Annotated in this window: 54 protein-coding genes and 1 tRNA gene (2 of these 55 cut by a window edge); 36 read left to right on the top strand and 19 right to left on the bottom strand. The window is 62.9% G+C overall.

The window, feature by feature from the left end:
- A protein-coding gene (locus EN861_RS01615; RefSeq protein WP_135862018.1) for a PAS domain-containing hybrid sensor histidine kinase/response regulator crosses the window boundary here: on the bottom strand, positions 1-2909 show its 5' portion. It extends 601 nt beyond the left edge of the window; the window shows 2909 of its 3510 coding nt (coding positions 1-2909); the start codon lies at positions 2907-2909; its stop codon lies beyond the left edge, outside the window.
- A gap of 248 nt (positions 2910-3157) precedes the next feature.
- Here EN861_RS01615 and mscL point away from each other — a divergent pair, with 248 nt between their 5' ends.
- Positions 3158-3580, top strand: a complete 423-nt coding sequence (gene mscL, locus EN861_RS01610) for a large conductance mechanosensitive channel protein MscL (protein WP_127279505.1) — start codon at positions 3158-3160, stop codon at positions 3578-3580.
- Between the two features lie 109 nt (positions 3581-3689).
- Entirely contained in the window at positions 3690-4856 is a 1167-nt protein-coding gene (locus EN861_RS01605) for a pyridoxal phosphate-dependent aminotransferase (RefSeq protein WP_135862015.1), read from the top strand.
- Positions 4857-5098: 242 nt separating this feature from the next.
- On the opposite strand, the gene hemA is transcribed toward EN861_RS01605, so the two are convergent.
- On the bottom strand, positions 5099-6376 hold the full coding sequence (gene hemA, locus EN861_RS01595; RefSeq protein WP_135862013.1) for a 5-aminolevulinate synthase: 1278 nt from the start codon (positions 6374-6376) through the stop codon (positions 5099-5101).
- A gap of 279 nt (positions 6377-6655) precedes the next feature.
- Here hemA and galE point away from each other — a divergent pair, with 279 nt between their 5' ends.
- Both galE and EN861_RS01585 read left to right on the top strand, forming a co-directional pair.
- Positions 6656-7651, top strand: coding sequence for a UDP-glucose 4-epimerase GalE (galE, locus tag EN861_RS01590; protein WP_135862011.1), 996 nt, complete (start codon positions 6656-6658; stop codon positions 7649-7651).
- Positions 7652-7752: 101 nt separating this feature from the next.
- Positions 7753-9003 carry a D-amino acid dehydrogenase gene (locus EN861_RS01585; protein ID WP_135862009.1) on the top strand — a complete coding sequence of 417 codons (1251 nt, stop codon included), beginning with the start codon at positions 7753-7755 and terminating at the stop codon, positions 9001-9003.
- A 216-nt stretch (positions 9004-9219) separates the two neighbouring features.
- Here EN861_RS01585 and EN861_RS01575 read toward each other — a convergent pair whose 3' ends face one another.
- From EN861_RS01575 to EN861_RS01545, 7 genes are all read right to left on the bottom strand, one after another.
- Positions 9220-10596, bottom strand: a complete 1377-nt coding sequence (locus EN861_RS01575; RefSeq protein WP_135862007.1) for an FGGY-family carbohydrate kinase — start codon at positions 10594-10596, stop codon at positions 9220-9222.
- On the bottom strand, positions 10593-10910 hold the full coding sequence (rhaM, locus tag EN861_RS01570; protein WP_135862006.1) for an L-rhamnose mutarotase: 318 nt from the start codon (positions 10908-10910) through the stop codon (positions 10593-10595). The genes EN861_RS01575 and rhaM overlap by 4 nt, the downstream gene beginning before the upstream one ends.
- Positions 10910-11905, bottom strand: coding sequence for an ABC transporter permease (locus tag EN861_RS01565; RefSeq protein ID WP_135862004.1), 996 nt, complete (start codon positions 11903-11905; stop codon positions 10910-10912). Before EN861_RS01565 ends, rhaM begins: the two co-directional genes overlap by 1 nt.
- A gap of 268 nt (positions 11906-12173) precedes the next feature.
- Positions 12174-13148 carry an ABC transporter permease gene (locus EN861_RS01560; RefSeq protein ID WP_135862002.1) on the bottom strand — a complete coding sequence of 325 codons (975 nt, stop codon included), beginning with the start codon at positions 13146-13148 and terminating at the stop codon, positions 12174-12176.
- Positions 13145-14686: a sugar ABC transporter ATP-binding protein gene (locus tag EN861_RS01555; RefSeq protein WP_135862000.1), complete on the bottom strand. Its 1542-nt coding sequence runs from the start codon at positions 14684-14686 to the stop codon at positions 13145-13147. The genes EN861_RS01560 and EN861_RS01555 overlap by 4 nt, the downstream gene beginning before the upstream one ends.
- Before the next feature lie 84 nt (positions 14687-14770).
- On the bottom strand, positions 14771-15766 hold the full coding sequence (gene rhaS, locus EN861_RS01550; RefSeq protein ID WP_135861998.1) for a rhamnose ABC transporter substrate-binding protein: 996 nt from the start codon (positions 15764-15766) through the stop codon (positions 14771-14773).
- A 55-nt stretch (positions 15767-15821) separates the two neighbouring features.
- Entirely contained in the window at positions 15822-16625 is an 804-nt protein-coding gene (locus tag EN861_RS01545) for a DeoR/GlpR family DNA-binding transcription regulator (RefSeq protein WP_027145694.1), read from the bottom strand.
- 188 nt (positions 16626-16813) lie between these two features.
- Between EN861_RS01545 and EN861_RS01540 the strand changes: the two genes are divergently transcribed.
- From EN861_RS01540 to ggt, 3 genes are all read left to right on the top strand, one after another.
- A complete protein-coding gene (locus EN861_RS01540; RefSeq protein WP_127276988.1) occupies positions 16814-18916 on the top strand; it encodes a bifunctional rhamnulose-1-phosphate aldolase/short-chain dehydrogenase in 2103 nt (700 codons plus the stop codon).
- An 88-nt stretch (positions 18917-19004) separates the two neighbouring features.
- On the top strand, positions 19005-20297 hold the full coding sequence (gene rhaI / locus EN861_RS01535) for an L-rhamnose catabolism isomerase (protein ID WP_127276990.1): 1293 nt from the start codon (positions 19005-19007) through the stop codon (positions 20295-20297).
- A gap of 234 nt (positions 20298-20531) precedes the next feature.
- On the top strand, positions 20532-22271 hold the full coding sequence (gene ggt, locus EN861_RS01530; protein ID WP_135861994.1) for a gamma-glutamyltransferase: 1740 nt from the start codon (positions 20532-20534) through the stop codon (positions 22269-22271).
- A gap of 84 nt (positions 22272-22355) precedes the next feature.
- On the opposite strand, the gene EN861_RS36720 is transcribed toward ggt, so the two are convergent.
- The 4 genes from EN861_RS36720 to EN861_RS01510 form a co-directional block, all read right to left on the bottom strand.
- A complete protein-coding gene (locus tag EN861_RS36720) occupies positions 22356-22607 on the bottom strand; it encodes a hypothetical protein (protein WP_031240466.1) in 252 nt (83 codons plus the stop codon).
- Positions 22608-22966: 359 nt separating this feature from the next.
- Complete coding sequence (locus EN861_RS01520; protein WP_245511978.1) at positions 22967-23386, bottom strand: hypothetical protein; 420 nt, start codon at positions 23384-23386, stop codon at positions 22967-22969.
- A 326-nt stretch (positions 23387-23712) separates the two neighbouring features.
- Positions 23713-24153, bottom strand: a complete 441-nt coding sequence (locus tag EN861_RS01515) for a hypothetical protein (RefSeq protein ID WP_135861992.1) — start codon at positions 24151-24153, stop codon at positions 23713-23715.
- Positions 24154-24476: 323 nt separating this feature from the next.
- Positions 24477-24773, bottom strand: a complete 297-nt coding sequence (locus tag EN861_RS01510; RefSeq protein WP_210212440.1) for an adenylate cyclase — start codon at positions 24771-24773, stop codon at positions 24477-24479.
- A gap of 603 nt (positions 24774-25376) precedes the next feature.
- On the opposite strand from EN861_RS01510, the gene EN861_RS01505 reads away from it, so the two are divergent.
- The 14 genes from EN861_RS01505 to EN861_RS35275 all read left to right on the top strand — a co-directional run bounded on the left by EN861_RS01505 (position 25377) and on the right by EN861_RS35275 (position 34162).
- Positions 25377-25562, top strand: a complete 186-nt coding sequence (locus tag EN861_RS01505) for a hypothetical protein (RefSeq protein WP_135861990.1) — start codon at positions 25377-25379, stop codon at positions 25560-25562.
- Entirely contained in the window at positions 25562-26323 is a 762-nt protein-coding gene (locus tag EN861_RS01500) for a helix-turn-helix domain-containing protein (RefSeq protein ID WP_135861988.1), read from the top strand. Before EN861_RS01505 ends, EN861_RS01500 begins: the two co-directional genes overlap by 1 nt.
- Entirely contained in the window at positions 26320-26526 is a 207-nt protein-coding gene (locus tag EN861_RS01495; RefSeq protein ID WP_135861986.1) for a hypothetical protein, read from the top strand. The genes EN861_RS01500 and EN861_RS01495 overlap by 4 nt, the downstream gene beginning before the upstream one ends.
- Positions 26523-27134 carry a hypothetical protein gene (locus EN861_RS01490; RefSeq protein WP_135861984.1) on the top strand — a complete coding sequence of 204 codons (612 nt, stop codon included), beginning with the start codon at positions 26523-26525 and terminating at the stop codon, positions 27132-27134. The genes EN861_RS01495 and EN861_RS01490 overlap by 4 nt, the downstream gene beginning before the upstream one ends.
- A 48-nt stretch (positions 27135-27182) precedes the next feature.
- Positions 27183-27566: a hypothetical protein gene (locus EN861_RS01485; protein WP_135861982.1), complete on the top strand. Its 384-nt coding sequence runs from the start codon at positions 27183-27185 to the stop codon at positions 27564-27566.
- A 7-nt stretch (positions 27567-27573) separates the two neighbouring features.
- The gene (locus EN861_RS01480; RefSeq protein WP_135861980.1) at positions 27574-28110 is read left to right on the top strand and encodes a hypothetical protein; all 537 of its coding nucleotides are present in this window, start codon (positions 27574-27576) and stop codon (positions 28108-28110) included.
- 22 nt (positions 28111-28132) lie between these two features.
- Entirely contained in the window at positions 28133-28444 is a 312-nt protein-coding gene (locus tag EN861_RS01475; RefSeq protein WP_135861978.1) for a hypothetical protein, read from the top strand.
- A 37-nt stretch (positions 28445-28481) separates the two neighbouring features.
- Positions 28482-28820: a hypothetical protein gene (locus EN861_RS35800; RefSeq protein WP_145972048.1), complete on the top strand. Its 339-nt coding sequence runs from the start codon at positions 28482-28484 to the stop codon at positions 28818-28820.
- A gap of 9 nt (positions 28821-28829) precedes the next feature.
- Positions 28830-29336 (top strand): hypothetical protein, encoded by a 507-nt coding sequence (locus EN861_RS01470; protein WP_135861976.1) that lies wholly within the window; start codon positions 28830-28832, stop codon positions 29334-29336.
- Positions 29337-29570: 234 nt separating this feature from the next.
- A complete protein-coding gene (locus tag EN861_RS01465; protein WP_135861974.1) occupies positions 29571-31709 on the top strand; it encodes a hypothetical protein in 2139 nt (712 codons plus the stop codon).
- On the top strand, positions 31709-32056 hold the full coding sequence (locus EN861_RS01460) for a hypothetical protein (RefSeq protein WP_135861972.1): 348 nt from the start codon (positions 31709-31711) through the stop codon (positions 32054-32056). The genes EN861_RS01465 and EN861_RS01460 overlap by 1 nt, the downstream gene beginning before the upstream one ends.
- A gap of 5 nt (positions 32057-32061) precedes the next feature.
- Positions 32062-32676, top strand: coding sequence for a hypothetical protein (locus EN861_RS01455; protein ID WP_135861970.1), 615 nt, complete (start codon positions 32062-32064; stop codon positions 32674-32676).
- Positions 32676-33959: a hypothetical protein gene (locus tag EN861_RS01450; RefSeq protein ID WP_135861968.1), complete on the top strand. Its 1284-nt coding sequence runs from the start codon at positions 32676-32678 to the stop codon at positions 33957-33959. Before EN861_RS01455 ends, EN861_RS01450 begins: the two co-directional genes overlap by 1 nt.
- A 44-nt stretch (positions 33960-34003) precedes the next feature.
- Positions 34004-34162: a hypothetical protein gene (locus EN861_RS35275; RefSeq protein ID WP_189343533.1), complete on the top strand. Its 159-nt coding sequence runs from the start codon at positions 34004-34006 to the stop codon at positions 34160-34162.
- A 14-nt stretch (positions 34163-34176) separates the two neighbouring features.
- On the opposite strand, the gene EN861_RS01445 is transcribed toward EN861_RS35275, so the two are convergent.
- Positions 34177-34644, bottom strand: coding sequence for a hypothetical protein (locus tag EN861_RS01445; protein WP_135861966.1), 468 nt, complete (start codon positions 34642-34644; stop codon positions 34177-34179).
- 223 nt (positions 34645-34867) lie between these two features.
- On the opposite strand from EN861_RS01445, the gene EN861_RS01440 reads away from it, so the two are divergent.
- The 4 genes from EN861_RS01440 (at position 34868) to EN861_RS01425 (ending at position 37872) form a co-directional block, all read left to right on the top strand.
- Positions 34868-35719 carry a hypothetical protein gene (locus EN861_RS01440; RefSeq protein WP_135861964.1) on the top strand — a complete coding sequence of 284 codons (852 nt, stop codon included), beginning with the start codon at positions 34868-34870 and terminating at the stop codon, positions 35717-35719.
- A 186-nt stretch (positions 35720-35905) separates the two neighbouring features.
- On the top strand, positions 35906-36559 hold the full coding sequence (locus EN861_RS01435) for a hypothetical protein (protein ID WP_135861962.1): 654 nt from the start codon (positions 35906-35908) through the stop codon (positions 36557-36559).
- Complete coding sequence (locus EN861_RS01430) at positions 36560-36796, top strand: hypothetical protein (RefSeq protein ID WP_245511977.1); 237 nt, start codon at positions 36560-36562, stop codon at positions 36794-36796. It abuts the gene before it with no gap.
- Positions 36796-37872, top strand: a complete 1077-nt coding sequence (locus tag EN861_RS01425) for a tyrosine-type recombinase/integrase (protein WP_135861960.1) — start codon at positions 36796-36798, stop codon at positions 37870-37872. Before EN861_RS01430 ends, EN861_RS01425 begins: the two co-directional genes overlap by 1 nt.
- Positions 37873-37944: 72 nt before the next feature.
- Here EN861_RS01425 and EN861_RS01420 read toward each other — a convergent pair.
- Positions 37945-38020, bottom strand: a tRNA-Phe gene (locus tag EN861_RS01420).
- Between the two features lie 172 nt (positions 38021-38192).
- Positions 38193-39065, bottom strand: coding sequence for a helix-turn-helix domain-containing protein (locus EN861_RS01415; RefSeq protein ID WP_135861958.1), 873 nt, complete (start codon positions 39063-39065; stop codon positions 38193-38195).
- A gap of 104 nt (positions 39066-39169) precedes the next feature.
- Between EN861_RS01415 and EN861_RS01410 the strand changes: the two genes are divergently transcribed.
- From EN861_RS01410 to EN861_RS01390, 5 genes are all read left to right on the top strand, one after another.
- A complete protein-coding gene (locus EN861_RS01410) occupies positions 39170-40441 on the top strand; it encodes an ABC transporter substrate-binding protein (protein WP_127276327.1) in 1272 nt (423 codons plus the stop codon).
- 128 nt (positions 40442-40569) lie between these two features.
- On the top strand, positions 40570-41430 hold the full coding sequence (locus EN861_RS01405; protein WP_135861956.1) for a sugar ABC transporter permease: 861 nt from the start codon (positions 40570-40572) through the stop codon (positions 41428-41430).
- Positions 41427-42263, top strand: coding sequence for a carbohydrate ABC transporter permease (locus EN861_RS01400; protein WP_127276331.1), 837 nt, complete (start codon positions 41427-41429; stop codon positions 42261-42263). Before EN861_RS01405 ends, EN861_RS01400 begins: the two co-directional genes overlap by 4 nt.
- A gap of 8 nt (positions 42264-42271) precedes the next feature.
- On the top strand, positions 42272-43351 hold the full coding sequence (gene ugpC / locus EN861_RS01395) for a sn-glycerol-3-phosphate ABC transporter ATP-binding protein UgpC (protein ID WP_135861953.1): 1080 nt from the start codon (positions 42272-42274) through the stop codon (positions 43349-43351).
- Between the two features lie 36 nt (positions 43352-43387).
- Positions 43388-45415: an aldo/keto reductase gene (locus tag EN861_RS01390; protein WP_135861952.1), complete on the top strand. Its 2028-nt coding sequence runs from the start codon at positions 43388-43390 to the stop codon at positions 45413-45415.
- 22 nt (positions 45416-45437) lie between these two features.
- Here EN861_RS01390 and EN861_RS01385 read toward each other — a convergent pair whose 3' ends face one another.
- The gene (locus EN861_RS01385) at positions 45438-46493 is read right to left on the bottom strand and encodes an AraC family transcriptional regulator (RefSeq protein ID WP_348630894.1); all 1056 of its coding nucleotides are present in this window, start codon (positions 46491-46493) and stop codon (positions 45438-45440) included.
- Positions 46494-46559: 66 nt separating this feature from the next.
- On the opposite strand from EN861_RS01385, the gene EN861_RS01380 reads away from it, so the two are divergent.
- From EN861_RS01380 to EN861_RS01355, 6 genes are all read left to right on the top strand, one after another.
- The gene (locus EN861_RS01380) at positions 46560-48026 is read left to right on the top strand and encodes an alpha-glucosidase/alpha-galactosidase (protein ID WP_135861950.1); all 1467 of its coding nucleotides are present in this window, start codon (positions 46560-46562) and stop codon (positions 48024-48026) included.
- Between the two features lie 152 nt (positions 48027-48178).
- Entirely contained in the window at positions 48179-50260 is a 2082-nt protein-coding gene (locus tag EN861_RS01375) for an ABC transporter substrate-binding protein (protein ID WP_135861948.1), read from the top strand.
- 134 nt (positions 50261-50394) lie between these two features.
- Positions 50395-51402, top strand: a complete 1008-nt coding sequence (locus EN861_RS01370) for an ABC transporter permease (protein ID WP_127276820.1) — start codon at positions 50395-50397, stop codon at positions 51400-51402.
- Complete coding sequence (locus EN861_RS01365) at positions 51403-52539, top strand: ABC transporter permease (RefSeq protein WP_127276818.1); 1137 nt, start codon at positions 51403-51405, stop codon at positions 52537-52539.
- A gap of 10 nt (positions 52540-52549) precedes the next feature.
- On the top strand, positions 52550-54217 hold the full coding sequence (locus EN861_RS01360) for an ABC transporter ATP-binding protein (protein ID WP_135861946.1): 1668 nt from the start codon (positions 52550-52552) through the stop codon (positions 54215-54217).
- Between the two features lie 19 nt (positions 54218-54236).
- Complete coding sequence (locus tag EN861_RS01355) at positions 54237-55607, top strand: alpha-glucosidase/alpha-galactosidase (RefSeq protein ID WP_135861944.1); 1371 nt, start codon at positions 54237-54239, stop codon at positions 55605-55607.
- A gap of 22 nt (positions 55608-55629) precedes the next feature.
- On the opposite strand, the gene EN861_RS01350 is transcribed toward EN861_RS01355, so the two are convergent.
- Positions 55630-56631 (bottom strand): ABC transporter permease, encoded by a 1002-nt coding sequence (locus tag EN861_RS01350; protein ID WP_127276812.1) that lies wholly within the window; start codon positions 56629-56631, stop codon positions 55630-55632.
- Between the two features lie 16 nt (positions 56632-56647).
- Positions 56648-57212: the 3' portion of an ATP-binding cassette domain-containing protein gene (locus EN861_RS01345; RefSeq protein WP_210212409.1), read on the bottom strand. The gene runs 224 nt beyond the window's last position; the window shows 565 of its 789 coding nt (coding positions 225-789); its start codon lies beyond the right edge, outside the window — the gene reads right to left on this strand; the stop codon is at positions 56648-56650.

The following is a 57212-nucleotide window of genomic DNA, read 5'->3' as shown; positions in this document are numbered from 1 at the left end:
ACGGTGTTCAGCTTGTCGCCGGCAATGCCGATGCCGGTGTCGATGACCTGGATCTCCGCCAATTCGCCACGCCGCCGCACACCGACCAGGATGTGGCCCTGGCGGGTGTATTTGATGGCGTTGGAGACAAGATTCTGGATCAGGCGGCGCAACAGGTTACGGTCCGTCGTTACCGTCAGCGACGACGGCATGATCGTCAGGCCAAGCTTTTTCTCCGCGGCCAGTGGACGAAAATCATTGCCGATCTGGCGCAGCAGGCCATCAAGGCTGAAGGCGGTGTCGTCCGGCTTCATCGCGCCGGCATCGAGGCGCGAAATGTCGAGCACGGCACCCAGAATGGTCTCGACCGATTCCAGCGAGGATTCGATGTTGATGGCCGCCTTGCCGGCCGGACCCTTGCCGGCCTTCTCGATCAGCGAGGAACAATAGAGCCGGGCGGCATTCAAGGGCTGCAGGATGTCGTGACCGGCGGCGGCAAGGAAGCGCGTCTTGCCGAGATTGGCCTCCTCGGCGAGCATCTGTGCCTGCGCCAGTTCCTCGTTGACCCGGGTCAATTCCTCGTTGACCCTGGTCAGCTCGATGGTGCGGGTCTTGACGCGCTGTTCCAGCGATTCATTGGCGCGCTTCAGCGCGAGGTCCTGCTCGACGCGTCCGGAGATGTCGGCATAGGTGGCAACGATGCCGCCATCGGGCATCGGGTTGGAGCGCAGCTCGAGGATACGGCCGCTGGTCTTCAGCTCCATCTGCCAGGGGCTGACGAAGCTGGTCAGCCGGTTGAGCATCGCCACGCGCTGGTCGGCGGGGATGTCGCCGCGCTCGGCGAGATGGCGAAGGATCTGGTCGAGCGAAACGCCGACCTGGCCCATCTCGTCGGGCAGGTCGAACAGCGCCCGGTATTGCCTGTTCCAGCAGATCAGCCGGAAATCGCGGTCGAAGACGGTGATGCCTTGCTCCATCTGGTCGAGCGCGATCTGCAGCAGGTCGCGATTGTGCTGCAGCGCTTCCGTGGCGTCGTCGAGCAGGCGGAAGGCGTCGCGGGATTCGCGGTCGTGGCGGCGAAACAGCAGCGACAGGATCAGCCGCGCCGAGGAGGAGCCGACGGCGCTGGCCAAAAGCTGCTCGGAAAAGCGGATGACGTCCATGCTCGCCTGCTCGTTGCCGTGCAGCGAGGTGCCGTTGCTCTTCTCGAAGGATTGAAAGGAGCGTTCCGTGCGTTCGACGCCGAGATAGCGTGCGATGGTATCCTTGAGGTCGTTGACGGTGATGGCCGTGCGGAAGCGGCGCAGGCTTGGCATCGGGCCGGCTTCGCGCGGCACGAAGATCGATGCCTGGATGCGCTCCAGCGGCACCGACGCGCGCGACAGCGAGCCGAAGACGAAGAACAGCGCGTTGATTGACAGGCTCCACAGCACGCCATGGTTCAGCGGTTCGGCGACGGTGCCGAACAGCGCCTGTGGCCGCAGCGCCTCGAAGCCGAACAGTCCATGCACGATGATGCCGGTATCGGGTGGGACGAGCGACGGCACCAGCAGCGTGTAGCCCCAGACCAGGATGCCGGCGACCATGCCGAGCGCCGCGCCGCGGCCGTTGGCGCCGCGCCAGATCAGCCCGCCGACCAGCGCCGGCGCGAATTGCGCGATCGCCGCGAAGGACATCAGGCCGATCGAGGACAGCCGGGCGCTGTTGGTGCTCTCGCGATAGTAGAGAAAGGCGATGAACAAAAGGATGAAGATCGCTCCACGCCGTACATTGAGGATAAGCGTCGACCAGTCCTCGTTTTCGGAAGTGGTCGTCCGCAGCAGCCGGCGCACGAACAGCGGGATGATCAGGTCGTTGGAGATCATGATCGACAGCGCCACGCTCTCGACGATGACCATGGCGGTTGCCGCCGACAGGCCGCCGATGAAAGCGGCCATGGCCAGGAAATCGTGGCCGCTGAACAGCGGCAGTGACAGCACGTAAAGGTCGCTGCTCGTCCTTGTCCCGACCAGCGTCAGGCCGGCAAAGGCGATCGGCAGCACGAACAGGTTGATCGCCACGAGGTAGAGCGGGAACACCCATGTCGCGGTGCGCAGTTCCGCCTCGCTGCGGTTCTCGACGATGGTGACGTAGAACTGCCGCGGCAAGAGGATGATGGCGAAGCCGCTCAGGCAGGTCAGCACCAGCCAGGTGGCGAGCGACGTCGAATAGCCCATTGCCTGCCGTACCTGGCCATTCTGCGCCAGCCGGTCGAACATGTCGCCGGGGCCGCCGAAGATCAGGAAGGTGACCATCAGGCCGATGGCCAGGAAAGCGGCGAGCTTGACCACCGTCTCGACCGCCACCGCCAGCACCAGCCCGTCCTGGTGTTCGGTGGCGTCGGCATGGCGTGTGCCGAACAGGACCGCAAACAGCGCAAGCAGCATGGCGACGACCAGCGAGATGTCGCTGACGAAGGGATCGAAGGAGGGCGGCGAGCCCGTATAATGCTCGACCATCAGGCTGACCGATCCCGAGATCGCCTTCAGTTGCAGGGCTATATAGGGCACGGCGCCGATGGTGGCGATCAGCGTGGCGATGGCGGCCACGGTGAAGCTCTTGCCGTAGCGCGCGCCGAGGAAGTCGGCGACCGAGGTGATCTTCTCGGTCTTGGCCAGCCGCACGATGCGGTTGAGCAATGGAAAGCCGAACACGAACACCAGCACCGGGCCGGTATAGATGCCGAGGAATTCGAGGCCGCGTTCCGAGGAAAGGCCGACCGAGCCGAAGAAGGTCCAGGACGTGCAGTAAATGGCAAGGCTGAGCGCATAGATGAAGGGCCGCGCGCGGCCGGGTCCAGACATCATCGAGCGGCGGTCGCCCAGGCTGGCGATGGCGAACAGCAGCGTCACATAGGCGATCGCAATGATGACGATGAACAAGCCCTGCACGCCGGCAAGATCCTCCCTGTGCCGATTTTAACCTGGCCGGTCAGACGCAATCACAGCTTGGGCGCCAAGTCCATCACGGCTTTCGGCGCATGCGGGCCATGATTTCCGCGGCTGCCCCAGGGTAAGGAGAAAGCGGTTGCTTTCTTCTTTTAGCCGATGGTGCAACCCAAGGTTTTTGTTATGGTGTCGCCGGGTCGGTGCCGCAGGGATGGGACGGCTGTGCGGCCCGCCATGACAAGGAGGGTCGAATGCTGAAAGAATTCCAGGAATTCATTTCCAAGGGTAACGTGATGGACTTGGCCGTCGGCGTCATCATCGGCGCTGCCTTTTCCAAGATCGTCGATTCCCTGGTCAACGACATCATCATGCCGATTGTCGGCGCGATTTTTGGCGGTTTGGACTTCAACAACTACTTCTTTGGGCTTTCCTCGGCCGTCAACGCCACCTCGCTGGCGGACGCCAAGAAGCAAGGGGCTGTTTTCGCCTATGGCAGCTTCATCACCGTGGTGCTGAATTTCATCATCCTCGCCTTCATCATCTTCCTCATGGTCAAGGCCGTGAACAACATGCGCAGGCGCCTGGAAAAAGAAAAGCCGGCGCCGGCGGCCGCGCCGCCCCCCGCCGATGTACAGCTTCTGACCGAAATCCGCGATTTGCTGGCCAGGCGATAGACGGATACGGTTCTTCTGGACCAAAACCCCGGTCGTTCGCGGCCGGGGTTTTCTGTTTTCGTATCTGGTAAGCAGCCCTTACGAACGCCCGAGACAACGGACCTGCCCAATGACCCTGATCCAGACCCTGCGCCCCGAGGCCCTGGCCGCGCCTGAAAGCGGTATCGTCGCCGTCGTCAACTACGGCAGATTGCGCGAAGGCCTGATCCCGCTCTGGGCCGGCGAGGGCGACCTGCCGACGCCGTCCTTCATCACCGATGCCGCGTCGAAGGCGCTGGCCGGCGGCGAGACGTTCTACACCTGGCAGAGGGGCATTCCCGATCTGAGGCAGGCGCTGGCGCGTTACTACGCCAGGCACTTCGGCAAGACCTTCCCCGAGGAGCAATTCATCGTCACCGGCTCCGGCATGCATGCCATCCAGCTGGCGCTCGACGCGCTTGCGGGCGCCGGCGATGAAGTGATCTATCTGTCGCCCGCCTGGCCGAATTTCGACGCCGCCGCCGCGATCGCGGGGGCCGTGCCGGTGCCGGTCACGCTCGACCATTCCGGAAATGGCTGGTCATGCGACGTCGAGAAGATCGCGGCGGCGGTCACACCGCGCACGAAGGTGCTGTTCATCAACACGCCGTCCAATCCGACCGGCTGGACCGCCGACCATGAGACCTTGCGGGCGATCCTCGATCTCGCTCGCGCCAAGGGCCTGTGGATCATCGCCGACGAGATCTATTCGCTGTTTCACTATGGTCACGGCCGCGCGCCGTCCTTCCTCGACATCGCGGAGGCGGAAGACCGCATCCTGTTCGTCAACAGTTTCTCCAAGAACTGGGCGATGACCGGCTGGCGGGTCGGCTGGGTCAAGACGCATCCAAGCCTGCAGCAGGTGTTCGAGAACCTGATCCAGTATTCCAACTCGGGCGTCGCCCAGTTCATGCAGCGCGGCGCGATCGCGGCGCTCGACGAGGGCGATGCCTTCGTCGCCGAACAGGTGGAGCGGGCGAGAAAGGCCCGCGACCTGGTCTGCGGCATTCTCGGCGAAACCGGCAAGGCGCGGTTCACCGTGCCGCAGGGCGCCTTCTACCTGTTCTTCACGGTCGACGGGATCACCGATTCACGCAGCGCTGCCTTCGACATCGTCGACAAGGCCAATGTCGGCCTGGCACCCGGCACCGCCTTCGGCCCGGGTGGCGAAGCGTTTTTGAGGCTGTGCTTCCACCGGAGGCTGGACCAGCTCGAGGAAGCGGCCCACAGGCTGGCGGGCTGGATGAAGACGGTTTGAGGCTGCTTGCTTTATAGGTTAGCGTCGCCCCTCATCCGCCTGCCGGCACCTTCTCCCCGTATAGTGACGAGGAGAAGAAGGCTGGCCGCAACGCCGGCGCCTGTTCTGCAACGCTTGCGATTGGCGAAACTCTCCGCGACAGCCTCTTTCTCCCCGTCACTATACGGGGAGAAATGTCCGGCGGGACAATGAGGGGCAGCGCTGCGGTTCTAATGACGGCGAGAGGGTGACAAAGCTCGCCTTCACCCGCCCGACTTGGGCACCAGCAGCGGAATGATCCGGTCGCTTTTCGCGACGGCCGGCCGTCCCGCCGAACCGTAGGGGATGCCGAGCGCGTCCCAGGTTTCGACCAGCGCGTCCTGAAGTTCGGCGATCAGCGCATCCGAATGGAATGGCGTCGGCGTGATGCGCAGCCGCTCGGTGCCGCGCGGGACGGTCGGGTAGTTGATCGGCTGGATGTAGAGGCCGTGCACGCCGAGCAGGCGGTCACTGGCCATCTTGCAGAGTTCCGGATCGCCGACCAGCACCGGCACGATGTGGGTCGGCGATTCCATCACCGGCAGACCGGCGGCGGACAGGATCTGCTTGGTTCGGCCCGCCTGCTGCTGCTGGGCGTCGCGTTCGGCCTGTGAGCGCTTCAGGTGACGGATCGACGTGGTGGCCGCGGCGGCGATGGCCGGCGGCAGCGCGGTGGTGAAGATGAAGCCCGGCGCATAGGAGCGCACCGCGTCGATGACGGCACTGGTGCCGGTGATGTAGCCGCCCAGCGTGCCGAAGGCCTTGGCCAGCGTGCCCTCGATGATGTCGATGCGGTCGGCGAGGCCCTCGCGCTCGGTGATGCCGCCGCCGCGCGGCCCGTACATGCCCACGGCATGGACCTCGTCGATATAGGTCATGGCGTTGTAGCGCTCGGCCAACTCGACGATCTCCTTGATCGGTGCGATGTCGCCATCCATCGAATAGACGCTTTCGAAGACGATCAGCTTGGCACGTTCGCGCCCGGCCGTCTGCAAAAGGCTTTCCAGATGCGCGACGTCATTGTGGCGGAAGATCTTCTTCTCGGCGCCCGAGCGCCGCACGCCTTCGATCATCGAGGCATGGTTCAGCTCGTCCGAGATGATCAGGCAATTGGGCAAAAGCCGTGCGATGGTCGAGATCGAGGCTTCGTTGGAGACGAAACCGGAGGTGAAGACCAGGGCGGCTTCCTTGCCGTGCAGGTCGGCCAGCTCATGCTCGAGTTCGACCAACGGGTTGGACGTGCCGGAAATGTTGCGGGTGCCGCCGGCGCCAGAGCCCATCTTGCCGGCCGCGCTCTGGAACGCGGCGATGACGTCGGCGTGCTGGCCCATGCCAAGATAGTCGTTGGAGCACCAGACGGTGATTTCCTCGGCGCGGCCGTTGGAACGCCAGATGGCGCGCGGAAACCTGCCCGCGATGCGCTCGAGGTCGGCGAAGACGCGGTAGCGACGCTCGGCATGGAGCTGGTCGATCGCGTCCTCGAAGAAACGCTGATAATTCATGTCGGCTTCCCAATTTTGCGCGGGATCATAATCATTGGTCTTTTGGTCGTCCACCGGACCGATTTGGTCAAAATGCCACGCCCCGGACCTGTTCCTAACGATGGCGGATCGTGGCCTATTCCCAATCCGTGGCACGCTCTTTGGTTCACTTTTGTTTCCGCACGATGCCACATCAAGTGAACGCTGGTTACCTTGGGTTTTAATGGGCAGACGGTAGACTTTCCAGTAAGGCGGTTGTTGAGACAGTTTCCGATAAATCTTGGGTAAGCGAGGATTTGGATGACGGTTTTGGTGACAGGTGGCGCCGGCTATATCGGCAGCCATATGGTCTGGGAATTGCTGGATGCGGGCGAAAGCGTGGTCGTTCTCGACCGCCTTTCCACCGGCTTCGAATGGGCAGTGGCGCCGGAGGCGAAGCTGGTCGTCGGCGATGTCGCCGACAAGGAATTGGTCGGCTCGGTGATCAGGGAGAACAAGGTCGACGCGATCATCCATTTCGCCGGCTCCATCGTGGTGCCGGAATCGGTCGCCGACCCGCTCGCCTACTACGAGAACAACACCTCGAAGACCCGCACGCTGATCGAAACCGCGGTGCGCGAAGGCGTGCCGAACTTCATCTTTTCCTCGACAGCCGCCGTCTATGGCGGCGCCGGCCTGGAACCGGTGCGCGAGGATGCCCGCCTGGCGCCCGAATCGCCCTATGGCCTGTCCAAGCTGATGAGCGAGTGGATGCTGCGCGACGCGGGCCTTGCGCACGACATCCGCTACACGGCGCTGCGCTATTTCAACGTCGCCGGCGCCGACCCGAAGGGCCGCACCGGCCAGTCCACCCCAGGCGCCACCCACCTGATCAAGGTCGCCTGTGAGACCGCGCTCGGCAAGCGCCCGTTCATGCAGGTCTTCGGCACCGATTATCCGACGCCCGACGGCACCTGCATGCGCGACTACATCCATGTCAGCGATCTGGCTGCCGCGCATCGCCTTGCCTTGCAGCGGCTACGCGCCGGCGGCGCCAGCCTCGTCGCCAATTGCGGCTACAGCCACGGCTATTCGGTGCTCGAAGTGATCGACAGCGTGCGCCGCGCCTACGGTCATGATTTCGAGGTCAGGATGGGCGACCGGCGTCCCGGCGATGCCGCGGCGGTGGTCGCCAATTCCGATCTCGCCCGATCCGAACTCGGCTGGACTCCGCAGCGCGACGATCTCGACCAGATCGTCAATGACGCGCTGGCCTGGGAGCGCATCTTGACCAGCAAGAACTCCGCACGGGGCTGAGCGCGCTTGCTCCAAGGGCTCGCAAGGCGCGTGTCGACGCGCTATGGAAGCATTCGCGACGAGGCGTGGAGGCGACGTCGCGAACAGCTTTGGGGGATGGCATGAAGATAACGGTGCTTGGAGCCGGCGTCGTCGGTACGGCGGCCGCCTATTACCTGGCCGCCGACGGCCACGAGGTCACCGTGATCGAGCGCCATCCGGCGCCGGGGCGGGGCACCAGCCAGTCGAATGCCGGGCTGGTGTCTCCGGGCGACGCCACCGCCTGGGCCTCGCCGGCGGCACTTAAGACGTTCCTGCGCGGGCTCTACAATCATGATCTCGGCATCAAGGTGCGGCTGCGCTTCGATCCCTATTTCCTCGCTTGGAGTCTGCGCTTCTTGCGCCAGTGCACGGTGGCCCGCCTGCGCGCCAACAGCCAGGTCAAGCTGCGGCTCGCGCTCTATTCGCGCGACTGCATCAATGCCATCTCCAGTGACACCGGCATCCATTATGACGAGCGCAAGAAGGGCATCCTGTATTTCTTCCGCTCGCAGCACAGCCTCGACACTGGCACCGACAATTATCGCTATCTGGCCGAGCATGGCCTGCCGATCGAGATCGTCGGCCGCGATCGGCTGGTCGAACTGGAACCGGGCCTTGCAGGCGTCAAGGAAAAGATCGCCGGCGGCGTCTATTCGCCGATCGACCAGACGGGCGATTCTCGGCAGTTCGTGGAAAATCTGGCCGCCTATGCCGCCGAAAAGCTCGGCGTGAGGTTTCGCTACGGCACCACGGTCGAGGGCTTCGACATCGAGGGCGACCGGGTGCGCGCCGTGATGACCTCGGCCGGACCCGTCACCGGTGACGCCGTCGTCCTATCGATGGGTCCGGAAAGTGGGCTGCTCGGCCGTCGCTACGGCATCGACCTGCCGGTCTATCCCGTGAAAGGTTATACGGCGACGATTCCCCTGGAAGACGAGAGCAAGGGCCCGACCATGGGCGGCGCCGACGAGGACCAGCTGATGGCCTATTCGCGCCTTGGCAATCGATTGCGGTTGGCTTCGACCGCAGAATTCACCGGCTTCGACCGCACCCACAAGCCCAGCGACTTTGCCACCATGTTCAGGACCGGCAAGGACCTGTTCCCCGGCGCCTTCGACGAGAAGAAGGCGGAGCTGTGGGCCGGTTTGCGGCCAATGATGCCGAACTCGGTGCCGGTCATCGGCCAGGCGAAATACCGCAACCTTTATCTCGACACAGGCCACGGCCATGTCGGCTGGACCATGGCCTGCGGTTCGGGAAAATTCCTCGCCGACCTCGTTGCCGGCCGCAAGCCGGAGATCGATCCGCAGGGACTGGTCTACAGGGGATAAAATGTCGGGCCCGCAAGTCGCCATCGACCTTGGCCGCATTGAGCGCAACGCGCGCACCATCGTCGAGCGCTGCGCGCTGTCTGATATCAAGGTGTTCGGCGTCACCAAGGGTATGTGCGGCATGCCGCAAGTGGCGCGCGCCATGCCGCGCGGCGGTGTCGCCGAATCGACGCGGTCAATTTCGTCATGTCGGCCTTCGGCAAGCGGATCCTCTGATCAGCCAACTGCCTCGACCGCTGCTCGCCACGCGCGCGCATACTCCGCCCAGGCCGGATCGGCCGGCGGCTCTCGTGTCTGGCTCTTGCCCTGGGCCGTTCCCTGATCCGATGCCAGCAGGGCGGCCCCGATGCTGGTGCCGGTCGCGGCTTCCGATGCGATGACCGCGCGGCCAGTGCTCGCGGCGAGCATCCGCGTGAACAATTGGTTGCGGGCAAAGGGTCCCTCGACCGTCGTTGGGCCATCTCCGCCGATGAGGTCGAGGCAAGTGGCGGTCATCAGCGCCAGATAGAAGGAGATGGCGGCAAAGCGCTGGCCGGGAGGGATGGCTTCGCCCTTGCGCCATGCGGCCGCATGATGCGGAAACGGCCCCGAGCCCTGCTGGGTCGAAGGCAACAGTAATGTCTTGCGCGCCAGCACGGCGGCGACGTCGCTGTCGCTCCAGTCCTGCGCCGCGCCTTCGGTCAGCAGCGAGAATTCCCGGCCGCCCATGAAACGCGCCGAGGGCACGGGGTTGCCCAGCGCGTTGACGTTGACCAGCGTATCCCTTGCCGGGTCGAGCGCCACCGCCTTGCCGCCGACCGCCATCGATACCACCCATGTGCCGGTCGAGACCACTGAGAAGGGCGGTGCGTCGGACAGGAGATGCGGCAACAGGGAGGCGTTGGAATCGTGCAGGCCGCAAAAGACGGGCGTTTGAGGATCGAGCCCGGTGCGCTGCGCAAGCACGGGCAGGATCGGGCCAAGGCGGTCCCTGGCCGGCCGCACGGGCGCCATCAGGTCGCGCCAGCCCAGCCGGTCGACCAGCGCCGAAAAATCCGCTGTCCAGGGGTTCCACAGATCGGTGTGGCAGCCGAGCGACGTCACCTCGTTGGCGGCGACGCCGGTCAGGCGCAGCGCCCAGTATTGCGGGTACATCAGCATCGCGGCGGCTCGGGCAAACTCCGTCGGGAAACTTTGCTGCTGCCAGAAGAATTGCGCACCGAGATTGAGGCCGAGCGGCAGGCGCGGCGTGCCGGTCTCGGCGAAAGGCGGGCGGATCGCGTCATAGTCAGCCGCGAGTTCATCGGGGCCGCCGAATTCATAGTCGAGAACCGGCAGCACGAGTTCGCCGGAGGCATCGACCAGCACGCCGGTCGCGCCATGGGTGGTGATCGAGATGGCGTCGATGCGCTGTTCGCGGTTGAGGTCGGCAAGGCTGTCGAGGATGAACGCCCACAGCGCTTCGACATCGTGATGCGGGTAGGGCGCTTGCCGCAACGGCGCGTTCGCCACCCGGCGCAGCGCCACCTCGCTCAATGTGGCGAGATCGACCAGCGCCACCTTGGCGTTGGTCTTGCCGATATCGATGACGGCGACGTGGCGGATCGCGCTCATTCCATATGGAACATTATTTCCAGCGCAACGGCCACTGGTTCGTTGTCCGGTTTCGTCTCCATGATGTCGGCCATATGGGCCCACCAGCGCTGCATCACAGGATGCTTCGGCAGATCGGCCATGCCGTGACCATCGCGCCGCCACAGCACGCCGAACAGGATGTTCGTCTCGTCGTCGAGATGGATCGAGTAGTCGGAGATGCCGGCCTGCTTCAGCAGCGCGACCAGTGATGGCCAGATCTCGTCATGGCGCTTTTTGTACTCAGCCTTCATCCCGGGCTTGAGCATCATCTTGAACGCGTATTTCTGCGGCATCAGCGCCCCCCGCGCAGCCGCCGCCAGACGATCGGCAGCGCGATGACGATGATCAGGAGCAGGCCGATGAAGATCGACATGACGATGCCGGGCACGTTGAGCAGGCCGAGGCCGAAGGTCACCAGCCCCATGATGAAGGCGGCGAGCACGACGCCCAGAATGCTGCCGGCGCCGCCAAGGATGCTGACGCCGCCAAGCACCACCATGGTGATCACCTCGAGTTCGTAGCCCTGTGCGATCGACGGCCGGGTCGAGCCGAGCCGCGAGGTGATCAGCACCGAGGCGATGCCCGACATCAGTCCGGTCAGGCAGAACAGGATGAATTTTATGCGGCCGACGCGCACGCCTGAAAACTGCGCCGCGACCGGGTTGTTGCCGATGGCGAAGACACGGCGGCCGAAACTCGTGCGGTGCAGCAGGAACCAGTAGACGACGGCCGCGATGAGGAAGAGCACCAGTTCGAACGACACCACCCACCAGACGTAGCCCTGGCCGAAGAAGGCGAAGCTTTCGGGATAGCCCTTGTAGGCCTGGTCGCCGAGGATGATGAAGGCAATGCCGCGAAACAGGCTCATCGTGCCGATGGTGACGACGATGGAAGGCAGACCGAGCCGCGTCACCAGCAGCCCGTTGAAGGCGCCGCAGCCGAGGCCGACGACGATGCCGATCAAGACAAGCACTGGCGTGCCGGCGCCGGCCTGCACCGCCATGCCCATCATGGTCGAGGCGAGCGCGATGATGGCGGCCACCGACAGGTCGATCTCGCCAGAGATGATGAGCAATGCCATGGCAAAGGCGATCAGGCCCTTCTCGGTAAAGTTGAAGGTCAGATCGGACAGCGAATAGGGGTCGAGGAAATAGGGCGAGGCGAAACTGTTGATGGCGAAGATGGCGATGGCCACCACGACCAGCAGCGCTTCCCAGGAAAAGATCGCCGAAGAGAGCGGCTTGTCGAGCCGGTCGGGAATGTGGCGCGGGGCGGGGGTATCGGTCATGCGGCATGCTCCAGACGCTGGCGCTGCCCGTCGCAAAGAGCGTCCCTTCTCCCCGTCACTATACGGGGAGAAGGTGCCCGAAGGGCGGATGAGGGGCGGCGCCAATGTTCGGAGGTGCTCAACGTATGCGGCGAGTTCCGGCCGAGGCAAATCGGACCGTTGCTATTCGCAACGATCCTGTTTGCACCGTAAGCGCCGCCCCTCATCCGCCTGCCGGCACCTTCTCCCCGTATAGTGACGGGGAGAAGGGAGCACTTCAACGTCCCGCTCATGCCTCCGCCTTCCTCAGAATAATCCGCCCCTTTTGGCGTTCGCCGCGGGCGTTGAGCACCACGGCCAGGATGATGGCGCTGCCCGAAATCGCCATCTGCCAGAAGGGCGAGATGTTGATGACCGGCAGCGCATTGGAGATGATGCCGAGGAACAATGCGCCGAGCACCGCACCCCCGACCGAGCCGATGCCGCCCGCGATCGAGATGCCGCCGATGACGCAGGCGGCGATGATGTTGAGCTCATAGCCGTTGGCGACCTCGACCGAGGCGATGACATACCGCGAAATCCAGAGATAGCCGGCGAGGCCACCGATCATGCCGGAGATGCAGAAGACGATGAATTTCGTGCGCCCGACATCGATGCCGGTATAGACCGATGCCGTCGGATTGACGCCGATGGCATAGATCGAGCGGCCGAGCGCGGTACGCGTCATCAAGACGAAGAACAGCGCGATGACCAGGATGGCGATCCAGGACAGCACCGGAATGCCAAGCAAGGCCGCGCGCTGAAAGCCGATGAAATCCGGGCTCATCTTGTCGGCGTTGACCCAGGCGCCGCCCGAAATGACGAAAGTGGCGCCGCGATAGATGGTCAGCGTGCCCAATGTCACCACGATCGAGGGGATGTTCAGCCGCCACACCAAGAGGCCGTTGATGGCGCCGAGCACCAGCCCGACGGCAAGCGCGATCACGACCAGCAGCGGGATCGGGATCGCCGGATGGGCCGCGTTCAGCATCGCTACCACCATGCCGGTGAAGCACAGGTTGGAGGCCATCGACAGGTCGATCGACCGGGTCAGGATGACAACCATCTGGCCGAGCGCCAGGATCATCAGGATCGAGGTGTCGTTGAACACCTGGCGCAGGTTGCCGGGGTCGGCAAAGGCCGGAAAGCGCATCGAGATCAGTCCGATCAGCACGGCGATGGCCGCCAGCAGCCAGATTTCGCGGTATTTCAGGAAAGCTGTCATGCCGCGATCCCCGCTGCCGTCCGGACCAGCGTCTCGGCGTCCAGTCCCTTATTGTCGTAGATCGCCGCGACCAGGCCCTCGCGCATGACCACGACGCGATCGGACATGCCGAGAATCTCCGGCAGTTCCGACGACACCATGATCACCGAGAGGCCCTGTGCGACGAGCTCGGCCATGAAGCCGTGCACGGCGGCCTTGGAGCCGATGTCGATGCCCTTGGTCGGCTCGTCCAGGATGATGACCTTGGGTGTCGTCGCCAGCCATTTGGCGATGACCACCTTCTGCTGGTTACCGCCCGAGAGGGTACCGACATCCTGGCTGAGCGAAGAGGCGCGCAGGTCCAGCCGCTCGGTGTAGGAGCGGGCAAGCGAAAACTCTTCCGCGAGCCGCAGCATGCCGGATTTGGAGGTGCGGGGGAGCGATGGGAGCGAAACATTCTGGAAGATCGGCAGGCCGATCACCACGCCTTGCTTGCCGCGCTCCTCCGGCACGTAGACGATGCCGGCCCCGATCGAATCCGCGGCCGATTTCGGCGCGATTGCCTTGCCTTCCAGCGTGATCGTGCCGCCGGATATGCGGGTGATGCCGGAAATCGCCTGCATGACCTCGCTGCGCCCGGCGCCGACAAGGCCATAGAAGCCGAGGATTTCGCCCTTGTGCAATTCGAAGCCGATATTGTTGAACTCAGTTGGATGCGAGAGGCCGGAAACGGAAAGCACCGGCGCGCCGATTTCAGCCTTGCGATGCGGAAAGATGTGGTCGACCGAACGGCCCACCATCATGCGTACGATCTGGCTCTGGCCGGCATCTTTGATCAGCCCTTCGCCGACCATCTCGCCGTCGCGGAAGACCGTGTAGCGGTCGGCGATGCGGTAGATCTCGTCGAACTTGTGGCTGATGAACAGGATCGCCTTGCCCTGCTCCTTGAGGAACGCGATGAGCAGGAACAGCTCCTCGATCTCCTTCATCGAAAGGGCGGCCGTCGGCTCGTCCATGATGACGATCCCAGAGTCGATCGACATGGCGCGCGCGACGGCGACGAGATGCTTGTTGGCGATGCCGAGATCCCTGAGCCGCGCATCGGCGTCAATATGGCCGGCATGCATGGTGTCGAGCACTTCGCGCGCATTCTTGCGCATCATGCGCCAGTCGATGGTGCCAAAGCGCGTGCGCGGCGCATGGCCGAGAAAAATGTTTTCGGCGACGCTGAGATCGTCGAACAGCACGGTTTCCTGATGGATGGCGGTGACGCCAATTCCGAAGGCGGCGTGGGCGCTTGGCAGCGTCACGGCCTGTCCGTCAATGCTGATGGTGCCTGCATCGGGCTGGTAGATGCCGGTCATGATCTTGACCAGCGTCGACTTGCCGGCGCCGTTCTCGCCGATCAGCGCGGTCACCTGACCCGGATAGAGCGACAGGCTGACATTGTGCAGGGCCCGCACGCCGGGAAAGCTTTTTGAAATGCCGGACAGCGTCAGGCGTGGAGCCGAGGCCGGAGGCCGCTCCTTTGTCTCGCTGTGTCGGGCCGTCGTGTCCATATCCGTATCAAGCCCTGAAACTAGGTCCGTTTGAAGTCGCGGCGGGATGTGACTCCCGCCGCGTCAGCATGAAAAACTCAGTGATCAATAGATCTTGGAGAACTTCTCGATGTTGGACTTGTCGAACTGGAAGGGCGGAGCCATGGCGGCCGAGTTGGTGTCGTCGAGCGTGACCTTGCCGACACGGCCGATCGACAGCGTCGCACCCGGCTTGGCTTCTTCCTTCTTCACCGCCAGGTCATGGGCGAGGTAGACGGCGGAATAGCCGAGGTCGATCGGGTTCCACAGCGCAACCGCCTGGCTGGCGCCGTTGTCGATGAACTTCTTGAACTCCGACGGCAGCGCCAGGCCGGTGACGTTGACCTTGCCGATCAGGTTCTCGTCGGTGACGACCTGGGCGGCGGCAACGACGCCTACTGTGGTCGGCGCGATGATCGCCTTGAGGTTCGGGTAGGACTTCAAGAGGCCCTTGGCCTCGTCGGTGCTCTTGGCCGAGTCGTCATCGCCATAGACGGTGGCGACCAGCTTGATCTTGGGGAACTTCTCCGGCAGCACCTTCTTGGCCGCTTCGATCCAGGAGTTCTGGTTGGTCGCGGTCGAGGAGGCCGACAGGATGGCGACGTCGCCGCCTTCCGGCAGATAGTCGGCGGCGAGCTTGATGATGGTCTCGCCGATCAGGCCGGTGTCGGACGGGTTGAGGTGAAGCTGGCGGCCTTCCTTGGCGACGCCCGAATCCCAGGAGATGACGGTGATGCCGCGCTCCATGGCCTTCTTCAGCACCGGCACCAGCGCGTCGGCGTCATTGGCGGAAATCGCGATGGCGTTGACCTTCTGCGCGATCAGCGAATTGACAACTTCGATCTGCGCCTCGGCGGTCGCCTTGGTCGGGCCGGTGTAGATGATGTCGACGTCGCCGAGTTCCTTGGCGGCCTCTTCGGCGCCCTTGTTGGCGGCATCGAAGAAGCCGTTGCCGAGCGACTTCACCACCAGCGCGATCTTGACGTTTTCCGCGTAGGCGGCATTCACGAACATGGCGGCCGAGAAGGCCGCCGTCACCATCAATTTCTTCAAGAAGCTCATCTGATATCCTCCCTTGAGCGTTGCATTCCATCGCCGCTGCGGGCGTGAGTTGGTCTCAGGCCTGCAGTGAAGATTCTTCCTTTGTCGACTTGCGGGCGACGATCAGCGTCACCCCCGCGGTTTCCAGCATCTTGGCTTCGCGGTCCTCGATGCCGTCGTCGGTGATGACGGTGGCGATGCGCGAAAGACCGCACAGGATCAGGCTGGAGCGTTTGCGGAATTTCGAGGAATCGACCAGCACCACCAGTTCGTCGGCCTGGTCGATCAGCTTCTGCTCCGCCTGGATCAGCAGCGGATCGCCTTCCATCAGGCCGAGAGGCCCCAACCCTTGAGCACCCATGAACATGCGGCGCGCGTAGAAATTGCGCGTCACGTCATTGTCGAAGGGCGACAGGATGATGTTCTGCTCGCGGTAGATCGTGCCGCCCGACAGCATCACCGTGTTCTTGGAGTGCTTGAGCAAGTGCTCGGCGATCGGGAACGAATTGGTGAAGATCGGCATGCGGCGGCCGGTCAGGAAATGCACCATCTGGAAGGTGGTGGTGCCGCCATTGATGATGATCGGCTCGCCGTCCTTGCACAGTTCCACGGCCTCGCGGGCGATGGCCCGCTTCTGCGCGGCGTTGAGCGTTTCGTTGACGGAGAAGGGCCGGCCGGCCAGCCCGATGAACTGCGGCGGCGAGATCGCCTCGGCGCCGCCGCGCACACGGCGCAGGCGTTTCTGCACATGGAGAGCCGCGATATCGCGCCGGATCGTCGCCTCGGACGACTCCGTCAGGTCGACCATTTCCTGCACCGTCACCACAGGTTTTTCCTGGACGGCGGACAGAATGATCCTGTGGCGCTCTTTTTCGTGCATGGTTCCTCCCTGCCTGGCCATCTAGGCACCCAAAACGAGCAGTGTCAATCATTTCCGATCATATAATTTCATTGTGCAGTGCAATATGATCGATCTTGATCGTTTGTGATTGACAAGTTTGTATCTTGCGTAGACATTCCCGGACGAAAACAGGGGTGCGTCGTCCGCGCTCCAAGGGAGGATTACCTATGCTCGACAAGCGCTCCGGCTCGCGCCTCGCCAATCTGTGGGATGATGCGAAGGCCAAGGGGATGAGCGATCCCGAGCTTCTGGTCTATCGCTCGAACACGCTCGGCTCCGACAAGCGCGTCACCAACTATGGCGGCGGCAACACCTCTTCGAAGATATGGCAGAAGGATCCGCTCACCGGCCAGGATGTGGAAGTGCTGTGGGTCAAGGGATCGGGCGGCGACAGCGCTTCGATCAAGCTTGATGGCTTCGCCACCCTCTACATGGACAAGCTGCAGGCGCTGAAGGGGCTTTATCGCGGCGTCGAGCACGAGGACGAGATGGTGGGTTATCTTCCCCACTGCACCTTCAACCTCAATCCGCGGGCGGCCTCGATCGACACGCCGCTGCACGCCTACGTACCGAAGCCCTTTGTCGACCACATGCATCCCGATGCCATCATCGCCATTGCCGCAGCGAAGGATTCCAGGGCGCTGACCAAGGAAATCTTCGGCGACGCCATCGGCTGGCTGCCATGGAAGCGTCCCGGCTTCGAACTTGGCCTGTGGCTGGAAAAATTCTGTGTCGAGAACCCTGAAGCCAAGGGCGTCATCCTCGAAAGCCACGGCCTGTTCACCTGGGGCGATACGCCCAAGGCGTGCTACGAGACGACGATATCGGTAATCAACCAGGCGATCGAATGGTTCGAGCGCCGCTCCGAGGGTGTGGCGATCTTCGGCGGCGAAGTGGTCAAGTCGCTCGACGCTTCGGCTCGTCGCGACATCGCTGCGAAACTGATGCCGAAAATCCGTGGCCTGATCTCGGAAAAGAGCCACAAGATTGGCCATTTCGACGATTCGGCCGCCGTGCTCGAATTCGTCAACTCGAAGAATTTGCGCCCGCTGGCTGCACTCGGCACCTCATGCCCGGATCATTTCCTGCGCACCAAGATCCGCCCGCTGGTGATCGAATTCGATCCGGCAAAGCCTGATGTCGATGCCGTCATCGCGCGCCTCGCCGACGACATTGCCGAATATCGCGTCGGCTACCAGGCTTATTACGACAGTTGCAAGCATCCGGATTCACCCGCCATTCGCGATCCCAACGCCGTGGTCTACCTGATGCCCGGCGTAGGCATGTTCACCTTCGCCGGCGACAAGGCGACGGCGCGCATCTCGGGCGAGTTCTACGTCAACGCCATCAACGTCATGCGCGGCGCCTCCACCGTCTCTTCCTATGTCGGCCTGCCCGCGCAGGAGGCTTTCGACATCGAGTACTGGCTGCTGGAGGACCTGAAGCTGCAGCGCATGCCGAAGCCGAAGTCGCTCGCCGGCCAGATCGCGCTGGTCACCGGCGGCGCCGGCGGCATCGGCCGCGCGACGGCCAACCGGCTGCTGCGCGAAGGCGCCTGCGTGGTGCTGGCAGATATCGACGAGGCGGCGCTCGCGGGCGCCAATGAGGAACTGGCCAAGACCTATGGCAAGGATTTCGTCCGCCCGGTGCTGATCAACGTCACTTCGGAAGACCAGGTCGTCGCCGGCTTTGCCGAGACGGCGGTCGAGTTCGGCGGCATCGACATCCTGGTGTCCAACGCAGGGCTAGCCTCCTCGGCGCCGATCGAGGAGACGACGCTGGCGCTGTGGAACAAGAACATGGACATATTGTCGACCGGCTATTTCCTGGTCTCGCGGGAAGCATTCCGGCTGTTCCGGGTACAGAAGATCGGCGGCAATATCGTCTTCGTCGCTTCCAAGAACGGCCTTGCCGCATCGCCCAACGCCTCCGCCTATTGCACCGCCAAGGCCGCCGAGATCCATCTCGCCCGCTGCCTGGCGCTGGAAGGCGCGGAAGCCCAGATCAGGGTCAATGTCGTCAACCCGGACGCCGTGCTGCGCGGCTCGAAGATCTGGACAGGCGAGTGGAAGGAACAGCGCGCCGCCGCCTACAAGATGTCGACCGACGATCTGGAAGAGCACTACCGCTCGCGTTCGATGCTGAAGCGCTCCGTCTTCCCGGAAGACATCGCCGAGGCGATCTATTTCCTGGCCTCCGACATGTCGGCCAAATCGACGGGTAACATCATCAACGTCGACGCCGGCAACGCGCAGAGCTTTACGCGCTGAGCTTCCTTCTCCCCGTTCTACGGGGAGAAGGTGCCCGAAGGGCGGATGAGGGGCGGCGCCAGCCGTGCGAGTACTGGGAGGAACAGCAGTGTCCGAATTGATCATCTCGGCCGACGTCGTCGAAAAAAATAATGCCGCGCGCAAGGCCGACCTCGAGCGTGACTACGCCTCGCTCGGCGAGCGCCTCGACCGCCACGGCATCGCCATCGATGCCATCAGGGACAAGGTCGAGAAATTCGCGGTCGCGATCCCCTCCTGGGGTGTCGGCACTGGCGGCACCCGCTTTGCCCGCTTTCCCGGTGCCGGCGAGCCGCGCGACATCTTCGACAAGATCGAGGACTGCGCCGTCATCAGCCAACTGACGCAGGCGACCCCGACCGTCTCACTGCACATTCCGTGGGACAAGGCCGATCCGAACCGGCTGAAGCAGGCGGCCTCCCGCTTCGGTCTCGGTTTCGATGCCATGAATTCCAACACCTTCTCGGACGCGAAGGACCAGAAATTCTCCTACAAGTTCGGTTCGTTGTCGCATGCCGATGCCGGTGCTCGCCGGCAAGCCGTCGAGCACAATCTCGAATGCATCGAGATCGGCGAGACGCTTGGGTCCAAGGCATTGACGGTGTGGATCGGCGACGGCTCCAACTTCCCCGGCCAGGTCAATTTCGCCAAGGCCTTCGAGCGCTATCTCGACGCCATGCGGGAGGTCTATGCCGGCCTGCCGGCCGACTGGAAGCTGTTCACCGAACACAAGATGTACGAGCCGGCCTTCTATTCCACGGTCGTCCAGGACTGGGGCACCAACTACATCATCGCCAAGGAGTTGGGCGACAAGGCGTTCTGCCTCGTCGACCTCGGCCATCACGCGCCCAACGTCAACATCGAGATGATCGTGTCGCGGCTGATCCAGTTCAAGAAACTCGGCGGCTTCCACTTCAACGATTCGAAATATGGCGACGACGACCTCGACGCCGGTTCGATCGATCCCTACCGGCTTTTCCTGGTCTTCAACGAGCTGGTCGATGCCGAGCTATCCGGCGCCGAGGGCTTTGATCCCGCGCATATGCTCGACCAGAGCCACAACGTCACCGATCCGATCGAAAGCCTGATGCTGTCGGCGGTCGAGGTGCAGCGTGCCTATGCGCAGGCGCTGCTGGTCGACCGCAAGGCGCTCGAAGGCTTCCAGGAGGCCAACGACGCGCTGATGGCGACGCAGACGCTGAAGGCTGCTTATCGCACCGATGTCGAGCCGATCCTGGCCATGGCGCGGCTGAAGACCGGTGGCGCCATCGATCCGGTCGCCGCCTATCGGGCGGCGGGCTACCGCGCCAAGGTCGCGGCCGAACGGCCTGCAGTCGCAGGTGGTTCCGGCGGTATCGTCTGAGGTCGAGCCACTCCCCCTCATCCGGCCGCTTCGCGGCCAACTTCTCCCCGAGGGGAGAAGAGGTCAGCGCCGGTGCAAGCTCCTCTCCCCTTGGGGAGAGGTCGGATTGCCCGAATTGCCCTTGCAATTCGACTTGGCAATCCGGTGAGGGGGTCTCTCACGCGCTTATTCAATTGTTATTGGACTAACGCCCCCCGAAGGTCTTTCCTAGGCGTCCCGCTTAGGAGTCCCGCCATGCACCTCACCCGCCGGACGCTCATTGCCGTCAGCCTTTCGATCACCTTCGCCTTCATACCATCCGCCGCCGTCTTCGCCGCCTCGCCGGCACCCGCCAAGGGCGAGAACGGCATGGTCGTCACCGCCCAGCATCTGGCTTCCGAAGTCGGCGTGGAGGTTCTGAAAAAGGGTGGCAATGCCGTCGATGCGGCTGTCGCCGTCGGCTATGCCTTGGCCGTCGTCTATCCCAATGCCGGCAATATCGGCGGCGGCGGCTTCATGACCATCCGCTTCAAGGACGGCAAATCGACCTTCCTCGATTTCCGCGAGCGGGCGCCGCTTGCCGCGACCAAGACCATGTATCTCGACAAGGACGGCAAGCCGGTGAAGGGCGCCAGCCTCGACGGCTATCTCGCGGTCGGCGTGCCGGGTTCCGTGGCCGGTTTCGAGATGGCGCGCGAGAAATACGGCACCTTGTCCAGGCAGGACCTGATGGCGCCGGCGATCGCCTATGCCAAGGACGGGTTCATCCTCAATCAGGGCGATGCGGCTTCATTCGCCGGCAGCGCCGACAGGCTGGCGAAGGACCCGGCGGCCGCCGCCATCTTCCTCAAACCCGAGGGCAAGCCCTATGGCATCGGCGAGAAGCTGGTTCAGCCCGACCTTGCCGCCTCGCTCTCGGCCATTTCCGAGAGAGGTCCCGATGCCTTCTACAAAGGCGCCATCGCCGACGCCATCGTCAAGGCGAGCGGTGCCAAGGGCGGTATCCTGGCCAAGGGTGATTTCGAGCAATATGCGGTGCGCGAGCTGAAGCCCGTCACCTGCTCCTATCGCGGCTACGAGATCATCTCTTCGCCGCCGCCGAGCTCGGGCGGCGTCATCATCTGCGAAATCCTCAACGTGCTGGAAGGCTATCCGCTGTCCTATCTCGGTGCCGGCTCGGCCGAGACGGTCCATGTCATGGTCGAAGCCATGCGACATGCCTATGTCGACCGCAATTCCGCCCTTGGCGACCCGGAGTTCGTCGACAATCCGGTCTCCAAGCTGCTCGACAAGAACTATGCCAAGGACATCCGCGACAGGATCGATCCGTTCCGGGCCGGCGTGTCGCAGGATTTGATGCCGAAGGGCTTCGGCGAATCGAAGGAGACCACCCATTATTCGATCATCGACAAGGACGGCAACGCGGTCGCCGTCACCTACACGCTGAACGGCTCGTTCGGCGCCGGCGTCGTCGCCGACGGCACCGGCATCCTGCTCAACAACGAGATGGACGACTTCACCCAGAAGCCCGGCGTGCCCAACCTCTATGGCCTGGTCCAGGGCGAAGCCAACGCCATCCAGCCGAAGAAGACGCCGCTGTCCTCGATGAGCCCGACCGTGGTGGCCAAGGACGGCAAGCCGTTCATGGTCATCGGCAGCCCGGGCGGCTCGCGCATCATCACCATCACGCTGGAGGCGATCGTCAATGTGATCGACCACGGCATGAACATCCAGGAGGCGATCGACGCGCCGCGCATCCATCACCAATGGCTGCCCGACACGGTCTATGTCGAGCCGTTCGGGCTTTCGCCCGATACCGAAAGGCTGCTCGCCGGGATGGGCTATCACCTCGATCTCGCTCACCAGAGCTGGGGCCAGGCGGCGGGCATTCTCGTCGGCGGCAAGAGCCTGGCGGAAATCGAGAAGGGCGGCGGCGCGCGCTACAATGGCGCCATCGACAGCCGCGCGGCGTCGGGGGAGGCGCTTGGATATTGACAGGCCGCAAGTCTGTTCCTTGCCGGACGAGGCCGGATTCCACCCTTAGGGATCGGCCTCCGCTTCTTGGCCCGGCGAGCGCCGTCAGGTCACCAGCGTGATGGTCGATGCAATGAGCATCAAGGCGGCAATGCCGACGAACAGCGCATAGATGCGTGGCCGGTCGAGCAAAAGCGCATTTCCCGATATCCAGGCCGACGTGGCGCCGCCCAGAGCGAAGAGGAAGCCGTTGCGGTGGCCGAAAGTCATCGACGCGGCCATTAGCCCGCCGATGATCAGGGCGCCGAACACGATGATCACGGCGACCGCGTATTTCTCGAAGTCGTTGTTGCCGATCCCTGGTCCGATCGCGTTCAAATTCGGCAGGTCGTCCGGATCGAAGGGGTTCGCCGACCCGTATTCGTCTTGACCCATGGATTCTCGCATCACTTGATCTCCGCTGACCGGCAACAAACCATCAACGCCTGCCGAGCGCAACCCGATCGCGCTGTGGCGGATGCGCCCGGCACCGCTCTGGGCCCCTCTCGGGGATGGTTTTGCGGAGCTGTTGCCCGATCGCGTCACCTACCTTCTCGGGTTTGTCGCCTCCGATCCTGCCGGTGACGGTCAACCGCTCGGTACAGGCGGCTTTCGCGCAGCGGCAACCGAATACCGCCCTGGCTGAACATCTGCCTCGGTGAGACCACCTCGCGCTATCATTGCTGTGAAGGAGGGGCGCTCAGTCGACGATAGGGGATGCCATCGAATTTTGCCGTCACAAAATCGGTGACGGACATCTTGCGCTTGCGTCCGTCGCTGCAGGCGTAAACCGGCCAACCGGCATCGCTGCATTCGCTGGCTGCGCAAATACGCGCCAGGCAGTTACCGATAGTCAACCGGAAGCCGCCCTTGCCGGCGAAGCCTTGCAACAAGCTGCCGTCCGCCGAGCGCCATGTCCGCGCCCGGAATTCCGCCCGCAAAAGCAATGGTTCGAGAGGGATCGCAAGATTGGTTTCGCCGGCGCGCCCTGCGAACTGCAGACGGAAGCGCGCCATTGCAGTCGCGTACGCGGTCACAAGATCCGATTCGCGAAAATAGGCGATCGGCAGGTTGGAGCGATCAAACAGATGAGACATGCGCTCGCTTGCCTCTACCGGCATCAGCAAGGCAACAAAGACAAGAAAGGCGACGCAAGCTCGCGACATTTTACAGCAGCCATATTGGTCTCGGCCTGCCGGTTTGGCCCCGGTTGCCCCCCAGCAACATCCCGCCAATCGTCGTCCTGCGCAAGCCGCTTGCCGAGGCAGTCCATGAGGCGGCCGAGTGTGCAATTCGCAAAGGCCGCCGCGTTAAAGCGATTGGAGGCGAAGACGGTGACCCGCATCGACGAATTTGCGCGGGCGATGGCGATGTACAGTCGGCGTTCGCGGCAAAGAAGAACAGCTACCGCAGCCAGGGTTCCTTAGCCGAGGCGAGCCGGTGGCAGTTCGAACAGATTGGCGCCGTTCTCCTGGCCCCGCTCGACATAGCCGATGATGCCGAACCATCTGGCAACGTCAGGCCCCTGCAGCCAGCTGCGCGAATGGATCGGAAGGTTGCCGGCGAGCGCCTGGATATGCCTGATATGCCGCTTGCAGAAGCGCACCGTCGAGGCGCGGAAGAAATCCTCCTGCGCGGCAAACAGCGTATCGGCGGCATCGCTGTCCTCGTGCCAGGCAATGATCGCCACGGCCTTGTCGCCCTCAACGAGCGCATGCGCCCGGCCTTCCTTCAAATTCATCATCAGATTGTCGTAGGCGATCTTGCTGTCCTTGCCGGCCGCCACGTACTCGTCCGACATCCGCTTGGACAGGCCATGGAAGACATCCTCGAGATCCCCGAGCGTAGCCGCGCGTGCTCTCATCTCACCTCCTGCAGCCCCGGCAGGGAGTTTGCCCTAGGGATGGTGGGGCGCCAAGCAAATTGAATCCCCCAGGAGCCCGGTGAGAGCAAAGTCGTTCCGTCCATCGATATCCGTGAGTACCCCCCACCGCGCCGAGAAGTGAGCCTGGCCCGATAAATTCCGAGATCCGAGGTTAGAAAACGCTCGGATCAGCAGATTCGCCGCGGTTTTCGCGTGGTGCCGGCGAGTTTCCCGAGCTCACGCCCACAAGTGGCGTCAACTTGGCGGGATGCGTTGGCCCGGCTGCTTCGGCGGCCGGGCCTGTTGTTCCGCGGACCGTGCTGTCACCTATTATGGGACTGCTGGAAGCCGGCCACGTCGTACTGAGATACGCTCTTCGGATTCTTCGAGTTTTGCGGCTGGGTGCCGGCGTAATGTGTTCCGGCATTTCCATCCGGGTTGAAAGCTGAGCCCGGGGCAGAGCTGGCGTGGCCGGGGGTCGCACTTCCTGTTTGAGCAGTTCCGATTTCTTGGCTGGGCTGACCTGTCGTGCCCGTCACCGTGTGAACATTGGTGGCCAAAGCCATGCTGGTGGAACCTATGAACAAGCCTGCCACCATCGGAATGAGGAGATGTCTCATGATCGTTCTCCCAAAAGCATTTGATTTTGGGCGCTCGGGGTCTTGTGAGCGCCCGGCGAACTAAAGTTAGAACGCTCTTCGGACCATCATTCATCCCGACTGTCGCAAACTGTGATCTGTTTGTTTCACCGTGACACGCTTTTGGCGGCTTCGGTCTCCAGGTCCTTTAAGGCATCAGGGAACAAGAGCCTGTGGATCCCAGTTAACTGGATATGCCAGCCAAGATCAAAGAACCACAGCCGAAGCCCGGCCCGCAGCCACCCGTCGATCGGCCAGACAAAGCTCCGTCGGAGCTTGAGCATGTCGATCCGCCACCGCGAGACGTGCGGGAGGCGCCGGCACCAAATCCCAATGGCGACAAGAAAGCCTAAGCGCCGACTCGCGAACGCGCTGCAACAGGCGCATGCCACACGAGAACGATCAGGTGGTCGCTCTATATAAGAACGTGATTTTCATTTAAAAAGATGGTGCCCAGAGGCGGATTCGAACCACCGACACGCGGATTTTCAGTCAACGGCTAAGCAGCCAAAATCAAATACTTACAGCGAAGGTTGCGTCAAACCGCACGTCGGAAATCAATCACTTAGCGTCGATTTGTCAAACTTGCCGGTCGGCGGAACGACCGGCCTCTGCCATCAGTCGAACGCCGCGATAGACATTGCTGCCGCATGGTATCGCGCCAACCTGACCAGCATTGAACACCCCATCATTCCTGCCCTGCGCCGCCGGTTCGGTCTGACGCCGTTGCAGGCGGTCGCCGTGATCCGCGAGGCAAAGGTCGCGCTTTGATGGCGAAAGTGCAGTCAACGTCGTGGAGCTGGCGCCACGCGATTATTTCGTCTGGCCTTGAGCCAACGACGCGCCATGTGCTGCTGACGATATCCTGCTTCATGAACGATTTGGGCGGTGGCTGCTATCCGACAACCAAGCAGCTCGAACAGGCGACCGGCCTTTCTGAGCGGTCGGTCTGCACACACATAGCGAGGGCCGAAAGCGCCGGCTGGCTGACCGTCACCAAGCACGGCCTCGCCGGTCGGAAATGGAAAAATCACGAGTATGAGGCGAGGTGGCCAGACGCCGAAGGCACTGAAGCACGTTCAGTGCCTCAGCCGAACGAGGCACTGAAGGACGTTCAGTGCCTTACGCCACGACGCACTGAACGTCGTTCCAACGAGGCACTGAAGGACGTTCAGTCTAACAGTCCATACACCACTCCAATTGAGAGAGAGCGCGCGCGAGACGGATTTGATCAGGCGCTCAAGCGTTGGCCTGTCGTCGACAGTCCCAAGACCGCGCTGAAAGCGTGGAACAGCCTGTCGCTTTCAGACCGCATCGAGGGCGCCAACGAGATCGAGAGGTTCGTGGCTGTCAACCGATCGGCTGGCCGCAAGCTGATCTGCAGCTTTGCCAAGTATCTCGGCGAGCGAATGTGGAAAGCTCTACCCGAGCGGACACAGCCAAGGGCACCAGTGCCCGACAAGCCGGCAGGACCATCGCCCTTTGAGCGGAAGAATCCTAAGTGGAACCACAAGCCCGGAGTGACGCCATGACGGCCAAGCTGACCGACATGGAGATCGCCAGGGCGTTCGAACGCATCGTCATCGACATGCGGGAAATCCTGCGCCTCGAGCGATGGCTTGCCGCCACGTGCGGTGAGCAAGCGACTGGCGAAGACATAGCCGACGCGATCCTGAGCGTGATGGAGGAAGTAAAAGCGGTGACTGATGAAGCACTCGCGAGGTCGACGCCATGACCTTTCGCGGGTCCTCCCCGGTCGAAAACCGTATGCGGGGCGGCGAAGCGCGATCCTGCTCCAGTGTGACGTCCTCTCCGGAGCCTAAACAATTAAACAGTGAGCCTAAGCAACCGGCAAGGCAACCCGCTAAGGTTGCAGTTGCCGGCAACGGCCTGGCTGCACTCGACAAGGCGGCCAACTGGCTTTCGAAGAGCGAGGACGTTGACACGCGGGCCGTGGGCGCCGCCATCCGCGAATGGATCGGCGGCGGTGCCCGCCAGCCGCTCGCGAAGGCGCTCCACCTTCAGAGCCATGGCGGCTTGTCGGTCGGGCGGCACCTGGCGCTTGCGGACCGCAATCGCATGCTGACGGCGCTGCACCGTGCGCTCTGGCCGGATCTCGCCCCGGCAGCGGCGGCCGGTGCGCTCCTGAGGTCATTCAGCGCCTATGAGGCGAACAGGTGGCCGCGCGACCAGCACCGGCTGGAAGCACCGGCAACGGAGCCTGCCGCCACCTGGTGGCGGATATGTCGCCTCGGCTCGATGCCGAAGGCGCGACGCCTCCGCTCGATCCTCGCCGACCGTGGCAATTCAAGACCCCATTTGGATTGCCCGCCGGCCCAGTGATGATGCGGCCAAGAACTTAAGGAAATAAAGGGAAAGCGACCCTCAACCATGCATAAGATCGACATCAACCGGCTCAGTGAAATCCGCAATATCTCCATCTCCGCTCATGCGGCGTCGTATTCCAGCTCCGAAAAGCTCAACGACCTCAAGCGCAACCGGTACGCGGCCGGTCAGGCCCGCGACGACGCGATGCGGAGCTTGCGCCAGGGATGGGGCGAAACCCCGCTCGAAGTCCTTGAGCAGAACCCGCATGCCATTGCGCTTGTCGATGCCTTCAAGGCCGCAAAAGCGAAGTTCGAGGATCTCGAATGGAAGGTCGCCGAAGCCGAGCCGCATGTGGAGGAGCAAATGGAACGCAGCCAGGCGGCCGGCTTGCTGAAATCATCCTGTGAGGAATGGGCAAAAGAGGCCGGCTTCAAGGTTTCGGAGTAGAGCCCCGATGAACGCAAATCTGAAGATGCTCGTTGCAGGCCAGCGCAAGGCGATGGCCGGCTTGACCGAAGGCCTTGAGGCCGTTCGCGCCCAGATCCGCGGACTCAAGGAACGTCGAGCCAAAGTCGAAGTCCAGCCGCCGGAAATCGAAATTGCGCTACAGCGAGTCGATGCCTGGATCAAGCCCATGCGTGGAGCTCTTGAGATTTTCCGGGCCCCTGATTTCGCCGCGGCCGACGGCTTCCGTTTTCCCTCAGTCGCGGGCTTTGAAGGTCCGCTCGCGCTTGCCGTGGTGGCCGATCTCGCCTCGGATGCGATGAAGGCCAAGATCCGCACTGCCTACGAGACCAAGCCAGGGATTTCGGATCAGGACCGGAAGGCCGAGCTGCTACGTCTCGATCAGACGTTGATGGAAGCCGAACTCGTCGAGGAGGAGCTGATTCGCAACGCTACGCGCGCCGGCATCAATCTCCTGCGCCGTGCCGATGCCGATCCGCGCGCCGTGCTGGCAGCCGACGCGGTGTTCGCGTCCCTTGCCAACTGAAAAACACAGGAGATCTCCGAAAATGTTGCAGGAAAAAATCAACAATATCGCTTCGATCTGCGCCGAGTGGAGCGCTGAAGCCGAGGCTCGCAAGGAGCGCGACCGCGAAGATATCGATTTCGAGGCGGAGCTTACCGCCGCTGACGATGCGTTGATCCGCATCAACGCGATCGTGCAGTATTTGGTACCGTCGCGCGGTCATCGTGCCGCCGCCTCGGTGCCGACTGGCAAAGTCCCTGCTCGCGGCGGCTGGGACAGCTACATCAACCGCATCAACAACTCGCGCGAGGGTCTTGCCAGCGAAGGCAATGCGCTCGTCGACGGCCATATTTAGCGCAGCTGAAGGCGAAGATTTTGCGAGGCAATTCCTTTTGACGGTCAAGCAGCAGCGGATCAGAAAACGGCAGGTTGGATGCGGGCGCCTCGCAAAGCCCATGTCCCGTACAATCCAACCAGCGCTGCAAGTCAAGCATGATGGTGATCCTTGCCCGCCGGCGGTCTCCGCCGGCGGGTTTCCCGCGCAAGGACTGAGCGAATCGGAAATGAAGACCTTCGCGTTCCTCTGCTCCTTCGACGTCCTTGGCCGCCGGGAGAGCGAGCCGAACGCCAAGCAAGTCAGCGACGCGATCCGGCGGGAAACGCCGAGAGCCTACCGCTTGGCGGTACGCCACCTCGCCTCACTGCATCCCCAGTCCGACACGAGCCATTGAGAGGCAGCGATGACCGAACGCGTGTTTTCCGACGATCGTCCCGGGCAGTTCATTCTGTCGGAGTGGCATCAGCCCGGCTACGGCCGCTATAGCGGCTTCGCCGATGCACCTTTGCGGATCGGCGAAGTCCTGCAGATCTCCCCCCAGTCGCCCGCCTATTCGTGGTACGTGCCCGTGATTAACATTCCAGGGCTACAGCCCTCTGCTGATGAAAGGCCCGCGTGGATGCGCGCGAAGGCGGGGGAGTGCAGCCTCGCGCGTAAACAGCAAAATCAAAGGGTGTGGGCCTTTTTGCACAAGCTCGCCCTCCAGGACATGCGCGTCGTTCCTTACGACGGCACCGGCCGGATCGTGGGCATAGCGATCCACGCCGCTGCGGAGGGTGACCGCGTCGCCTTCCTTGCGGTGGAAGCCGAGGTCAAGCGCCTGTTGCTGTATTCGAACGAGCTGACCTCGGGCGAGATCACCGACAACGTGATCGCGGGGCTCAAGGACCTCTGGATACAGGTTCGCTGATGATCGCGTGGCTCGCCTTCGCCCTGGCCTGCGGCATCGTTCTCGCGATCACGGTGCTTTGATCCTCCGAATTCGTCGCCTTCGTGTGTGTGTTCCCCAAGGTTTATCGAAATCGCAAAGGAGTTGGACATGTCCAACAAAACAATCACGCAGCGCATCGCCCTCGAGGGCGGCGACACGATCAAGGACCAGCTCAAGGCGCTCGGTGCCGCCGGCGAGAAGGCCTTCAAGGACATGCAGGCGGCGGCGGCCAAGGCGAATTTCGACAAGTTCACCGCCAGCCTTAGCAATCTCGGCAACCAGCTCTCGACGGTCACCAAACGCGTCGCCCTGCTCGGCGCGGGCCTGACCGCCGCCGCCGGCGGCGCTGGGCTGGCTGTGTTCGGCTTGGCGAAGTCCGCTGGCGAGGTCGCCGACAATGCCGGAAAGGCGGCAGAGGCAACCGGGCTTCAGGTCCAGGCCTTCACCGAACTGCAATTCGCGGCCGAGATGGCAAACGTTGGGAATGACGAATTCGTTGCCGGAATGGGTCGCCTGAACAAGGCGATCAGCGACGCGGCCAGCCAGACATCAAAAATCGGCGACGCCTTCAACGCAACCGGGGTCAAGGTGACGCGATTTGGCGGGGCGGCTCAAAAGGCCGTAGACGCCACCAAGCAAACCGGTTCCGTTTTCGACAAGCTGGGTGTTCGGATCCGAGACGTTAACGGCAACCTTCGATCGAACGAAGCCATACTGCTGGACGTCGCCGACGCTTTCGCGAGAATGCCCGACAGCGCTCAGAAAAGCGCGCTGGCGATCGAGCTATTCGGCAAGAGCGGCGCCAATCTGCTGCCGTTTTTGAACCAAGCGAAAGCGGGCATCACCGATCTGGCCAACCAGGCCGAAAGGCTCGGTGTCGTGCTCACGCCGGCACAGGCCGCCATCGGCGACGCCCTGGGCGACAGCCTCGACAGCGTCAGCAAGGCAGCGGCGGGCGCCAGGCTGCAGCTGGGGCTGATCTTCGCGCCTGGATTGACAGTGCTGGCAAACGGCCTCGCTGATATCATCAGCCAGAACCGCGACCTGCTGATCGAACTTGGCCAGGCGATCAACCAGAAAGTGCTCGGCGCGGTGCGGGACCTGTTGTTCCTGCTCGCCGGCCGAGATGACGAGGTCCAGAGCAAATGGATTGTTGAGTGGAAAGACGCGATCGTCCAATTCGGCAAGGACGTCTATTCCGTCGTCACCAACGTCGTGATTCCGCTGTTCAAGGCGATCAGCGACGGCGCAAAGTTCGTTGCCGATCAAATGAACAAATTCTTAGGCACGGACCTGACCGGCGGCGAGCTTCTGATCAGCGCGTTCATTCTCGGGATCATTGGCGCATTCACCTTGCTCGGCTTGGCCGTGGGCGCGGTGGGCACCGCCATAGGCATATTGATCGACATCTTCGGCGGCATCCCCTTGCTTATCAGCGCGGCTATCGTAGGGGCTGGCGTCGCCCTGGTCGCATTCTGGGATGAGGCGAAGGCCGGGGCCGCGGCCGGCTGGGGATACATCAAAGACACCGCCACGGCTGCCTGGCAGGCGATCGTCGACGGTGTGACCGGTCTCTGGGAGTCGATCGTCGGCGCGTTCCAGGAGGGCCAGCAGTCGGCCGTCGATGCCTTCAATGGGATCGTCGAGGCAATCGTCGAGGCATGGAACGGCCTGGTCGAACGGCTCGGCGCGATCGCGCAGCAAATCGTCGACCGGATCGCCGGCTGGTTTGGTACGCTGCCGCAGCGGATCAGCACCATTTTCGAGGGCATCGTCAGCCTGGCGCAGAGCATGCTCGGCCGGGTGTCGTCCCTGGTCGACAGCATCGTCTCAAAGGTCAAGTCGGCCATCGACTATGCCAAGAAGCTCGCCGGCCTTGGTGGCGACAGCGGCAGTTCGACCGGCGGCGGTGGCGGTTCGCAGGGTGGCTTCGCCGGCGGCGGTTTCGTAAGCGGACGCGGCGGGCCTAAAACGGACAGCATTCTGGCGTGGCTTTCGAACGGCGAATTTGTGATCCAGGCGGCTGCTGTCAAGAAACTCGGCGTCGGCTTCCTGTCAGCGCTCAACAATGGTGTCACACCGTCGTTGAAAGGGCTGTCCGGCTTTTCGATTGGCGGCTTCGTCGACAACATGAACCGGTCGATGGCGATCCCGCGGTTCGCTGGCGGCGGTTCGGTGTCAGCATCATTGGCGTCATCCCGTGCCAGCGGCAACCACCGCACGCCGATCATCCTGCAGCTGCCGGGCGGGGAGCAGATCGATGATCTGACGATCGGGGATATCGCGCTCAACCGACTGCAGCGGTTCTTGCAACGCGAGGCGACTGCGAGCAACGGCCGGAGGCCCCGCTGATGACCTTTCCCCATCCCGAGCTTGGCGCGTTCGAAGGCGAAAACGGCAAGTGGTGCAGCCACCACACCCAGCAGTTCTTGAACAGGGTGACGATGCCCGAGATGGCAGCGCAAGGATGCGATGCGCACAAGGTCTTCGCGCATCTCACGGGCGCGCTCGTCTGCGCCATCGGCGACGCCGGCGGCCGGCACGAGCACGTGATCTCAGACCAGATGCTCGACCTGTTCCGCGATGCGCTGCGGCGTGCCGAGCGCGGCGAGTTCAAGCTTTCGTTCCCATCAAGCCGGCCGCCGCCGCGTCTGACGCCTTTGACCGGTGGCAGGAAAGACGACCCGGAGCCGGCTTAAAGATCATGACCACGATGTCGAAGGCCGCCTTCGCACGACATATCAACGTCACGCGTGGTCGCATCAGCCAATACCTTGCCGAAGGCACGATCGGGCGTGACGCGCTCCAAGGCGAGGGCCGCAACGCCAAGGTCATCGTCGCCAAGGCGATCGAGCAGATCCGGCAGCGCCGCGACATCGGCCAGGCGCTCGGCAATGGCCTCTCGACGCGGCTGGACCTGGTCGAGCAGGAAGAGGCGGCGGACGATGTCGGCCGGCCGCCGAAGCCGACGACAGTCGACGACGAGATCAAGCAGGAACGCCTGCAGTCGGAACGCCGTCGCAACCGCGTCGCCGCGCTTGAAGAGGAGGCGCAGCTCGGCCGCCTGGTCGACGCGGCAACGGTTCGGGCCGAGATGACGAAGCTGGCACAGGCCGTCGACGACGAGAACGCAGGCATGCTTGCCGACTTCGCCACGTCGATCGCCGCGCAGTTCGGTTTGCCGCAGCGCGACGTGCTGCACCTCCTGCGCCGGATCCGCGCCGACAAGAAAGCCGCCGCGGCCGACCGCGCCCGGCGCCGCGCAGAGAGTCTGCCGGAGCGCGTCTCGACGATCGTCGAATCGAAAGGAGAAGCCTGATGCTACCAGACATGCTTTCAGGAGGTTCGGTTCGCGGCCGGGCCATAGTGGTCGGCGGAAGTACCGGCGTCACCGATGGCGGCTTCGTCGACGAGCCTGTCGCCAGCACCACGGCATCGGGCAACACCACGCTCAAGGGCAAGACCAGGACAGGCGCATTCGGCAAAGTGGTCTATCCCCTGGCCAACATCGCCGCCGGCCGGCAATACACGTTCCGTTATGTCACGCATTTCTCGCAGCTGGCCCAGCAGGGCAAGCTCGCCATGGTCGGCTTCGGGCTGAAGACCAACAACGACTTCCACATCGTCGGGCTGCGCGGCGACGGCTCGACCGGGCTGCACAAATACCAGGTCAACGGCACGCCGCCGAACGGCTGGAACGCCCAGACCGGGCACACCACATCGGATGGCGGCGCATCGGCCAACGGCACCCAGGCCGGGCCGAATTACATAAGGCTCGTCGTTTCGGCAGATGGTGCCACCTACAAGTTCCAGACCAGCCCCGACAACGTGACCTATACCGACGAATACACCGGCCAGACGCCGGCGCCGTTCTCCAACGTCTCCGGCGTCACCACCTTCGGCCTGGCGCTGTGGTTCAACAATGCCGATGCCGGGCCGTTCTCGATCGACATCGACCAGTTTGCCGATGCGGCGGCGCCAAGCGGAATAGCCAAAACATGGCTTGGATTCACCGGGCAATCAGGTACGGCGAGCACCTTCACCTTCAATTCGGTAGACATCGGAGCAGCGGACTCAAACCGTGTGCTGGCAATATGCTGCTGCGGGGGCGATTTTGCCAGTGGCGCGGCCAGCGTCACTGGTGTGACAGTAAACGGAATAGCGCAGACTTCCCTCTTTTCGATCGGGAGCCGAGGCGCAACCGGAATCGCGTTGGTTGAAGTGCCTGCGGGGACGAGCGCCACGATCATTGTAACCTTTGGCGGCAGTCAGGCGAGGTGCGACATCGGCGTGTATAGACTGGTCGGCTATTCCGCTACCCTCTTCGGCACCGCCGATGCGGTTGCTGCGAATAGTAGCGCGACGCTCTCGATGTCAATTAACGTTGCGGCAAACGGAGCCCTCATCGGATTTGTAAACCAGGCAAACAGTCCCACGATAGATTGGACCGGCATCACTGAGGATGACCAAGTGCTATCTGGGTTCTATCATTCTGTTGCTTCACAAGATGGTTTAGCGGCCGAAACCGGGCGAACGATAACAGAGGCAGCGGGCGGCTCTCGTCTCGCGCACCCACACGTCATTTCGTTGCAACCACGATGATGAAGGGATTCACAGCGGAATCAGCCCGCGCTATGGTGGCGCCGATGGAAACCGCTCTGGACGAACTTGTGCGCCTCCTGAAAGCCCCGCAGCCCAGCCTGCGGGACCGATACGGCCTTTTCGTCCTGAAGTTCGCCGGCAACCTCGCCACCGGCGTGGCTATCGGCCTCGGCATCGGTGTCGGCCTGGCGCTCGCCGGCTGATTGTGTGCGGCAGATCATTGTAGAAGCCGATCCAGCGATTGCAGCATCACGGCGATGGCGGCGGCCGAAGCTGCCCAGCTCGCCCATTTCCCTTGCCGGGCTATGTCCGGCATCATGTCGTCGATACTGTCCCGAATCTTGACAGTCGAGGCTCGAAAGCCGAGCGCCGCCGCGACAATGCTTGCGATGATTGAAAGATACGGAAGCCACATATAGGCCAATCCCCCACACTGTCTGCGCTGACATTTTAACGCGCGCAAGACCAGGTCGAAGACTTGTGGCGGATGAAAACTCTTCCCGTCTGGAATAGTTTTCGGGCCGTCTGTTTTCCCCCGGGAGGGGAGTTGACGATCTTGGCGAATAAGCGGAATCTGATCGCGGGTTTGAACACCCTGACCGCGATACTGCAGAAAACTACGGTTTGGCGCCGTAAGGCTCTGCTGAGGCGCGTTCGCGGGCCTTGGCGGGCTTGCGATGCGCATGGCCGCCCTAGCGGGCGTCCGACTTCGGCCACGTTATCGCGGCCGGGGGCAGGACGCAATATGTCCAGGGCGAGAGCCTAAAGGCGTTCTGACTGGTCTCGCGGCCAGTGTTCAACCCCCGGCTCCGGCGCCGCCCGCCGGATGTTGGGAAACCGTTCTGTCCCAGAACGGTTTTCCCGCCGGCTTTGAACAGCCGGTTCGAACCGCGAGAGGAAAATCCATCATGTCGAACATCAAGCCTGTGGCGGCCGATGGCCAGCGCAAGCACGCCTTCGTCACCTTGCTTTCAGAATACCTCAAGGCTCCGCCCGATCTTCAGCAGCTCGTCCTCGACCACGCACGGCGATCCGCCGAGGAAAACCAGCGCAGAGTTGAGAAAGTAGAAACCACGTCGGCCGGCGCCGGGGGATACGCCCAAAAAGCAGAGGGGCATGGTCTCGTCGCTGGGACGCGACGGCTTATGATCCCACTGGCGGTAGGAGGCCAACCGATGGAGGGTTTTTTGAACCAACACGTGTCCCGCCGGACCATCATGGGCGCATCAGCCGGCCTCGCGGCGATCTCTATGCCTACTGCCGTCGCGGTCGCGGCCGATGGAAATTTGCAGACTCGCCAAGCTGGCGGCGTGGCTCTCGAGCTGCAGGCATTGCAGAAAGCGTTCAACGTCGAATTTCGAACGCTCAACAAGCACCGGAAGATTTTCACCGCTGCCGAGCAGCGGTTTTTTGCGATGCGTCCGGCTCAACCGAAACGGACATCATTGGAAGAAGTCAACAGAGCCCAGGATGAGGCCTGGGACGCTGCCTATGAGGTGGCGCGACACAAGAGCGGCTTTGCTGCCGTCGACAAAGCGTTCGTGGCTCAGTTCAGGCGAACTGATCGGGCGGCCGGCAGAATCCTGCGCTTCAAGGCCGTGTCGTTGGAAGACATCCAGGTCAAGCTCGAAGTGCATCGCAGGTGGGTATTCGATGAAGGCGACAAGATCACGCAGGTCTTGGGCAGCGATATCCGCCGGGTCGCCAAGGCGCAGCGCTCAAATGTTTCACGGGGAACTGCTGCTGTAACAACAGCCTGATTTAACGGTGGCTAAGTTCGCCACCTTTGGCAATGTCACACGGTGGTGCGGTCCGCCTCGGGCGAACAGTCGGGTCTGCAAATTTGCTGACCCGGCTTCCACGGCGGAATTTTTGGTAAAAACTGCCATTGACGACTCGCGATAGTGTCGGATATTTTGGCAGAGTTTACCAAAAGGGGTGATTTGATGCGCTCTCGCGAACTCCAGCAATTCCTCGCGTCCATCACAGGCCGGCCGTTAAGCGAAATTGATCAGCGCTGTCGTCCCCTCAGGGAAGCGCTCAAAATATCATCCGGCCCACGCGGGCAATCCGCGCCGCACATGACCATTGCCGAGGGCATGTTTCATATTCTCACGCTCGTTTCCCGCCGGCCTGCTGATGCGTTCCTGGTCGCCGACCTTCTGTTTTCGAAATGCTCGCTAGTCAGACACCCAGAGCACCCCGGATTGTCGGAAGCATTTCTCGGCAGGTCCAGGTCGCTTGCTACTTTCATGGTCGCTGCGATGAACAAGAGCTTTGAAACGGCTGGATTTGCGATCAAGAGGTTCGAGCTTCAGGAGGACGGCACCGCCGCCTGGATGACTTTCGACCGGCGATGCCTTTGCGACGTGCGTTTCTTTTTTACCAGCTCTGAACAACTCCAGAATCTGCCCGACGATGAAGCCGAACGCGTCTTTCGCTCGGTTGATTCGTTGGCTTCCGGAAATCGTTTTGTTATCGGCGTCGACCACCTCAAAGCCATTGGCAAGCGAATTTTGATGGACAGTCCAATGACGCCTGAAGGCAACCACCAGCTTGGAGATCTGGTCGTGGCCACATCCGATGGCGGCTTAGCGTAAATGTCCAGCGCAACCCTCAATATCAAGGTTTCGCCGCGGCGCATGCTCGACGCTCGCGAGGCGGCCGACTATTGCGGGATCGTGCCGAAGCGCTTTCCGGCGGAATGCAACGTCACGCCGGTTTCGATGCCGAACGGGCAGCGGCGCTACGATATGCGCGATCTCGACACTTGGCTCGATAGCCTGAAATCCGGCGATGCGTCGAGCGATGACGACCTGGTCGGAAAGCTCGGCTGATGGCGATCGTCCGCGTCAAGGGCTTCAAGATCTGGCGCGACCGCAAACCGCCGTTCAAATGGCGCTGCCAGCATCGCAAGACCGGCGCCATGGTCGACCTGGCCAAGTTTCCGCTCGGCGGCATCACCTTCTTTGCCGAATGTGCACGCATCGTCGCCTTGGTCGACAAGGCCGATAGCCCGAAGCCGGGCACGCTCGGGCAGCTCATCGCGCGCTATCGTGGCAGCCCGTACTTCACCGATCTTGCTGCGCGCACCCGCGACGATTATCAGAAATGCTTCGACTACCTTCAGCCTATCGCAGACACGATGCTCGACCGCTTCACGGCGCCGCTCGTCGTGAGGATCCGCGACAAGGCGGCGGTCCAGCACGGCCGGCGCTTCGGCAACTATGTCCGGACCGTTATGGCGCTCTTGTTCGCCTGGGGCGTCGAGCGCGGCTATCTCAAGATCAATCCAGCGGCCAAGATCAAGGGCATTCGCCGGCCGCGCGGCGCGCCGGAACCAAACCGGCCGTGGGCCGATGCCGAGCGCGATGCCGTCGAGGCCGCGCTGCCGGCGCACATGGCACTGGCGGTGTCGCTGATGATGTATTGCGGCCTGGACCCGCAGGACGCGCTTAAAATCCCGCCCACGGCAATTTCAGGCGGCATGATCGATGCCCGTCGCGGCAAGACCGGCGAGCCTGTGTGGTATCCGCTGCCGGCGCCCGTCCTGGCGGTGCTTGCGGCGGCACCGAAGCATGACGCCATCACGCTCTGCGCCAACAGCTTCGGCCGGCCCTGGACTGTCTCCGGCTTCCGCGCCTCGTGGCGGCCGATTCGGCAGGGACTGGAAAAGGCCGGCACCATTCAGCCAGGCCTGACGCTCAAGGGCCTTCGTCATACCGTCGCAACCATTCTCGCAGAGATGGGCTACGACGAACGCACCATAGCGGACATGCTCGGACAGAAGACGATCGAGATGGCGCGGCACTATTCGAAGCGCGCCAACAAGGCGCGGAAAATGACTGCGGTGGTCTCGAGTTTCGACGCCGAAGTGAACAGGCGGCGAACGAAAACTGTCAAACCCGCCTGAGAAAAACGTCAAACTCAGAAGGCCAACGCGATGAGACGCGCCGAAAAGCTGAACGGAAACAATCGGGTAGAATGGTGCCCAGAGGCGGATTCGAACCACCGACACGCGGATTTTCAGTCCGCTGCTCTACCAACTGAGCTATCTGGGCCTGCTCCGGCTAACGAAAAGTCGTGTTCCGGATTTCATGAAGGCACCGTGGGCGCCCCTTGAAAGCGCGTGGGTTATAGCACGGGAATTCGGCCTGTCCAGCGCCCAGATGTGGATTTCCCGCAGGAAAAGAAATGCCGCCCGATGGGCCGGTTTGCATGCCGTGCGCCCGCCTATCTGGCGCCTGCCAGGCCTTTGCGGAAGTCGGATGGGGTCATGCCGGCCAGCTTGCGGAAGGATTTGTTGAAGGCGCTGAGCGAGCCGAAGCCGGAGTCCATGGCGACGCGCAGCACGTTGGCGTCCTGGTGCATCAACAGTGCCTGCGCATAGCTCAGCCGCAACAGGTTGACATATTCGTTGAGCGTCATGCCGGTCGATTTCTTGAACAGGCTCATGGCGTATTTGGGGTGGATGTCGGCGGCCGCCGCTATGTTCACGCAATCGATGTCGTAGAGGAAATTCTCGGCGATGAAATCGCACATGCGCCCGACATTGCGCGACGATTGCTGGTCGAAGGGGTTGCCCGCTTCCTGTCCGGCGGTGTTTACCGGCACCAGCCGGTAGGGCTCGAACCTTACCCGTTCCAGCCGCAGCAGAAGTTCGTTGACGGCATGCTCGGCCTTGGCCGGATCGCCCGAGCGGGCATAGCGGTTCCAGCGGGCGAAATTGTCGTTGTCGGATTGATCGGTGGCGCTGGTCACCAGCGTCGCACCCGTCATCAGCCGGTGGCGTATGTCCGCGGGCAGGTGCAGCCGAAAGAAATGCACCAGCGGCAGATGCGCGCCGGCATAGACGGCGTCGTCGCTCAAATCGTCCATCTGGTGCGGCAGGCCACCCCAGAACAGGCACATCTCGCCGGCCGAAAGCGATATTTCGTGCTCGTTCATGCGGTAGTGGACGGAGCCGCGGACGATGAAATTCACCTCGACCTGGGCATGCCAATGCGGCTTCAGCATCACCAGCGGGTTGGTGTGGAACATCTGCAGCAGCAACGGCAGGCCTTCCACGCTGCTGGCACCAGGCTGGTAAAACGGCCGTTCGGGCATCTTACTTTCCGCCAATTTCGTATTCCCTTTGTCGGGGACAGGCCCTTGCCGGTGCCTAGTCTAGCCAGGCTCGCAGAGAGAGCAAATGAAATGGGAGGATTTCAATGCGCATCACACTGTCCTGCGCCGTGCTCGCGCTTGCCTTGGGCTCAGCCCCGGCCTTCGCGCAATCCGGCGAAATCACGATCTGGAGCTGGAATGTCGCCGCCTCGTCGCTGAAGGCAACGGTTGCCGGTTTCAACAAGCTGCATCCCGACATCAAGGTCACCGTCCAGGATCTCGGCAACCAGCCGACCTATGACAAGTCGATCGCCGGATGCGCGGCCGGCGGCGTTGGCCTGCCCGACGTCGTCACCATCGAGAACGGCGAGGCCGAGAATTACTGGAGCCAGTTCCCCGACTGTTTCGTCGACCTGCACACGCTGGGCTACACGGCCGAGGACCAGAAGAAATTCCCCGATTTCAAGCGCACCGAACTCGAAGTCGGCGACAAGGCCTATGCCATGCCGTGGGATTCCGGTCCGGTCGCCGCCTTCTATCGTCGCGACTTCTACGAGAAGGCCGGCGTCGATCCGGCATCGATCAAGACCTGGGACGATTTCATCGCCGCCGGCAAGAAGATCCAGGCCGCCAATCCGGGCGTCTCGATGACCAATGCCGATTTCAACGGCGACAGTGAATTCTTCCGCATGATCGCCAACGAACAGGGCTGCGCCTATTTCGCCGAGGACGGCCAGTCGATCACGGTCAACCAGCCCAAATGCGTCGACGCCATGACCAAGCTCAAGGAGATGAAGGACGCCGGCATCGTCTCGTCGGCCGACTGGGGCACCAAGATCACCAACAACACCGCCGGAACCGTCGCCACCCAGGTCTATGGCGGCTGGTACGAGGGCACCATCCGCACCGAATCGGCGGGCGAAAACGGCAAATGGGGCGTCTACCTGATGCCGAGCCTGACCGCGGACGGCCCGCGTGCGGCCAATCTCGGCGGCTCCTCGCTCGCCATTACCTCGGCGTCGAAGAACAAGGAAGCTGCCTACGAGTATTTGAAATACACGCTCGGCACCAATGAAGGCCAGATCACCATGCTGAAGGAGTTCGGCCTCGTCCCCTCGCTGGTCTCGGCGCTGAACGACCCCTATGTCGGCCAGGGCCTGCCCTACTGGGGTGGCCAGGCGGTGTGGAAGGATATTCTGGGCACCTTGCCCAAGGTTGTTCCGAGCCGCGGCACGCAGTTCCAGAGCGATGCCGAGATCATCGTGCGCGCTGTGCAGACCAAATATCTCGCCGGCGGCTATCCCGACGCCAAGGCGGCACTCGACGATGCCGCCAGCCAGATCGCCTCGGCGACCGGGCTGCCGGTCAAGTCCTGAGGTGCTGACAGCTTCCTTCTCCCCGTCACTATACGGGGAGAAGGTGCCGGCAGGCGGATGAGGGGCGGCGCCTACTTCGGCAATTGCTGCCTCACTAACCGGAAAAACAGAAAGGAGGAGGAGAAAAGATGCGCAACCGCAATGCGACGGCCTATCGCTTTCTCACGCCCTATCTCCTGATCTTCGCCATCTTCTGGGTGTGGCCGATCATCTCCTCGTTCCTGATCTCGTTCCAGGCAACACGCACCGTGCCCTGGCGCTTCGCGCCGGGCTTCAACTGGGGCCGGCTGATCGGCGACCCCGCCTTCTTCAACGCACTGAAGAACACGCTGCTCATTCTGGTCATCCAGGTTCCGGTGATGATCGCGCTGGCCATGGTGATGGCGGTGCTTCTGAATTCGCCGCTGCTCAGGGCGCGCGGCCTCTACCGCTTCGCCTTTTTCGCCCCGGTGGTGGTCGGCGAGGTCGCCTATTCCGCGGTGTTCCGGCTGATGTTCAGCCTCGATTTCGGCATCGTCAACAAGCTCCTGAACAGCATCGGCCTGCCCAAGGTCGACTGGTTCTCCAACGTCACGCCGGCCATGGCGCTGATCATGATCGCGGTCACCTGGCGCTGGGCCGGCTACAACGCCATCATCCTGCTGGCCGGCATGCAATCCATTCCCGAGGATGTCTATGAGGCGGCGACGCTCGACCGGGTGAGCAAGCTCAAGCAATTCTTCCACATCACCCTGCCGCTGTTGAAGCCGGTCATCGTCTTCTGCGCCGTGCTGTCGATCATCGGCACCATGCAATTGTTCACCGAGCCGTTCCTGATCACCGAGCGCGGCGGGCCGGGCGGCGGCACCGAGACGCTCGGCCTGCTGCTCTACCGCCAGGGCTTCCGCTCGCTCAATTTCGGCTATGCCTCGGCCGTGGCCTACACCATGGCGGGGCTGGCGATCGCCATCACGCTGGTGCAGCTGTGGCTGACGAGGGAACCGAAATGAGCTCGCTCTCATCGGCAAGACTGAAACGAAGCATCGCGCTGCACCTCTTCCTGACGCCGCTGGCGCTGATCTGGCTGTTTCCGCTGTGGATGATGGTGGTGTTCTCGACCATGCCCGACAATGGCATCTTCAGCCCCGGCATCGAACTGTTGCCGCACGGCAATTTCATCGACAATTTCAACAATCTGCAGCATGACACCGACTTCGTCGGCGCCATCGTCATCTCCGTTTGCGTGGCGGTGACCTACACCGTCCTGTCGGTGCTTTTGACCTCGATGGCCGGCTGGGCGCTGGCCCGCTACCAGTTCTTCGGCAAAAGCGTGGTCGTCGCCATCATCCTGGGCACCATCACGCTGCCCTATGCGGTGGTGCTGATCCCGCAATTCATCATGGTGGCGCGCGACTTCAAGCTCGCCAACACATGGGTGGCGCTGATCGTGCCGCCGCTGTTCAATTCGCTTGGCGTGCTGTTCATGCGCCAGAGTTTTTCCATGATGCCCGACGACCTGTTCGATGCCGCCCGCGTCGAGGGCGTCAAGGAGTGGCGTATCTTCGTCTTCATCGCCTTGCCGTTGGCGCGGCCGATGCTGGCCGCGCTCTGCATCATCCTGTTCCTTGCCTCCTGGAACAACTATCTCTGGCCGTTGCTCATCAACAGCCAGCCGGGTTCGATGACAGCACCCGTGGCGCTCGGCACGCTGATCGGCCTGACCAAAGTCTCTTGGGGCGGCATCATGGCGGGCGCGGTGATGCTGACCGTGCCGATGCTTGTCGTCTTCGTGCTCCTGCAGCGTCATTTCATCGCCGGCATCGCCGCGGGCGCGGTCAAATAGGGAGCAGAATGGCAACCGTCACGCTCACAAACGTCGCCAAGCGCTTCGGCGCCTTCGAGGTCGTCCACGGCGCCAACATCGACATCGCCGATGGCGAATTCGTCGTCTTCGTCGGCCCGTCAGGCTGCGGCAAGTCCACGCTGCTCAGGATGATCGCCGGGCTCGAGGACATCAGCGGCGGCGAGATCGCCATCGGCGGCAAGGTGGTCAACGATGTCGAGCCGGCCGATCGCGGCATCGCCATGGTCTTCCAGTCCTACGCGCTCTATCCGCATATGAGCGTCGAACAGAACCTCTCCTTCGGGCTGCGCATGACCGGCAACCCCAAGGCCGACACCGAGCGGCGGGTGAAGCGCGCGGCCGAGATCCTGCGCATCAGCGAATTGATGGACCGCCGTCCCAAGAAACTCTCCGGCGGCCAGCGCCAGCGTGTCGCCATCGGCCGCGCCATCGTGCGCGAGCCGCAAGTGTTCCTGTTCGACGAGCCGCTCTCCAATCTCGACGCCGAACTGCGCGTGCAGATGCGGGTCGAGATCTCAAGACTGCACAAGGAGCTCGGCGCCACCATGGTCTATGTCACCCACGACCAGACCGAGGCGATGACGCTCGCCGATCGGATCGTCGTGCTGCGCGGCGGCCATGTCGAGCAGATCGGCCGGCCGCTCGATCTCTATGACAATCCCGACAATATTTTCGTGGCTGGCTTTGTCGGTTCGCCGAAGATGAACTTCATCAAGGCCCACATTGTCGGGCGTGATGCAAAAGGCGTCGTGGTCGAGCTGGCGGGCGAGGAGAAAACCCGCTTCACGCAGCCCCTGAAGGTTGCGGCGCCTGAACCTGGGAGCAAGGTCATCGTCGGCGTGCGGCCCGAACATTTTGGCAGCGCTGGTGAAGGCGCCGCCGACCTCACCGCCGCCATCGACGTGGTCGAGCACCTCGGCGGCACCAGCTTCCTTTACGCCAGGACGAGCCATGGCGAGGACGTCGTGATCCAGCGCGACGCGGCAAAGGTCCCCGAGACATCGGAGGTCACCGTTTCCATCCGCAAATCCTACCTGTTCGACGAAAAGGGGCTGCGGCTGCGCTGACTGGCCGCACCTTTTCAAGCCCGCAAGGAGAATGACATGACTGTATCAACGCCCATTCGCTGGGGCATCCTCGGGCCGGGGGGCATTGCCAAGGCCTTTGCCGGCGGCGTCGCCGGGTCGCGCACAGGGACACTGGTCGCCATCGGCGCCCGCAACCCCGGCAAGCCGGGCCTGGCCGAGAGCTTCCCAGGCGCCCGCATCCTCGATGGCTATGAAGCGCTGCTTGCCGATCCGGAAATCGACGCCATCTACATCGCGGTACCGCATCCCGGACACGCGCAATGGGCGATCAGGGCTGCGGAAGCGGGAAAGCATGTGCTTTGCGAAAAGCCGCTCGCGCTAACGGCCTTCGAGGCCGACGCCATGATGCATGCGGCGCGAAAGGCCGGCACCTTCCTCGGCGAGGCCTTCATGTACCGGCTCCACCCGCAGACGCTGCAACTGGTGGACCTGGTCAAGTCGGGCGTCATCGGCGAGATCAGGATGATCAAGTCGAGCTTTGGCTTCGCCATGCCTGATTTCATGCCGGAGCATCGGCTCTACGCCAACGATCTTGCCGGCGGCGGCATCCTCGATGTCGGCGGCTATCCCGTTTCGATGGTGCGCCTCATTGCCGGCGCCGCCGCGGGAGAGCCATTCGCCGAACCCGACAAGGTCGCCGGCATCGCCCATCTTGGTCAATCCGGCGTCGACGAATGGGCCTCCGCTGTCCTGCATTTTCCAGGCGGTATCGTCGCGGAAGTTTCCTGCAGCATCTCGCTCAACCAGGACAATGTGCTGCGTATCTTCGGCACAAAGGGGCGTATCGAGGTGCCGGACTTCTGGTTCGCCGGCGGCGACCGCGATGTCGGCCTCGGCCGGATCGACGTGATCGGCGCCGACGGTACGCGCGAGACCATCAGCGTCAACGAGAAGCGCCACGTCTATTCCTTCGAGGTCGATGCCGCCGGCGAGGCGATCCGCGCCGGGCGGCAGGAATTCGCCTGGCCGGGCATGGGCTGGGCCGACAGCCTCGGCACCCTGCGCGTGCTCGACAGATGGCGTGCGGCCGTGGGACTGGAATATGAGATCGAGAAGGCCTCGCTGCGCACCAACACCATCTCAGGCCGGCCCTTGCGTTCGGGCGGCACGGCGATCGGCAAGCGCACCATTCCGGGCGTGGCGAAGCCGGCTTCGGTGGTGGCGCTCGGTTTCGAGGATTTCCGCACCTTCTCCTCCGGGTCGATCCTGCTCGACGCCTTCTTCGAAGCCGGCGGCAATCTGTTCGACACCGGCTATGTCTATGGGGGCGGCTACACCGAGACGCTGCTCGGCCAATGGCTGAGGAACCGTGGCGTGCGTGAGCAATCGGTCGTTATCGCCAAGGGCGCGCATTCGCCGCTCTGCTATCCCGACGTGATCGGCAAGCAGCTTGCCCAGTCGCTCGACCGCCTGCAGACCGACCATGTCGATATCTATTTCATGCATCGCGACAATCCGGACGTGCCGGTCGGTGAGTTCGTCGACGCGATGGATCGCGAGGTGAGGGCCGGCCGCATCCGGGGACCGTTCGGCGGCTCGAACTGGACGATGCAGCGCATGGACGAGGCGATTGCCTATGCCGAGCGCACGGGCAAGCAGAAGCCGGGCGTGCTCTCCAACAATTTCTCGCTGGCCGAGATGCTGGAACCGATCTGGGCCGGCTGCATCACCTCTTCTACCGATGACTGGAAGGCCTGGCTGACATCCAGGCAGATGCCCAACTTCGCCTGGTCGAGCCAGGGACGCGGCTTCTTCACCGATCGCGCCGGGCGCGACAGGCTGGACAGCGAGGAACTGGTGCGGGTCTGGTACTCCGAGCGCAATTTCGGCCGCCGCGACCGCGCGATCGAACTCGCCGCCCGGCTGCGCAAGAGCCCGATCCACATTGCGCTGGCCTATGTGCTCAATCAGCCTTTCCCGTCGGTTCCCTTGATTGGGCCGCGTACGCTGGGCGAACTGGACGACAGCCTGCGGGCGCTGGACATCGCGCTTTCGCCCGCCCAACGCGAGTGGCTGGACGGCGGCAGCCTGCACGCGGCCTGATGGAACGAAGCTCGAAGCGGTGTCAGATCTCGTTGTCCGACAGTCTGGCGCCGCGCCTGGCCGGGGTTTGCAAGCTGGCATACATGCCGGTGGTGCGGAACTGGCTGGGCGTCGTCCCGTAGAGCCGGCGGAAGACCTTCGAAAAGTAATTCGCGTCCTCGAAACCGCACAGGATGGCCACTTCCTTCACGGGCAGGAAGTCCGCTTTCGTCAAAAGCTTCGCCGCCCGTTGCAGCCGCTGCTGCAGCACGAACTCGGCGGGCGGCAGGCCTTCGCTCTCGGCGAAGCAGCGCGAGAAATGAGCCCGGCTGAGCCCGCTGATCTGGACGAGGTCCGCCACCGGCAGGGCTTTGTCGAGATTGGCGTTGATGTGATCGATGACAGGTTGCATGGCGCTCTGTTTTTCGGCAAAGGCGTGCGAGCCGAACACATCGTCATAAAGCGCCATCGCGGCCTCGTAGGCGATGGCCGAAGCAGCACCTGGCGAAGCGGCCCCCTTGATGAGACGCAGGCTGCAATCGGCGAGATGGTCGATCGTCGCCGGCTGCAGCCGAAAGACCGGCCCCGACACGTCGAGGATCGATTTGTGGATGCGCAACGCCTCCTCGCCGTTCATCGAGATCCAGAAATATTCCCAGCGCTCGTCCTTGGCCAGCCAGTAGCGGTGGTTGTGCGGCACCAGCACCAGAAGCGTGTCGTTCGTCTGCAGGCGGTAGTCGCGGTTCTCGTAGCGCAGCCGGCCGGTGCCGCTGATCGTGTGCTGGAGCACGGTGAACGGCGTCTGGCCGCGCTTGCGCCCATCCCAGTCATAGGTCACGTCCTCGCGTAACTCATAGCCTGTGCTCGTCGGCATGGCATGCAGGCGCTGGCGGCCGCGCGGCAGCGAGACCGTCCGCATCGATTGTCCGTTGGCGATCAAATCACGCAGCACAAAATTACCCCTGAAAGCATAATCCTTCTCTGGCCGTGACCGCGAATAAGCGCATAATCCCGCCTCGAAGAACGCGAACAACCCGCGATCGAGGAGCGGGCGGGAGGAAAGAAAGCCGGATTCCGGCTTGAATGGCATGCACACCAAGGCGTGTGGCCATTTTCCTCCCTTGCTGCTCCTTGCCTAGCATTCGATTGGATCGAGGTGAAGGTGATGAGTTTCAAAATCGCTATTATCGGCGCCGGCAGCGTCGGTTTCACCAAGAAGCTGTTCACCGACATTCTGTGTGTGCCTGAATTCAAGGACATTGAATTCGCCCTGACCGACGTCAGCGAGCACAATCTGGGGATGATCAAGGCGATCCTCGACAGGATCGTCGAGGCGAACGGATTGCCGACCAGGGTGACCGCGACAACAGACCGCCGCAAGGCAATCGAGGGCGCGCGCTATATCATCAGCTGCGTGCGGGTCGGCGGCCTCGAAGCTTATGCCGACGATATCCGCATTCCCCTGAAATACGGCATCGACCAGTGCGTCGGCGACACGATCTGCGCCGGCGGCATCCTCTACGGCCAGCGCAACATTCCGGTGATCCTGGATTTCTGCCGGGATATTCGCGAGGTTGCCGAGACGAACGCGAAATTCCTCAACTACGCCAACCCGATGGCGATGAACACCTGGGCGGCGATCGAATACGGCAAGGTCGACACGGTTGGGCTCTGCCACGGCGTCCAGCACGGCGCCGAACAGATCGCCGAGGTGCTGGGCGCGAAATCGCCTGGGGAACTCGACTATGTCTGTTCCGGCATCAACCACCAGACCTGGTTCATCGAGCTCAGGCTAAACGGGCGTGAAATCGGCAAGGACGAACTGGTCGCCGCCTTCGAGGCGCACCCGGTCTATTCCCGGCAGGAAAAGCTGCGCATCGATGTGCTGAAGCGCTTCGGCGTCTATTCCACCGAAAGCAACGGACATCTCTCCGAATATCTGCCCTGGTACCGCAAGCGTCCCGACGAGATCACCCGCTGGATCGACATGTCGGACTGGATCCACGGCGAGACCGGCGGCTACCTCCGTTATTCCACGGAAACCCGCAACTGGTTCGAGACCGAATATCCGCAGTTCCTCGAAGCGGCGTCGAAGCCGATCGATCCGCAAAATCGCTCCAACGAGCATGCCAGCCACATATTGGAGGCGCTGGAGACCAACCGCGTCTATCGTGGCCACTTCAACGTCAAGAACGACGGCGTGATCACCAATCTGCCACGCGACGCCATCATCGAGTCGCCCGGCTTCGTCGACCGCTTCGGCATCAACATGGCCGCCGGCATCACGCTGCCGGAAGCCTGTGCCGCCACTTGCATGGCCTCGATCAACGTCCAGCGCATGTCGGTCCATGCCGCCATATCTGGCGACATCGATCTTCTGAAGCTTGCCGTGCTGCACGATCCGCTGGTCGGCGCCGTGTCGACGCCCGAGGAGGTTTGGCAGATGGTCGACGAAATGGTCGTCGCCCAGGCGCAATGGCTGCCGCAATATGCCCATGCGGTTCCGGCGGCCAAGGAGCGACTGTCGAAATCCGCGGTCAAGACCCGCGAATGGGCGGGTGCCGCGCGGCGAAGCGTGCGCTCGATCGAGGAATTGCGCGCCGAAAAGGCCGCGCTGAAACAGGCCGGCTGAAAACCGGGCGCGCCAGTGGATCCAGGGAGGCAGGTCCACCGCAGTCAGGCGTGCCGGAGCAATTCCAGGAGAAGGGTGAATCTCCGTCCGGAATTGCGTCGAGGCCTAACAGGACGAGCAGCAGCAGACGTCTGAACACGAGGGAGGAGACAATGAGGAACCTACGCAGCATTGGCATTGCCGCTGGACTGGCGCTGAGCGTCTCCGTTCCGGCGCTCAACGCTTTCGCTTCCGAGCCGACCGTCCCGCCGGTGCCGGCGACGTTTCCGGCCGAGGGCAAGATCAAATACGTGGCGCGCGACTCCGTCCTGGAGTTCAAGGCGCTGCCCGAGTATCACGAGCCCGGCTGGGTCACGGAAAAATACGTCAAGGCCGGCAAGCTGCCGCCGGTGAAAGACCGGCTGCCGAAAGAGCCGCTGGTCTTCAAGACCGCCAACATGCCGGACGGTATCGGCGTCTATGGCGATACGATGCGCCACGTCATCGGCGGCCGGCCGGAAGGCTGGAACTACGGCGCCGGCCAGACCCAGGGCTGGGGCGGCATCGACATCGGCCTTTCCGAGTGCCTGACGCGCACCGCGCCGCTGTTCCAGGTCGAGGCGAAGGACACCGAGCCGCTGCCCAACCTCGCCAAAAGCTGGGACTGGTCGGCCGATGGTCACAAGCTGACCATGCATCTCGTCGAAGGCGCCAAATGGTCCGACGGCGTGCCATTCAACGCCGACGACGTCATGTTCTACTGGGACGACGAGGTCATGGATCCCAACGTCTCGCCGCTCAATGGCGCCACCCAGGAAACCTTCGGCGTCGGCACGACGCTCAAGAAGATCGACGACTACACCGTCGAGTGGACCTTCAAGGACGCCTTCCCGAAGCAGCACCTCTACGCAATGGCCTATGGCACGTTCTGCCCCGGTCCCGCGCACATCTTGAAGCCGCAGCACCCGAAATATTCGAAGAACACCTACGACCAGTTCAAGAACGCCTTCCCGCCGGAATATATGAACATGCCTGTCATGGGCGCCTGGGTGCCGGTCGAATATCGGGCCGACGACATCATCGTCATGCGGCGCAATCCCTACTATTGGAAGGTGGACGAGAAGGGCAACCAGCTGCCCTATCTCAACGAGCTGCATTACAAACTGTCGACCTGGGCCGACCGCGACGTTCAGGCGGTCGCCGGCGCAGGCGATTTCTCCAATCTCGAGCAGCCGGAAAATTTCGTTGCCTCCCTGAAGCGCGCGGCCGAGCCGAATGCGCCGGCGCGTCTGGCCTTCGGCCCACGGCTGATCGGCTACAATCTGCGCCTGAACTTTTCCGCCAATGGCTGGGGCAACCCCGATGAGCGCGGCCAAGCGATCCGCGAACTGAACCGCAACGAGGATTTCCGCAAGGCCGTCACCATGGCGCTTGACCGCAAGGCGCTGGGCGATTCCCTCGTCAAGGGGCCGTTCACCGCGATCTATCCAGGCGGCCTCTCCTCGGGCACCAGCTTCTACGACCGCAAATCCACCGTCTACTATCCTTTCGACCTCGAGGGCGCCAAGGCCGAACTCGCCAAGGCCGGTCTGAAGGACACAGACGGCGACGGCTTCGTCAACTTTCCAGCCGGCACCGCCGGCGGCAAGAACGTCGAAATCGTGATGCTGGTCAACAACGACTACACGACCGACAAGAGCCTCGCCGAAGGCGTGGTGGCGCAGATGGAGAAGCTTGGCCTCCGGATCGTGCTCAACGGGCTTAACGGCACGCAGCGCGATGCCACCCAATATTCAGGCCGCTTCGACTGGCTGATCCGGCGCAATGAGCAGGAGCTGACCTCCGTGGTGCAGAACACCGTGCAGCTCGCTCCAGTCGGCCCCAAGACCAGCTGGGATCATCGCGCGCCGGAAAGCGGCGAGGTCGATCTGATGCCTTTCGAGAAGGACCTCGTCGACATCGTCAACAAATTCGTCTCGTCGGCGGATAACAACCAGCGCGCCAGTCTGATGCGGGACTTCCAGAAGATCTCGACCGAGCACGTCTACAATATCGGCCTGACGGAATATCCCGGCGCCTTGATCGTCAACAAGCGCTTCTCGAACATTCCGCAGGGCACGCCGATCTTCATGTTCAACTGGGCCGAGGATTCGATCATCCGCGAACGGGTCTTCGTCGCGGCCGACAAGCAGGCGAAATATGAATTGTTCCCGGAAGAGCTTCCCGGCAAGCCTGGAGACAAGGGTCCGATGTAAGATTAAAGGCCCGATGTAAGTTTACCTCCCTGACTGAGAGAAACCCGGCCGCGCCGCTGGCGCGGCCGGGACAAACCAACCCTCCGAGCGCCCCTCCAGGGGAGCGTCCGGCGAGATGAGGAAGCGGACCGTCGATGTTGCGATTCCTGCTCACGCGCATAGCGTCGGCAATACCGGTTCTCGCTATTCTGAGCCTCGTCACCTTTGCCATCATCCAGGCGCCGCCTGGCGACTACGCCGATTACATTCGCTCGCAGCTGATCAACCAGGGCGGGGCCTCCTTCGCCGAGGCCGACGCTCAAGCCCAGGCCTATCGCGTCGAACACGGCCTCGATAAGCCGCTGCCCGTCCAGTATCTCAACTGGATCGGCGGCATCGTCACCCGCGGCGATTTCGGCTACAGCCTCTATTACAACAAGCCAGTGGCCGAGGTCGTCGGCGAGCGCCTGCCGCGCACGCTGCTGCTGGCGCTGGTCTGCCATCTGCTCGCCTCGGTGCTGGGCATCACCTTCGGCATATGGGCGGCGACCCGGCAATACACCTGGATCGACTCGACGCTTTCGGCCATCTCTTTCCTCGGTATGACGGTGCCGCGCTTCCTGATGGCGCTGATCATCGTCTATCTCCTCGTCTTCCAGTTCAACGTCTCGGAGATCGGCTCATTCTTCTCGCCGCAATATGGCGGCGCGCCATGGTCGTGGGCCAAGTTCGTCGACCTGGTCAAGCATGTCTGGCCGGTGGTGGCGATCGCCACCTTCGGCGGCCTCGCCTACAATATGCGCGTCATGCGCGGCAATCTGCTCGACACGCTCAACGCGCAATATGTCGAGACAGCCAAGGCCAAGGGCCTGACCGGCAGCGCCGTCGTCATGCGCCACGCCGTGCCCAACGCACTGCACCCGCTGGTCATGTATCAGGGCGTGGTGCTGCCCTATATGCTGACCGGCGAGATCGAGACGGCGATCATCTTCGCGCTGCCGACCGTCGGTCCGGCGATCGTCGGCTCGATGGCGGTCGGCGATGTCTATGTCACCGCCACCTTCATGATGGTGCTGTCGGCGACGCTGATCGTCGGCAACATCATCGCCGACATGCTGCTGGTCCTGCTTGATCCGCGCGTGCGCCAGTTCGGGGAGGGCTAGATGCTGGCGCGCGACCCTTCACCACCACCCTTGCCGGCCGAGCGAGCCACAGTGGCACCCGCGCGCGGCAATGAGAGCTACATGGCGCTTGTCTGGCGCCGGCTGAAGCGCTCCTGGACCGGTATGGCCGGACTTTGGCTGGTCGTGCTGCTCCTGGTCATGGCCGTTTTCGCCGAATTCCTGGCGCCGATGGATCCGAAGGCGACCGATGTCGGCTTCGCCCCGCCGCAGCTGCCTTCCTTCCACGACAAGGACGGCAATTTCGTCGCGCGGCCGAGGGTCTATGCGCTGGCCGATTCGGCCGATCTCGATCCGGTCACCTTTCAGCCCATCGTCGGTCCCGACTACGACCACCCAAGGCTGCTTGGCTTCTTCGTAGAGGGCGCGCCTTACAGGCTCTTCGGGCTGATCCCGGCGAACCGGCATTTCTTTGCCTCGACGGACGGCCAGCCGGTGCATTTCCTCGGCACCGATAAATTCGGCCGCGATGTGCTGTCGCGCGCCATCCACGGCTCGCGCGTTTCGCTGATGATCGCGCTGACGGTCGTCTTCATCATCACCGTCATCGGCACCACAGTCGGCATGGTGTCAGGCTATTTCGGCGGCCGGTTCGATGTCTGGATGCAGCGCTTCGTCGAATTGGTGCTGGCCTTCCCGCAACTGCCGCTCTATCTCGCGCTGACGACGCTGATCCCGGTCACCGCGCCGACCAATGTGTTCCTCGCCTTCGTCATCATCGTCATGTCGGCGCTCGGCTGGGCACAGATGTCGCGCGAGGTGCGCGGCAAGACACTGGCGCTGGCGCGCATCGAATATGTGCGCGCCGCCATGGCGGTCGGGGCCACCGACCAGCGCATCATCCTGCAGCACATCTTCCCCAATGTGATGAGCCATGTGATCGTCGCCGTGACGCTGGCGATCCCGACGGTGGTGCTGCTGGAATCCTTCCTCGGTTTCCTCGGCTTCGCCGTCAAGCCGCCGCTGATCTCCTGGGGCCTGATGCTGCAGGACACCGCGACCTATTCGGTCATCGGCACCTATCCCTGGATCCTGTCACCGGTCGGTTTCGTGCTCGTCACCGTCTTCGCCTTCAACGCGCTGGGCGACGGCCTGCGCGACGCCGTCGATCCGTATTGAGGGGACCGGGATGACCATCGTACTCGCCGAGCCCTTCGCACCAGCCTTCCGCCTCGACCATGATGGGCGCCAGGGAGAGCCCGTCATCGACGCCCGCAACATCGAGGTCGCCTTCAAGGTCGAACACGGCGTGGTCGAAGCGGTCAAGGACATCTCGTTCCAGCTCTATCGCGGCGAGACGATCGCGATCGTCGGCGAATCCGGTTCCGGCAAGTCGGTGACGGCGCGCACCGTCATGGGCCTGCTGTCGCGGCGGGCCACCGTGTCGCCGAAATCGAGCATCTGTTACGACGGACAGGACATCCTGAAATTCCCCGAGAGCGCCCGGCGCAAGCTGCGCGGCAACCGCATCTCGATGATCTTCCAGGAGCCGATGAGCTCGCTCAACCCGATCTATACGGTCGGCAGCCAGATCGTCGAGGCGATCAGGGTGCATCGCAAGGTGAGCCGCAAGCAAGCCTGGGCGCGGGCGCTCGAACTTTTGCGGCATGTGCAGATCCCCGAACCCGAAGCGCGGCTCAAGCAATATCCCCACCAGCTCTCGGGCGGGCAGCGCCAGCGCGTGATGATCGCCATGGCGCTCGCCAACAATCCCGACGTGCTGATCGCCGACGAGCCGACGACCGCGCTCGACGTCACGGTGCAGGCTCAAATCCTCAACCTGATCCGCAATCTGCAGCAAGAGCTGCGGATGGCGGTGATCCTGATCACCCATGATCTCACCGTGGTGCGCAAGTTTTCCGACTATGTCTATGTGATGCAGCATGGCGAAATGTGCGAGCACAACGTCACCGAACGGCTGTTCGCCGATCCGCGGCATCCCTACACCCAGCGGCTGCTTGCCTCCGAGCCAAGGGGACGCCCGCAACCGCTGCCGGAGGGCTCAGGCACCATCCTCGAGGCGGATGGCGTGCGCGTCTGCTTCATGCTGCGCCATGGCACGTTTCTCAAACCGGACTGGCGTGAACTGGTCGCGGTCGACGATCTCGATCTCAAGCTTTGCCGCCACGAGACGCTGGGACTGGTCGGCGAATCCGGTTCCGGCAAGACCACCTTCGGCCAGGCCTTGCTGCGGCTGACCGACGCCAAACGCGGCGAGATCCGTTTCGACGGCCAGCCGATCCATGGCCTGTCGCGGACGCAGATGCGGCCGTTGCGCTCGCGCATGCAGATCGTCTTCCAGGACCCGTTTTCCTCGCTCAACCCGCGCATGACGATCGGCCAGATCATCGAGGAAGGGCTGATCGTCAACAGCATCGGCGCCACGTGGCGCGAGCGGGTCGAGCGGGTGCGCGAGGCGCTGGTCAGCGCCGGCATGCCGGGCGATATCCTGTCGCGGTTTCCGCATGAATTCTCCGGTGGCCAGCGCCAGCGTATCGCGATTGCGCGGGCCATCGCGCTCGAACCCGAATTCATTCTGCTCGACGAGCCGACATCGGCGCTCGACCTGTCCGTCCAGGCGCAGATCATCGATCTCTTGCGCAAGTTGCAGGACGAGCGCGGCTTGAGCTACCTGTTCATCTCGCACGACCTGAAGGTGGTGCGCGCGCTGTGCCACCGCGTCATCGTCATGCAGCACGGCAAGATCGTCGAGCAGGGACCCGTCGACGAGGTCCTCACCAATCCCAAGACCGCCTACACCGAACGGCTCGTCAGGGCCGCTTTCGACGTGGCCTGAACACATGCCGGAGGTTAACGTGGCAAGACATCCCAGGATCACTTTCATCGGCGCCGGTTCGACGGTGTTCATGAAGAACATCGTCGGCGACGTGCTGCAGCGGCCGGCGCTTTCGGGCGCCACGATCGCGCTGATGGACATCAACCCGCAGCGGCTGGAAGAAAGCGCGGTCGTCGTCAACAAGCTGATCGCCACGCTTGGCGTCAAGGCGAAGGCCGAGACCTACACGGACCAGCGTATGGCGCTGGCGGGCGCCGATTTCGTCGTAGTCGCCTTCCAGATCGGCGGCTATGAGCCCTGCACCGTCACCGATTTCGAGGTGCCGAAGACGTACGGCCTGCGCCAGACCATCGCTGATACGCTCGGCGTTGGCGGCATCATGCGCGGCCTCAGGACCGTGCCGCATCTGTGGAAGATCTGCGAGGACATGCTCGCCGTCTGCCCGCAGGCGATCATGCTGCAATATGTCAACCCGATGGCGATCAACACCTGGGCGATATCGGAGAAATATCCCGAGATCCGGCAGGTCGGGCTTTGCCACTCGGTGCAAGGCACGGCCATGGAACTGGCGCACGACCTCGACCTTCCCTACGACGAGATTCGTTACCACTCGGCCGGTATCAACCACATGGCCTTCTATCTGAAGTTCGAGCATCGCCAGCCGGACGGATCCTACCGCGATCTTTATCCCGACCTGGTGCGCGCCTATCGCGAGGGCCGCGCGCCGAAGCCCGGCTGGAACCCGCGCTGTCCTAACAAGGTGCGCTACGAGATGCTGACCCGGCTGGGCTATTTCGTCACCGAAAGCTCGGAGCATTTCGCCGAATACACGCCCTATTTCATCAAGGACGGCCGCCCCGATCTGATCGAGAAATACGGCATTCCGCTCGATGAATATCCCAAGCGCTGCGTCGAGCAGATCGAGCGCTGGAAGGACCAGGCACAGGCCTACCGCTCGGCCCAGCGCATCGAGGTCGAGGAGTCCAAGGAGTATGCCTCCTCGATCATGAATTCAGTCTGGACCGGCGAGCCGTCGGTGATCTACGGCAATGTCCGCAACAATGGCTGCATCACCTCGCTGCCCCGCGATTGCGCCGCCGAAGTGCCGTGCCTGGTCGACGCGTCCGGCATTCAGCCGACCTATATAGGCGACCTGCCGCCACAACTGACGGCGCTGATCCGTACCAACATCAATGTCCAGGAACTGACGGTGCGGGCGCTGATGACGGAAAACCGCGAACACATCTACCACGCGGCGATGATGGATCCGCACACGGCGGCCGAACTCGACCTCGACCAGATCTGGTCGCTGGTCGATGATCTCTTGGCCGCCCACGGCGACTGGCTGCCGGCCTGGGCGCGGACAAGCCGCAAGACCCACGCGGCCTGAGCAGGGCAACTCCGGGAAGACCTCACCGGCGGCGCTTGTACAGACGTTCCCTGCGCATGTGATCAACCGCCACTGCGCAGATAAGGATCGCGCCGATGATGATGCTGTTGTATTGGGGCGGCACGCTGGCAACGATGAGGGCGTTATCGATCGCCGATAGCAAGAGGGCCCCGACCGCAACGCCGGTGATTGTGCCCAAGCCTCCGAGCAAGCTTATACCCCCTATGAGCACGGCCGTGACGACCGAGAGTGTGACCGAGGGTCCGCCGGCGGCAACTTGGCCACTTCCAACGCGCGCAGCGTAGATGACACCGGCAAGGCCGGCGGTGGCGCCGGCGGTGACGTAGAGGATCGTATCGAGCCTGTTGACCTTGAGGCCGTTGGCGATCGCGGCCTTGCGATTGCCACCCAGCGCGCGTGTCTCGACACCGAACGGCGTCTGCTCGAGCAGGAACCAGAAAAGCAGTCCCAGCGCGATGGCATAGAGAACGATGTAGGGGACGCCGAGCACGGCTCCCTGACCCAGGGCCTGAAACGTTTCGGGCAGCGGGACAATGTCTTCTCCGCCAGTGAATTGGACACATAGCCCGCCGACGATGAAGAATGTGCCGAGCGTCGCTATGATCGGAGGCACGTGCAGCCGCTCGATGATCACGCTGTTGACGTATCCGACGGCGGCACCAGCCGCCACGCCCGCCAGGACGGCGAGCGGCCAGGGCGCTCCCCACACCAACAACCACGCGCAGATGATGCCGCCAAGCGTAAAGACGGCGCCCACGGAGAAATCGAGCCCGCCTCCGATCATGAGCAGTGAAGCGCCGCAGCCCATGACGAAATAGATCACCGCCGCGCGGGCGATGTCGGTGAGATTTGCCGGGTTGAGGAATGCGGGGTTGCGAAGCGTGGCAACGATCCCAACCGCCACGATGACCGCCAGCAATGTCGTTTCCTGACGCAACATCAATTCCGAAAGGACACCTTGAGAGGCTGTCGAAGATTGGTGTTCTGCCTGTTCGCTGGCCACGGTCTGGTTCCCTCGTTCAGGCAAAAGTTGGATCGGAACTGGCAGTGTCGCCCTGGATCGCACCTGTAATCAGTCCGATGATTTCATCACGGCTGGTATCCTTGGTGCGTCGCGTCGCGACCGAGCGCCCCAGCCGCATGACAGTGATGCTGTCGCTGTTGCGGAACACGAAATCCATGTCGTGGCTGATGCAGATGACGGCTTTCCCCTGCTGCCGGAGTTCGCCGAGGATTTCTCCCACATGGGCCGTCTCCCGGACTCCCAGTGCCGCGGTCGGCTCGTCGAGAAGCATGATCGGAAGATCCATCCGAACCGCACGGGCTATGGCGACGATTTGACGTTCGCCACCAGAAAGGAGCCCGATCTGCGTGCGGACCGAGCCGACCCTTATCTTCAGGTCGTCCAGCACCTTGGCGGCTTCCGTCTCCATGCGGCGACGGTCCAGCCGGAAGCGCCCCCTGCGCGGAATGGCTCCCAAAGCCATGTTCGTGGCGATGTCCAGGCATTCGACAAGGGCGAGGTCCTGATGAACAACCGAGATGCCGAGGTGATGGGCCGCCGACGCGTCCCGTATCTCAACC

The sequence above is a fragment of the Mesorhizobium sp. M8A.F.Ca.ET.218.01.1.1 genome, from assembly GCF_004791165.1.
Classification (GTDB): Bacteria; Pseudomonadota; Alphaproteobacteria; order Rhizobiales; family Rhizobiaceae; genus Mesorhizobium.
The sequence above is the reverse complement of the archived record's forward strand: the minus strand, read 5'-3'. Positions and strand labels throughout refer to the sequence as shown.

Excerpts from the sequence above, each read along its gene's own strand:
- EN861_RS01575 (WP_135862007.1), bottom strand. The coding sequence starts at position 10,596 with ATGAGCGCGATCCGCCACGTCGCCGTCATCGATATCGGCAAGACCAAC.
- EN861_RS01480 (WP_135861980.1), top strand. The coding sequence starts at position 27,574 with ATGAACGCAAATCTGAAGATGCTCGTTGCAGGCCAGCGCAAGGCGATG.
- EN861_RS01515 (WP_135861992.1), bottom strand. The coding sequence starts at position 24,153 with ATGAGAGCACGCGCGGCTACGCTCGGGGATCTCGAGGATGTCTTCCAT.
- EN861_RS01510 (WP_210212440.1), bottom strand. The coding sequence starts at position 24,773 with ATGAGACATCTCCTCATTCCGATGGTGGCAGGCTTGTTCATAGGTTCC.
- EN861_RS01450 (WP_135861968.1), top strand. The coding sequence starts at position 32,676 with ATGCTACCAGACATGCTTTCAGGAGGTTCGGTTCGCGGCCGGGCCATA.
- EN861_RS01400 (WP_127276331.1), top strand. The coding sequence starts at position 41,427 with ATGAGCTCGCTCTCATCGGCAAGACTGAAACGAAGCATCGCGCTGCAC.
- EN861_RS01605 (WP_135862015.1), top strand. The coding sequence starts at position 3,690 with ATGACCCTGATCCAGACCCTGCGCCCCGAGGCCCTGGCCGCGCCTGAA.
- EN861_RS01415 (WP_135861958.1), bottom strand. The coding sequence starts at position 39,065 with ATGCCCGAACGGCCGTTTTACCAGCCTGGTGCCAGCAGCGTGGAAGGC.
- EN861_RS01445 (WP_135861966.1), bottom strand. The coding sequence starts at position 34,644 with ATGCGCATCGCAAGCCCGCCAAGGCCCGCGAACGCGCCTCAGCAGAGC.
- EN861_RS01475 (WP_135861978.1), top strand. The coding sequence starts at position 28,133 with ATGTTGCAGGAAAAAATCAACAATATCGCTTCGATCTGCGCCGAGTGG.
- EN861_RS35275 (WP_189343533.1), top strand. The coding sequence starts at position 34,004 with ATGGAAACCGCTCTGGACGAACTTGTGCGCCTCCTGAAAGCCCCGCAG.
- EN861_RS01440 (WP_135861964.1), top strand. The coding sequence starts at position 34,868 with ATGTCGAACATCAAGCCTGTGGCGGCCGATGGCCAGCGCAAGCACGCC.
- EN861_RS01405 (WP_135861956.1), top strand. The coding sequence starts at position 40,570 with ATGCGCAACCGCAATGCGACGGCCTATCGCTTTCTCACGCCCTATCTC.
- galE (WP_135862011.1), top strand. The coding sequence starts at position 6,656 with ATGACGGTTTTGGTGACAGGTGGCGCCGGCTATATCGGCAGCCATATG.
- EN861_RS01425 (WP_135861960.1), top strand. The coding sequence starts at position 36,796 with ATGGCGATCGTCCGCGTCAAGGGCTTCAAGATCTGGCGCGACCGCAAA.
- EN861_RS01555 (WP_135862000.1), bottom strand. The coding sequence starts at position 14,686 with ATGGACACGACGGCCCGACACAGCGAGACAAAGGAGCGGCCTCCGGCC.
- EN861_RS01380 (WP_135861950.1), top strand. The coding sequence starts at position 46,560 with ATGAGTTTCAAAATCGCTATTATCGGCGCCGGCAGCGTCGGTTTCACC.
- EN861_RS01390 (WP_135861952.1), top strand. The coding sequence starts at position 43,388 with ATGACTGTATCAACGCCCATTCGCTGGGGCATCCTCGGGCCGGGGGGC.
- EN861_RS01540 (WP_127276988.1), top strand. The coding sequence starts at position 16,814 with ATGCTCGACAAGCGCTCCGGCTCGCGCCTCGCCAATCTGTGGGATGAT.
- EN861_RS01460 (WP_135861972.1), top strand. The coding sequence starts at position 31,709 with ATGACCTTTCCCCATCCCGAGCTTGGCGCGTTCGAAGGCGAAAACGGC.
- EN861_RS01485 (WP_135861982.1), top strand. The coding sequence starts at position 27,183 with ATGCATAAGATCGACATCAACCGGCTCAGTGAAATCCGCAATATCTCC.
- EN861_RS01360 (WP_135861946.1), top strand. The coding sequence starts at position 52,550 with ATGACCATCGTACTCGCCGAGCCCTTCGCACCAGCCTTCCGCCTCGAC.
- EN861_RS01455 (WP_135861970.1), top strand. The coding sequence starts at position 32,062 with ATGACCACGATGTCGAAGGCCGCCTTCGCACGACATATCAACGTCACG.
- ggt (WP_135861994.1), top strand. The coding sequence starts at position 20,532 with ATGCACCTCACCCGCCGGACGCTCATTGCCGTCAGCCTTTCGATCACC.
- EN861_RS01370 (WP_127276820.1), top strand. The coding sequence starts at position 50,395 with ATGTTGCGATTCCTGCTCACGCGCATAGCGTCGGCAATACCGGTTCTC.
- EN861_RS01375 (WP_135861948.1), top strand. The coding sequence starts at position 48,179 with ATGAGGAACCTACGCAGCATTGGCATTGCCGCTGGACTGGCGCTGAGC.
- ugpC (WP_135861953.1), top strand. The coding sequence starts at position 42,272 with ATGGCAACCGTCACGCTCACAAACGTCGCCAAGCGCTTCGGCGCCTTC.
- EN861_RS01430 (WP_245511977.1), top strand. The coding sequence starts at position 36,560 with ATGTCCAGCGCAACCCTCAATATCAAGGTTTCGCCGCGGCGCATGCTC.
- rhaM (WP_135862006.1), bottom strand. The coding sequence starts at position 10,910 with ATGCCGCAGAAATACGCGTTCAAGATGATGCTCAAGCCCGGGATGAAG.
- EN861_RS01520 (WP_245511978.1), bottom strand. The coding sequence starts at position 23,386 with ATGTCTCATCTGTTTGATCGCTCCAACCTGCCGATCGCCTATTTTCGC.
- EN861_RS01495 (WP_135861986.1), top strand. The coding sequence starts at position 26,320 with ATGACGGCCAAGCTGACCGACATGGAGATCGCCAGGGCGTTCGAACGC.
- EN861_RS01585 (WP_135862009.1), top strand. The coding sequence starts at position 7,753 with ATGAAGATAACGGTGCTTGGAGCCGGCGTCGTCGGTACGGCGGCCGCC.
- EN861_RS01500 (WP_135861988.1), top strand. The coding sequence starts at position 25,562 with ATGGCGAAAGTGCAGTCAACGTCGTGGAGCTGGCGCCACGCGATTATT.
- mscL (WP_127279505.1), top strand. The coding sequence starts at position 3,158 with ATGCTGAAAGAATTCCAGGAATTCATTTCCAAGGGTAACGTGATGGAC.
- rhaS (WP_135861998.1), bottom strand. The coding sequence starts at position 15,766 with ATGAGCTTCTTGAAGAAATTGATGGTGACGGCGGCCTTCTCGGCCGCC.
- EN861_RS01465 (WP_135861974.1), top strand. The coding sequence starts at position 29,571 with ATGCAGGCGGCGGCGGCCAAGGCGAATTTCGACAAGTTCACCGCCAGC.
- hemA (WP_135862013.1), bottom strand. The coding sequence starts at position 6,376 with ATGAATTATCAGCGTTTCTTCGAGGACGCGATCGACCAGCTCCATGCC.
- EN861_RS01560 (WP_135862002.1), bottom strand. The coding sequence starts at position 13,148 with ATGACAGCTTTCCTGAAATACCGCGAAATCTGGCTGCTGGCGGCCATC.
- EN861_RS01545 (WP_027145694.1), bottom strand. The coding sequence starts at position 16,625 with ATGCACGAAAAAGAGCGCCACAGGATCATTCTGTCCGCCGTCCAGGAA.
- EN861_RS01490 (WP_135861984.1), top strand. The coding sequence starts at position 26,523 with ATGACCTTTCGCGGGTCCTCCCCGGTCGAAAACCGTATGCGGGGCGGC.
- EN861_RS01435 (WP_135861962.1), top strand. The coding sequence starts at position 35,906 with ATGCGCTCTCGCGAACTCCAGCAATTCCTCGCGTCCATCACAGGCCGG.
- EN861_RS01410 (WP_127276327.1), top strand. The coding sequence starts at position 39,170 with ATGCGCATCACACTGTCCTGCGCCGTGCTCGCGCTTGCCTTGGGCTCA.
- EN861_RS01365 (WP_127276818.1), top strand. The coding sequence starts at position 51,403 with ATGCTGGCGCGCGACCCTTCACCACCACCCTTGCCGGCCGAGCGAGCC.
- EN861_RS01470 (WP_135861976.1), top strand. The coding sequence starts at position 28,830 with ATGACCGAACGCGTGTTTTCCGACGATCGTCCCGGGCAGTTCATTCTG.
- EN861_RS01565 (WP_135862004.1), bottom strand. The coding sequence starts at position 11,905 with ATGACCGATACCCCCGCCCCGCGCCACATTCCCGACCGGCTCGACAAG.